This window comes from Vibrio rhodolitus, assembly GCF_003350325.1.
GTDB classification, from domain to species: Bacteria; Pseudomonadota; Gammaproteobacteria; order Enterobacterales; family Vibrionaceae; genus Vibrio; species Vibrio rhodolitus.
The window spans coordinates 57,010-114,680 of the sequence record NZ_QLYZ01000006.1; the positions used below are offsets into that span (position 1 = coordinate 57,010).

The 57,671-nt window shown below is 42.9% G+C and carries 46 protein-coding genes and 4 tRNA genes (2 of these 50 only partly in view); 28 read left to right on the top strand and 22 right to left on the bottom strand.

What is annotated here, in order from left to right; genetic code table 11:
- Positions 1-34: the 3' end of a histone deacetylase family protein gene (locus DPF93_RS08160; protein WP_114765827.1), read on the top strand. It extends 890 nt beyond the left edge of the window; only the last 34 of its 924 coding nucleotides appear in the window; the start codon falls outside the window, past its left edge; the stop codon is at positions 32-34.
- On the opposite strand, the gene DPF93_RS08165 is transcribed toward DPF93_RS08160, so the two are convergent.
- Together DPF93_RS08165 and DPF93_RS08170 are read right to left on the bottom strand one after the other, a co-directional pair.
- The gene (locus tag DPF93_RS08165) at positions 27-1,538 is read right to left on the bottom strand and encodes a sensor domain-containing diguanylate cyclase (RefSeq protein WP_244204702.1); all 1,512 of its coding nucleotides are present in this window, start codon (positions 1,536-1,538) and stop codon (positions 27-29) included. The two genes, DPF93_RS08160 and DPF93_RS08165, sit on opposite strands and share 8 nt — an antisense overlap.
- 376 nt (positions 1,539-1,914) lie before the next feature.
- On the bottom strand, positions 1,915-2,571 hold the full coding sequence (locus DPF93_RS08170; RefSeq protein WP_114765721.1) for a GntR family transcriptional regulator: 657 nt from the start codon (positions 2,569-2,571) through the stop codon (positions 1,915-1,917).
- A 154-nt stretch (positions 2,572-2,725) separates the two neighbouring features.
- Here DPF93_RS08170 and DPF93_RS08175 point away from each other — a divergent pair, with 154 nt between their 5' ends.
- The 9 genes from DPF93_RS08175 to DPF93_RS08215 all read left to right on the top strand — a co-directional run bounded on the left by DPF93_RS08175 (position 2,726) and on the right by DPF93_RS08215 (position 17,262).
- Positions 2,726-3,055 carry a UxaA family hydrolase gene (locus tag DPF93_RS08175; RefSeq protein WP_114765722.1) on the top strand — a complete coding sequence of 110 codons (330 nt, stop codon included), beginning with the start codon at positions 2,726-2,728 and terminating at the stop codon, positions 3,053-3,055.
- Positions 3,055-4,230, top strand: a complete 1,176-nt coding sequence (locus tag DPF93_RS08180; protein WP_114765723.1) for a UxaA family hydrolase — start codon at positions 3,055-3,057, stop codon at positions 4,228-4,230. The genes DPF93_RS08175 and DPF93_RS08180 overlap by 1 nt, the downstream gene beginning before the upstream one ends.
- Positions 4,231-4,332: 102 nt before the next feature.
- Positions 4,333-5,289 carry a DMT family transporter gene (locus DPF93_RS08185; protein WP_114765724.1) on the top strand — a complete coding sequence of 319 codons (957 nt, stop codon included), beginning with the start codon at positions 4,333-4,335 and terminating at the stop codon, positions 5,287-5,289.
- A gap of 192 nt (positions 5,290-5,481) precedes the next feature.
- Entirely contained in the window at positions 5,482-6,624 is a 1,143-nt protein-coding gene (locus tag DPF93_RS08190) for a mandelate racemase/muconate lactonizing enzyme family protein (protein WP_114765725.1), read from the top strand.
- A 317-nt stretch (positions 6,625-6,941) separates the two neighbouring features.
- Complete coding sequence (locus DPF93_RS08195; RefSeq protein WP_114765726.1) at positions 6,942-7,628, top strand: response regulator transcription factor; 687 nt, start codon at positions 6,942-6,944, stop codon at positions 7,626-7,628.
- Between the two features lie 949 nt (positions 7,629-8,577).
- On the top strand, positions 8,578-12,513 hold the full coding sequence (locus DPF93_RS08200) for an Ig-like domain-containing protein (RefSeq protein ID WP_114765727.1): 3,936 nt from the start codon (positions 8,578-8,580) through the stop codon (positions 12,511-12,513).
- Between the two features lie 222 nt (positions 12,514-12,735).
- Positions 12,736-14,325, top strand: coding sequence for an SGNH/GDSL hydrolase family protein (locus DPF93_RS08205; RefSeq protein WP_114765728.1), 1,590 nt, complete (start codon positions 12,736-12,738; stop codon positions 14,323-14,325).
- A 512-nt stretch (positions 14,326-14,837) separates the two neighbouring features.
- Entirely contained in the window at positions 14,838-15,512 is a 675-nt protein-coding gene (locus tag DPF93_RS08210; RefSeq protein WP_114765729.1) for a response regulator transcription factor, read from the top strand.
- Between the two features lie 481 nt (positions 15,513-15,993).
- Positions 15,994-17,262 (top strand): sensor histidine kinase, encoded by a 1,269-nt coding sequence (locus DPF93_RS08215; protein ID WP_114765730.1) that lies wholly within the window; start codon positions 15,994-15,996, stop codon positions 17,260-17,262.
- A 110-nt stretch (positions 17,263-17,372) separates the two neighbouring features.
- Here DPF93_RS08215 and DPF93_RS21545 read toward each other — a convergent pair whose 3' ends face one another.
- The 3 genes from DPF93_RS21545 to DPF93_RS08230 form a co-directional block, all read right to left on the bottom strand.
- Entirely contained in the window at positions 17,373-17,525 is a 153-nt protein-coding gene (locus DPF93_RS21545) for a DUF6538 domain-containing protein (protein ID WP_341866792.1), read from the bottom strand.
- Positions 17,526-17,613: 88 nt separating this feature from the next.
- A tRNA-Ser gene (locus DPF93_RS08225) sits at positions 17,614-17,704 on the bottom strand.
- Positions 17,705-17,862: 158 nt separating this feature from the next.
- Positions 17,863-18,645 carry a hypothetical protein gene (locus tag DPF93_RS08230; RefSeq protein ID WP_114765731.1) on the bottom strand — a complete coding sequence of 261 codons (783 nt, stop codon included), beginning with the start codon at positions 18,643-18,645 and terminating at the stop codon, positions 17,863-17,865.
- Positions 18,646-18,936: 291 nt separating this feature from the next.
- Between DPF93_RS08230 and DPF93_RS08235 the strand changes: the two genes are divergently transcribed.
- Entirely contained in the window at positions 18,937-20,178 is a 1,242-nt protein-coding gene (locus tag DPF93_RS08235; protein ID WP_114765732.1) for a ferredoxin reductase family protein, read from the top strand.
- A gap of 311 nt (positions 20,179-20,489) precedes the next feature.
- On the opposite strand, the gene DPF93_RS08240 is transcribed toward DPF93_RS08235, so the two are convergent.
- The 4 genes from DPF93_RS08240 to DPF93_RS08255 form a co-directional block, all read right to left on the bottom strand.
- A tRNA-Ser gene (locus DPF93_RS08240) sits at positions 20,490-20,580 on the bottom strand.
- Positions 20,581-20,750: 170 nt separating this feature from the next.
- Positions 20,751-20,827 (bottom strand) — tRNA-Pro (locus DPF93_RS08245).
- A gap of 52 nt (positions 20,828-20,879) precedes the next feature.
- Entirely contained in the window at positions 20,880-22,688 is a 1,809-nt protein-coding gene (locus DPF93_RS08250; protein WP_114765733.1) for a DUF3413 domain-containing protein, read from the bottom strand.
- Positions 22,689-22,711: 23 nt separating this feature from the next.
- The gene (locus tag DPF93_RS08255) at positions 22,712-22,936 is read right to left on the bottom strand and encodes a YejL family protein (RefSeq protein WP_075708441.1); all 225 of its coding nucleotides are present in this window, start codon (positions 22,934-22,936) and stop codon (positions 22,712-22,714) included.
- Positions 22,937-23,021: 85 nt separating this feature from the next.
- Here DPF93_RS08255 and yejK point away from each other — a divergent pair, with 85 nt between their 5' ends.
- From yejK to DPF93_RS08270, 3 genes are all read left to right on the top strand, one after another.
- Positions 23,022-24,023, top strand: coding sequence for a nucleoid-associated protein YejK (gene yejK, locus DPF93_RS08260; RefSeq protein ID WP_114765734.1), 1,002 nt, complete (start codon positions 23,022-23,024; stop codon positions 24,021-24,023).
- 111 nt (positions 24,024-24,134) lie between these two features.
- On the top strand, positions 24,135-25,394 hold the full coding sequence (locus DPF93_RS08265) for an Hpt domain-containing protein (protein WP_164675340.1): 1,260 nt from the start codon (positions 24,135-24,137) through the stop codon (positions 25,392-25,394).
- A gap of 238 nt (positions 25,395-25,632) precedes the next feature.
- Entirely contained in the window at positions 25,633-26,793 is a 1,161-nt protein-coding gene (locus DPF93_RS08270; protein ID WP_114765736.1) for a chemotaxis protein, read from the top strand.
- A gap of 139 nt (positions 26,794-26,932) precedes the next feature.
- Here DPF93_RS08270 and nhaC read toward each other — a convergent pair whose 3' ends face one another.
- Positions 26,933-28,495: a Na+/H+ antiporter NhaC gene (gene nhaC / locus DPF93_RS08275; protein ID WP_341866793.1), complete on the bottom strand. Its 1,563-nt coding sequence runs from the start codon at positions 28,493-28,495 to the stop codon at positions 26,933-26,935.
- 391 nt (positions 28,496-28,886) lie between these two features.
- Here nhaC and asd point away from each other — a divergent pair, with 391 nt between their 5' ends.
- Positions 28,887-30,002 carry an aspartate-semialdehyde dehydrogenase gene (asd, locus tag DPF93_RS08280; RefSeq protein ID WP_114765738.1) on the top strand — a complete coding sequence of 372 codons (1,116 nt, stop codon included), beginning with the start codon at positions 28,887-28,889 and terminating at the stop codon, positions 30,000-30,002.
- Between the two features lie 227 nt (positions 30,003-30,229).
- A complete protein-coding gene (locus DPF93_RS08285) occupies positions 30,230-30,883 on the top strand; it encodes a GntR family transcriptional regulator (protein ID WP_114765739.1) in 654 nt (217 codons plus the stop codon).
- Between the two features lie 119 nt (positions 30,884-31,002).
- Here the strand turns inward: DPF93_RS08285 and DPF93_RS08290 are convergent, their stop codons facing one another.
- Both DPF93_RS08290 and DPF93_RS08295 read right to left on the bottom strand, forming a co-directional pair.
- Positions 31,003-31,848, bottom strand: coding sequence for an ion transporter (locus DPF93_RS08290; protein ID WP_114765740.1), 846 nt, complete (start codon positions 31,846-31,848; stop codon positions 31,003-31,005).
- Positions 31,849-31,941: 93 nt separating this feature from the next.
- The gene (locus DPF93_RS08295; protein WP_114765741.1) at positions 31,942-32,583 is read right to left on the bottom strand and encodes a YchE family NAAT transporter; all 642 of its coding nucleotides are present in this window, start codon (positions 32,581-32,583) and stop codon (positions 31,942-31,944) included.
- Positions 32,584-33,236: 653 nt separating this feature from the next.
- On the opposite strand from DPF93_RS08295, the gene adhE reads away from it, so the two are divergent.
- Positions 33,237-35,930: a bifunctional acetaldehyde-CoA/alcohol dehydrogenase gene (gene adhE / locus DPF93_RS08300; RefSeq protein WP_114765742.1), complete on the top strand. Its 2,694-nt coding sequence runs from the start codon at positions 33,237-33,239 to the stop codon at positions 35,928-35,930.
- A 597-nt stretch (positions 35,931-36,527) separates the two neighbouring features.
- Here the strand turns inward: adhE and minE are convergent.
- The 3 genes from minE to minC are packed head-to-tail and all read right to left on the bottom strand — an operon-like array spanning position 36,528 to position 38,292.
- The gene (gene minE / locus DPF93_RS08305; protein WP_075649271.1) at positions 36,528-36,791 is read right to left on the bottom strand and encodes a cell division topological specificity factor MinE; all 264 of its coding nucleotides are present in this window, start codon (positions 36,789-36,791) and stop codon (positions 36,528-36,530) included.
- Between the two features lie 6 nt (positions 36,792-36,797).
- Complete coding sequence (minD, locus tag DPF93_RS08310; protein WP_114765743.1) at positions 36,798-37,610, bottom strand: septum site-determining protein MinD; 813 nt, start codon at positions 37,608-37,610, stop codon at positions 36,798-36,800.
- A gap of 19 nt (positions 37,611-37,629) precedes the next feature.
- A complete protein-coding gene (gene minC, locus DPF93_RS08315) occupies positions 37,630-38,292 on the bottom strand; it encodes a septum site-determining protein MinC (protein WP_114765744.1) in 663 nt (220 codons plus the stop codon).
- Between the two features lie 181 nt (positions 38,293-38,473).
- On the opposite strand from minC, the gene DPF93_RS08320 reads away from it, so the two are divergent.
- From DPF93_RS08320 to DPF93_RS08335, 4 genes are all read left to right on the top strand, one after another.
- The gene (locus tag DPF93_RS08320; protein ID WP_114765745.1) at positions 38,474-38,755 is read left to right on the top strand and encodes a YcgL domain-containing protein; all 282 of its coding nucleotides are present in this window, start codon (positions 38,474-38,476) and stop codon (positions 38,753-38,755) included.
- 25 nt (positions 38,756-38,780) lie between these two features.
- Positions 38,781-39,749 carry a lytic murein transglycosylase gene (locus DPF93_RS08325; protein ID WP_114765746.1) on the top strand — a complete coding sequence of 323 codons (969 nt, stop codon included), beginning with the start codon at positions 38,781-38,783 and terminating at the stop codon, positions 39,747-39,749.
- Positions 39,750-39,813: 64 nt separating this feature from the next.
- Positions 39,814-40,761 (top strand): LysR family transcriptional regulator, encoded by a 948-nt coding sequence (locus DPF93_RS08330; RefSeq protein ID WP_114765747.1) that lies wholly within the window; start codon positions 39,814-39,816, stop codon positions 40,759-40,761.
- 211 nt (positions 40,762-40,972) lie between these two features.
- A complete protein-coding gene (locus DPF93_RS08335) occupies positions 40,973-42,172 on the top strand; it encodes a NupC/NupG family nucleoside CNT transporter (RefSeq protein WP_114765748.1) in 1,200 nt (399 codons plus the stop codon).
- Between the two features lie 200 nt (positions 42,173-42,372).
- On the opposite strand, the gene folD is transcribed toward DPF93_RS08335, so the two are convergent.
- Positions 42,373-43,233: a bifunctional methylenetetrahydrofolate dehydrogenase/methenyltetrahydrofolate cyclohydrolase FolD gene (folD, locus tag DPF93_RS08340; protein WP_114765749.1), complete on the bottom strand. Its 861-nt coding sequence runs from the start codon at positions 43,231-43,233 to the stop codon at positions 42,373-42,375.
- A 202-nt stretch (positions 43,234-43,435) separates the two neighbouring features.
- Between folD and DPF93_RS08345 the strand changes: the two genes are divergently transcribed.
- Positions 43,436-43,512, top strand: a tRNA-Arg gene (locus DPF93_RS08345).
- A gap of 240 nt (positions 43,513-43,752) precedes the next feature.
- Here DPF93_RS08345 and DPF93_RS08350 read toward each other — a convergent pair.
- The 3 genes from DPF93_RS08350 to DPF93_RS08365 form a co-directional block, all read right to left on the bottom strand.
- Positions 43,753-44,709, bottom strand: coding sequence for a hypothetical protein (locus tag DPF93_RS08350; protein WP_114765750.1), 957 nt, complete (start codon positions 44,707-44,709; stop codon positions 43,753-43,755).
- Positions 44,710-44,837: 128 nt separating this feature from the next.
- Positions 44,838-46,280: an SNIPE associated domain-containing protein gene (locus DPF93_RS08355; RefSeq protein ID WP_114765751.1), complete on the bottom strand. Its 1,443-nt coding sequence runs from the start codon at positions 46,278-46,280 to the stop codon at positions 44,838-44,840.
- 768 nt (positions 46,281-47,048) lie between these two features.
- Entirely contained in the window at positions 47,049-48,311 is a 1,263-nt protein-coding gene (locus DPF93_RS08365) for a cyclic di-GMP phosphodiesterase (RefSeq protein ID WP_114765753.1), read from the bottom strand.
- Positions 48,312-48,597: 286 nt separating this feature from the next.
- On the opposite strand from DPF93_RS08365, the gene DPF93_RS08370 reads away from it, so the two are divergent.
- Positions 48,598-48,978, top strand: coding sequence for a hypothetical protein (locus DPF93_RS08370; protein ID WP_114765754.1), 381 nt, complete (start codon positions 48,598-48,600; stop codon positions 48,976-48,978).
- Positions 48,979-49,451: 473 nt separating this feature from the next.
- Here DPF93_RS08370 and DPF93_RS08375 read toward each other — a convergent pair whose 3' ends face one another.
- Positions 49,452-49,928: a peroxiredoxin gene (locus DPF93_RS08375; protein ID WP_114765755.1), complete on the bottom strand. Its 477-nt coding sequence runs from the start codon at positions 49,926-49,928 to the stop codon at positions 49,452-49,454.
- 76 nt (positions 49,929-50,004) lie between these two features.
- Entirely contained in the window at positions 50,005-50,922 is a 918-nt protein-coding gene (locus DPF93_RS08380; protein ID WP_114765756.1) for a LysR family transcriptional regulator, read from the bottom strand.
- A gap of 200 nt (positions 50,923-51,122) precedes the next feature.
- Between DPF93_RS08380 and glaH the strand changes: the two genes are divergently transcribed.
- A complete protein-coding gene (glaH, locus tag DPF93_RS08385) occupies positions 51,123-52,082 on the top strand; it encodes a glutarate dioxygenase GlaH (protein ID WP_114765757.1) in 960 nt (319 codons plus the stop codon).
- A gap of 236 nt (positions 52,083-52,318) precedes the next feature.
- Complete coding sequence (gene lhgO / locus DPF93_RS08390; protein ID WP_114765758.1) at positions 52,319-53,578, top strand: L-2-hydroxyglutarate oxidase; 1,260 nt, start codon at positions 52,319-52,321, stop codon at positions 53,576-53,578.
- Positions 53,579-53,647: 69 nt separating this feature from the next.
- Here the strand turns inward: lhgO and DPF93_RS08395 are convergent, their stop codons facing one another.
- Complete coding sequence (locus DPF93_RS08395) at positions 53,648-54,580, bottom strand: LysR family transcriptional regulator (RefSeq protein WP_114765759.1); 933 nt, start codon at positions 54,578-54,580, stop codon at positions 53,648-53,650.
- A 153-nt stretch (positions 54,581-54,733) separates the two neighbouring features.
- Between DPF93_RS08395 and DPF93_RS08400 the strand changes: the two genes are divergently transcribed.
- The 3 genes from DPF93_RS08400 to DPF93_RS08410 all read left to right on the top strand — a co-directional run.
- Positions 54,734-56,173 carry an NAD-dependent succinate-semialdehyde dehydrogenase gene (locus DPF93_RS08400; protein WP_114765760.1) on the top strand — a complete coding sequence of 480 codons (1,440 nt, stop codon included), beginning with the start codon at positions 54,734-54,736 and terminating at the stop codon, positions 56,171-56,173.
- 319 nt (positions 56,174-56,492) lie between these two features.
- The gene (locus tag DPF93_RS08405; protein ID WP_114765761.1) at positions 56,493-57,527 is read left to right on the top strand and encodes a TRAP transporter substrate-binding protein; all 1,035 of its coding nucleotides are present in this window, start codon (positions 56,493-56,495) and stop codon (positions 57,525-57,527) included.
- Positions 57,528-57,659: 132 nt separating this feature from the next.
- Positions 57,660-57,671 carry the beginning of a TRAP transporter small permease subunit gene (locus DPF93_RS08410; RefSeq protein WP_114765762.1) on the top strand. Its footprint extends 567 nt past the window's final position, so only the first 12 of its 579 coding nucleotides appear in the window; the start codon lies at positions 57,660-57,662; its stop codon lies beyond the right edge, outside the window.

Sequence of the window (57,671 nt, forward strand, 5' to 3'; positions counted from 1 at the left end):
ACTTAATGCGGCTTTCGACAGTCAATTCAGCTAGCGCGAGATGGCTTAGACTGCTCGCAGTCCATAATGACGACACAGTTTTTCCCTGCATTTTTGGCTTGATACATAGCGGTATCAGCATGGTGGATGAGTTCGTCGCTTTCACAACAAGCACCACTGCAGAAATGCCCGCCAATACTTGCTCCGACATTAATGAACGTATTAGGCGCGATTTCTAATGGTTGCTGTATCTGCTCAATCAAGCGTTCTGCACTCTCTTGAACGTCAGATAGGTGAGCTGCGCTATGTAAAAGCACGGCAAACTCATCCCCTCCGATGCGCCCAACGACGGCACCTTCACCGAATACTTGCTTGATAGCATTAGCGACATGTTTTAACGCTTTATCGCCTGCTTGGTGGCTATAGTTGTCGTTGATCGCTTTGAAATCGTCTAAATCAATAAAGATTAAGCAGAGTGATTTTTTCGCTTTGATTGCTTTATCCACCACGCTCTGCGACTTCGCTTGAAACGCTCCACGGTTATAAATATCCGTTAGGCTATCGTAATGGGCAAGATAGTGGATACGTCGATCATCGCGATGCACCCTTAGCTGATAAGTTGCGATACACAGTGCCAATACCACGCTCAACAAAGCCGCCAATTGTATTATTGTACCGTGAAAGTCGGTTGGATGTTGTACATCGATGCGTTTTTCAAAGTCAGCGTAAGACACTAATTTCCATGCCGTCGTATCGTTGTTTGATACGTGGAAATCTTGGAAACAATACGGATTTACTCGATCAATCGCCCCAACAGACTCTACCGTCATGATCCCAGAGTCCGATTCTAACTGACCTGATGTAGTGGTTTTGATCTGCTCAGCAAGCTCTGGGAACATTTTATAGATGGTTTGATCCTGCTTATCTGTAAACATAAAAGCGAACTCAAGATCCGGTCTTTCATCATTAAACAGGAAATAGCCATTGCTGTTGATCAACATGTAGTTAGTGCCGCTGTCGAGGTTGAACAGACGCAGACCATCCATCAGATACTTAGCCAGATAGTTGATGATAACGATACCGCGCTTTTTGCCTTGCTCATCAAACACAGGAGTTGCCATACGTATCATCGGTTTATGTGGTAACTCAATCATGCCATGTTCCATATTCAAATCGATTGGGGAGACATAAACCTGATTGCATCCTAGCGCCATTGCTTTTTGAAAGTAGTAGCGGTGAGCTTTGTTTTGCAGCTCATCTTTTGTAATAAGGTGTGCTTTACCATCGTAGAAATTAACGCGTACAATTTCATTGCCATCGAGATCGAGATAGCGAATCTGATCATAGATCTCTTTACGTTGACTCATCGCTAAAAGGGCATTGCTGGTATGTTGTAGCAACTGGCTTTTGGTTTGCTCATCCAGATCAGCACCGGCTTTATAGATCTTTTGTTGCCCGAGCAGATCCGCTAGTAGCGCGGTCTCTTTCACTACCGAACCAATCACCCATTCGATATAGTTTTTCTTACCTTCGAGCAGAGCGCTTTGTTCTACTTTCATATTGCTTTTAGCCGAGGCGAGTTCTTGCTTGGAGTGATAAGTGAACATGGCAAGAAACAGCAGTATAAACGCGCTAAATAGGACGAAAAATCGAGTGAGGAAAAACTTTAAATCAGACGAGTTCATAACTTAAGGGTGGACAGTGAAATTTAAAACGCGCGTATTATAGTGATACACGTCACATATTGGTAGCAATAAAACTCATTGTTTTGACGATAAAAATTTATCGTGTGTTGGATAAAGTTTACACGTTTTGTTTACGCGAACTGCGCTCTTTGCTTAAAAGGCGGGTAGGGGAGAGTATTTGGCGGGCAGGAGTTAAGATGCTCGGTGAGTGACCAAGCATCTTATTTGTCACGATCTAATTAGTGAGTCTTTATGCACTGGCTAGATTGGTGAGGCGACCTAATTCGGTAAAAGTTGTGATGTTTTGTTTTGACTCAAAGCGCGCACGTTCACCATCGCCGCAGATAATTGCTTCGACAATACCTTTGTGGCTCACCGCACTCTGTGACAAGTCATAATCGGTGTGCGTAAGCTTGATATAGCTCTTAAGCAGATTAGCGATTTGATCGTAAATCTTAAGAAATTTAGGGCTAGTACTGATCTCAACCACTTTTCGATGCAGTTCGAAGTCCTTTTGGCACACTGTCACTAACTCCAATGATCCGTTTTCGCATAGCTGGCAAAATTCATCATAGACCTGACGCAGAGCTAATTTGTCTTCGGCGGTTGCTTTTTCAGCCGCCATTACCGCAGCTTGCGACTCAATTGCCACACGAAGATGGTATAACTCCCACAAATCCTCATCTGAAAGATCGAATACTTGCCAACCAACATAGGGTTTTTGCACCACTAAACCTTCATGGGCGAGGGTGTTGAGTGCCATTCGTACTGTACTGCGCGAAAGTTCTAGTTGTTTTGATAAAGAACTTTCAACGATCTTTTCTCCTAGCGAAAGCTCACCACTGACGATCATATGTTTAATAAATTCAGTAGCTTGGTCTTCTAGGCTTTGTTTATTTATTTTCATTTCCCAGACTCATTAGTCACACGCATTTCAGAATATTCAAAAATATTACACCAAGTTGTGACTTTAGTCATATTTTGTCGTTTGTTTAACTGTATAATGCCGATTGTCGGACAATGGACAATTAACTGTTTAACGATAAGACAGAGTAAATACAATGAAAGCAATAAAACTTTCTTCTACAGACAACGTAGCAACGCTACTTGGCGATGTAGAAAAACACGAATTAGTTGAGATCATTTCAGCAGACAACGAAGTAATCGCAGAGATCAAAGCGCTACAAAAGATCACTTTTGGCAACAAGATTGCGCTTGGCGATATCGCGAACGATGAACACATTTTGAAATGTGGTCACTCTATCGGTAAGTCGATTGTTGAAATCCCACTCGGTCAACTTGTTCATGTCCAAAACGTTCGCAGCGAACGCCTAGACATTCCAGAAGCAATCATCGAAGAAATCATCAAGCAAATGGGGATCGAGCAATAATGACTAGCACATTTAAAGGTTACCCACGTCCAAACGGTACATTTGGTATCCGTAACAGCGTAATGATTGTTGCTATTGATGAATGTTGTGAAGGTATCGCACGTAACATCAGTAAAGAAATTGATGACTCAGTTGTTGTCACTAACCACTACACCTGTATGTATGGTGGTAACGAAGAGATGATCGACACCATCATCCACACAGCAACTAACCCGAACATCGCAGGCGTACTGGTTATCGCAATGGGTTGTGGTTCAATCGACCCACAAATGATTGCAGAGCCAGTGCGTAAAGAAGGTCTACCGGTTCACACGCTAACAGTAATCAAGAACAAAGGTACTATCGAGACAATTAAAGATGGTATTGAGCTGGCAAAAGAGCTAAAAGCATACGCAGATAGCGTAGAGCGTGTTGACGCACCAGTTTCTGCACTGCGTATCGGTATCAAATGTGGTGGTTCAGACACATCAAGTGGCCTAGCTTCTAATCCATCTGTTGGTGCAGCTTCTGACAAGCTAATCGACATGGGCGCAACTACAATGGCGGGCGAGCTGCTTGAGCTACTAGGTTGTGAAGAGATCCTAAAAGAGCGTTCAGTAACACCTGAAGTGGGTGAGAAAATTGAACGTCTGATCGCTGAAGACCTAAAACGTTGGCACGTAATCGAAGGCACAGAAACCATGTCTATCGGTAACAGTGTTGGCGGTCTAACGACTATCGATGAAAAATCACAAGGTGCAATGCACAAGACGGGTACGCGTCCAATTCAAGATTGTTTGCGTATCAACCACATTCACCGTGAGAAACCAACCACTCCTGGTTTCTACTTAACTGAAACAACCATGCTATGTGGTGGTGCTGCAATGCACTTCGCTTCTCTTGGCTGTCAGTTAATTCTTTGGACTGCAGGTGCTGCAGGTTTCAATAACTCAATCGTTCCAGTAATCCGAGTGTCTGGTAACAGCTCTCTAATTACGGCTGATATGGATATCAACGCTTGTGGAATCATGGACGCAACAGACACTATCGATAACGTATCGAACAAGATCGTTAAGCGCGTGTTTGATGTTGCCAATGGTGAGCCTACCAACCTAGAAGGTGTTGGTTTCGCTTACGCTTCTCTGTACCAAAAAGATCAACGTCTAGAGCACGTTATCGGTATTTGCCCACAATAAAAATTACGTTGTTTACCCAAGTAACTCTTGAGTGATACAGCGAGAAATTGCTTGGGTTATCCAAAAGGCGTTAATGCAACGCCTTTATATGAGAATAAAGAAATGAGTAAACCTGCTCCAAATAAATCACTTGGTCTAACCATTGCTCTTGTTTGTGCTGCCCTATGGGGTGCTTCATTCCCACTTGGCGGTGTACTAGCTGGTAAGCTAGATCCTGTTGTTCTAGCCGTTGCGCGTTACGCGATTGCAACACTAGGTTTTGTTGTTCTATTTATGTTCTCTAAGAAGCATACGCTGAAGAAAATCCAAAGCAAAAAAGACGGTTTTCTATTGGCTGCAGCAGGTGTTTCTGCGCAAGCGGTATTCTTCTACTTCACTATCCTAGCTTATGAATTCACCTCATCTGGTGAGATCGGTGTTATCAACGGTATGGCTCCGTTCCTAACTATGCTTGCGGTATTTGTTATTGATAAAATCAAGCCATCTGCACCTAAAGTATTTGCAGTTGTGCTATCTCTAGTGGGTGCTGGCGTGATTGCTTACGACCCATCGAACAAAATTCAAGGTCTTAACCTAGGTCACCTATTCGCACTATTCGGCGTACTTGGCTTCGTAACTTACAACTACATTCTTGGTAAGTTCGGTTCAGATCTAAACTCTCGTTACGATACATTCTCTAGCTGTTTCTACCAATTTGGTGCAGCAACAATCGCTCTACTTATTGTCGGTCTGGTAACAGGTGCTGATTTTGGCTCTGCAGCAGTGCTAGTTGAAAATGGTAAACACATTGCGACGATTCTATCGCTAGGTCTGCTATGTTCAGGTATCGCATACGCTCTATGGGAAGTCGCGACACTGAAAACTCAAGACGCAGTTATCACAACAATGGCATTAAACGTTCTACCGCTATTCGCGATGATCGTAGCTTACTTCCTACTAGGTGAGCTAATGACTCTGCAAAAACTGGCAGGTGTTGTGACTGTAGTTATCGCACTATGTATCTACACTGTGGGCGACCGTTTCACTAAGAAACCAGTTGTTCAAGAAGCTGCTGCTTAATTAAAAGTAGTTCGCCTCGAATAAGCTGCCAGCACAAGGTCTGGCAGCTGCTTTCCCCCAAAAATCAAATCGCTCCACAATTTGATTAACCCTGAAAGAATTAATTTATCTGAGTTGCCTCATTATCGCTGCGCCTACAGCGAGAGGTGGCTTGGGTATTCACTGAATTATTGCCAATAGTAGAGAATTACCATGCTATTTAACGAATTAAAAATTACTGAAGTAGAAGTTATCCACCTGCGCGTTCCAGCTCTTGATGAGGCGTGTGAATGGGGTGAAGATGGCGTACTAATCCGTGTTCACACTAACGCAGGTATCACTGGTGTGGGTGAATCTGACAGCTCACCAATGATGATTGAAGCTTGTATCAAAGCGACACAAAGCCACGGTTCTTCTCAAGGTCTTGAGCGTCTTCTGATCGGTGAAAACCCACTAGAAATCGAACGTCTATACACTAAGATGTACAACGGCACGCACTACGCAGGTCGTCGCTCAACTATGATCCACGCTATCTCAGCAATCGATATGGCGCTTTGGGATATCGCTGGTCAGTTCTACAAAGTGCCAGTATGGCAACTTCTAGGCGGTAAATTCCGTGAGAAGATCCGCGCATACGGTACATTTATCCCGTCAGCAGTGAAAGAAGAGAACGTTGCTCGTACAACTGAGCTACTGGCTCAAGGTTTCACTTCGCTAAAATTTGGTGGTGGTCCGCTAGGTAAAAACGCAGAAACTGACTACGAAATCATCAAGACAGTGTGTGAAACGGCACGTGCGATCAACAAAGACGTTGAAATCGCTATTGACCTAGCAAGCGCATGGCGCACAGCGGGTCACACCATTGAGATGGCTAAGAAGCTAGAAGAATTCAACCTACTATGGATTGAAGAGCCAATTACTGATGACGTGCTGGCTGGCTACCGTAAGGTTTCTCAATCTACTTCGCAAAAACTTGCTGGTGGTGAGACGCTAACTACGCGTTACGAGTTCGCTAACTTCATCGAAAAATCGGGTGCTGACTTTGTTCAACCAGACGTAACACGTTGTGGTGGTATCACTGAAATGGTGAAGATCTACGATATGGCACACATGGCTGGTATGAAGCTAGTTCCACACGGTTTCTCAACCGGTATCCTGATTGCAGCAACGGTACACTTCCTAGCATCTCGTGAACATGGCGACCTAATTGAGTACTCGCAAAGCACAAGCCCACTGTTTACTTCTCTAGTGAAAAACCAAATCGCATTTGAAGATGGTTATGTAGCAGTACCAAACACTCCAGGATTGGGTGTTGAGCTTGACGAAGAGATCATCGCTAAGTACCGAGTAAACTAATTGACGCGTAAGGATAAGAGTTTGGGTCTTATCCTGGTTTATCGTCATAGTCAGCTTTGACGAAAAATTGGAACAGAAATAACGACAAAGAGGCAGCCATTGGTTGCCTCTTTTTTATGCGTCAAGCAAGTTGTAGGGTAAATACATGGTTAATGTTAGTATGATTGACGATTTGGTCATAATGATAAAATTGATGTGATGTGATGTGATGTGATGTGATGTGATGTGATGTGATGTGATGTGATGTGATGTAAGTGTTCTTATTTACAAAGTTAGATAAGTCATCTCACGGTCACTATTTATTGAGTGGATGAGATATGTTAGAAAGCAAATTAAGTATACTGTTAGTCGAAGATAACCAAGATTTAGTTAATACATTAATTGAATTATTTGGTATGGAAAATATCATTTGTGATTTTGCTTCAGATGGAATGAGTGCTTTGAAGTTGGTAGAGAATAATCACTATGATCTTTTGGTGTTAGATGTAAACTTGCCAAAAATATCAGGATTGGAAATATCAAAAAAACTGAGATCTTCAGGGTTTAACCTTCCGATTATAATGCTAACGGCATGTAACACTTTAAAAGATAAATTGACAGGGTTTGAAGTGGGGGCAGACGATTACCTTACAAAACCATTTGAATTTGAAGAGCTATTAGCTAGGGTTAAAGTGCTTTCTAAAAGAAAAAGTGGTCAGGTTTCAATATTTAAACTAGATGATCTTTTTATTAATTATGACGAAAAAGTTGTAACTCGTTCAGGAAAAAAAATAGACCTAACGCCTATTTGTTATGTGATTTTAGAAATCATTTCAAGAGCATCACCATTTGTTGTAGATAAGAAAGTTATTATCAATAAAATTTGGGGTGATGATCAACCAGAAACTAACAGTTTGAAGGTTCACATGTTTAACTTAAGGAAGGCTATAGATGCTGAATACAGTACTAAACTTATACATACAGTTAAAAGTCAGGGATTCTGTCTAAAAGCACTTGATGAATAGTAGGTGCTCTCCGGTGGACTTGCTTTATACTCTATGTTCAGTGCTTTTATCTTGCTGTAAGTTTCGCAAACTTAGGTATTGTAATTTCGTGAATTTATTTTACTGTCCAGATGTTTCCCCACTCGGAATATCGCCGCCTCAGAGATCAAACATTTAAGACATCGGTACTTCTTTTTCCAGCGCGTGTTTGAACGATATAGCCCTGCCAGTTGTCTCTTAGATTGAGGGGGATGATTTATTGTAACTATAAGGCTTCGGACTCCCTCAGTTGAATGTGCGCTAAATCTTGCTTTATGTGCATGGTGTTTTTCGCAACCTCATATAATAAACACTATCGCCAACGATAGTTACGATTTGTTGAGGGTCTACTTGCGCAATCTTCGGATTATTTCACCGCAGCTGACATTCGATAAACTTAATTCTGTAGCTATGAGTTAATGTGTGTTCGTTTTGAGCGCGAAATGTAATGTTCGTCGTACTCGACGCTTCCACTACTACCACTCTTTTTACCTTCTATGTAACAGTCTAAAGGCTAGATTTGTGGTTTTTTGAGTTTTTCCTTTTGATATCAGTAACTTGTTTTAATTTTCGTTTTGTGAGTTTAGGATGGGATAAACAACTTACTGAGCCAAATCGGAGAATGAGATAGAGTTTTTTTATTTTTAAACTTGACGTAAATATACTATCAAGGTTAATATCTGGTTAAGGTTAAAATATGGTTAAGTTGACGCGAAGATGTCAAAAAATCATATCTAATTCTTCCTATCTCTTTTTTATCCCATTATTTTTTTTAGAAAAATATCTTTATCTTAATGTCTAAGTTTTTGTTTTATAAATACAAAAAATTAATTAAATAAATAATAATCGTAACCATTAAATAATATTGTTGCTGTTGTTTTTTTTTATTGCCATCTTTCGCATTCCTAATAATGCTTCTACGTTCCTAGCTATGAAAAAAATAACCAGTTATATATTGTTAATGATACAAGTTTGTTCACTAATTATATCGCCCTCTGTTTATGCGTTCCCTAAGCTTTCATATTCTGAAAATAAGCAAGGAATGCATTTATCACCACCACTAAAAGATGGGGGAGTTTCCATTTTTGAATATCCTATCTATTTTCATGCTTATTCTGGAGATAAACCCGATTTAAAATGGTTGGATGATGTTATTATCCAAGCAAAACAACTTTCACCATCTCTAGAGGTGAAAGTGCTAAATTCAACAGCTCCATGGCAAACTAACGCATACCGCGTAATTATTGGTCCTGTGAACCCTGAGTTTGTTATCGAGTACGGTCAAGCCCTAAAAAATCAAGGCATTGATAATTTTCCTATTTATTTTGACCAAAGCAGTCTCTATCTTCTTAGTCGTCCAGATAACCAGAGCGATTCACGTTCGTTGTTTGCCCATGATAATGCTGATAGTTCTAACGATTTTAAGTATTCTGACGAGTTGTCTACTGCAGCTCAGGCTATTACTGATATTGATAATGGAGCAGACATTGAAGATAAAGTTTTAGATTATGCTAGCAAAGAAACAAGTCGCTTTACGTCTAACTATGCTCAAGACTGGCTATCACAATATGGTACCGCACAAGTGCATGTTGAGTTTGATTCTAGTTTTAATTTAAAGTCTGGTGAAATAGATTTGCTTATTCCCTTTTTCAGTGCAGAAACTGAGGGATATGGCTCTACTTGGTTTCTACAACCAGGTGCTGTGCTAAATAGTGATGATCATTACAACGGACGAGATTTTGCCCATCTAGGTATTGGTTATCGCAACAAAACAGACAATTCATTGTATGGTTTTAATGCATTCTATGATTATGATTTAACTCGCTATCATCAGCGAGTAAGTTTAGGCTCAGAATATGCGCGAGATTTTGTCAAGTTTTCTGGTAATTACTATTTTCCTCTTTCTGATTGGAAAGAGAGCCCGGATTCGTTTGAAGCTTTTGGTTCTTCAACACTAGAAGAGCGTCCTGCTGAAGGATTTGATGTCAACGCAAAAGCATATCTGCCAAGCTATCCACACTTATCTCTATCCGCCCAATATCAACAATTTTTTGGTGACTATATCGAAGTTAGCAATGGTGATGAGCCAATTGATAACCTCTATAAGCTATCTACGACATTAAACTATCAACCTGTTCCAATATTGACTTTCAGTGCAGGTTATGAACATGAAAAAGGAGGTGATTCGGGAATTAACTTAGGCGCAAATCTAACTTTCCGACTTGGCGCTCCTTTGAGTAAACAGCTTGATCCAAATCAGGTAGCAGCGTCAACAAACCTTGATGCACATATTTATGATTTGGTAGAGCGTGACCATAACATTCGTCTAGAATATCGCGAAAAAAAGGAAGAACTTAGTGTTGAGTTCAAACAGCCTGTGTACGTGACAACAGAAGGGACAAGTAATCATTTAGATGATTGGTTAGTGTTTACTGGCGACAAATCACTTATCAAAGAAATACATATTTCAGGAACAGCTAAAAATGACATCGTAGCGCAAACCACCTATGTCGCTCCTGAGATTAAGCCCATGATGGCAAGAAAAGCTGATAACCCGAATATTTATGATCTAAGTGTGAGCTTTACTCTAACATCAGGGGAAATTATAACAACGCCACTAGCTGCGAAAATTATAGTAGAAGGAGATCAAAATGGAGTTATTACTTACTTAGCAACGCCAATTAGTCCGGTTGAATTTAACGGTGAACAAGTATCCGCTGTAGGGCAAGAGGATGCCGTTGGTTATGTGATAACGGCAACTATTGTAAACGATTTTAATCGCCCAATCACCAACCAAGACGTTGTATTTAGCACTGAAGCTTCAGGGGCATTATTTACGAACGGAACTCAAACTCAAACGGTAAAGTCTGATGCCGATGGTAAAGCATCTATTGAATTGAGGAGCTCAGTAGCAGGTAATGTTGCATTCACTATACAGTCAGGAAATATGCCCTATGATGCCGCAGTCTTGTATATCGCAGACAACTCTTCAGCCGACATTACTGTTAATTCAACGATGGTTGCGACAAACGATAATGCTGTGGCAGACAACGTTGCGACAAACATGGTTACGGTGACGTTGATGGATGCAAACAGCAATCCTGTGCCAAGTGAAACAATTGCGTTTAAAGGTTCAGGCGTTAACTTTACAACGCCAACGTCAGTAATGACGGACGAGAATGGCGTTGCGACAGTAAGTATGACTTCGACTAAAGCTCAAACTCATACAATTACCGCTGAGCATAATGGCAAATCCAAAACGGTAGATGTAACGTTTATTTCAAACAACTCTTCAGCCGATATTACTGTTAATTCAACGATGGTTGCGACAAACGATAATGCTGTGGCAGACAATGTTGCGACAAACATGGTTACGGTGACGTTGATGGATGCAAACAGCAACCCAGTGCCAAGTGAGATAGTTACGTTTGCAGGTTCAGGCGTTAATTTTACAACGCCAACGTCAGTAACGACGGACGAGAATGGCGTGGCGACAGTAAGTATGACTTCGACTAAAGCCCAAGCTCACACAATTACCGCTGAGCATAATGGCAAATCCAAAACGGTAGATGTAACGTTTATTTCAAACAACTCTTCAGCCGATATTACTGTTAATTCAACGATGGTTGCGACAAACGATAATGCTGTGGCAGACAATGATGCGACAAACATGGTTACGGTTACGCTGATGGATGCAAACAGTAATCCTGTGCTAAATGAGACAATTACATTTACAGGTTTAGACGTTAATTTTACAACGCCAACGTCAGTAACGACGGATGTGTATGGTGTTGCGAAAGTGAGTATGACCGCCACTAAAGCGCAAGCTCACACAATTACGGCTGCGCATAATGGTAAATCTAAAACGGTAGATGTGACGTTTATAGCCGACAGTGCGACAGCTGACATTACTGTTAACTCAACGATGGTAGCAACAACCGATAATGCCATAGCTGACAACGTTGCGACTAACATGGTTACCGTAAAGTTGATGGACGCAAACAGCAACCCAGTGCCAAATGAGACAGTTACGTTTGCAGGTTCAGGCGTTAATTTTACAACGCCAACGTCAGTAACGACGGATGTGAATGGTGTTGCAACAGTGAGCATGACCTCGACTAAAGCACAAGCGCACACAATTACTGCTGAGCATAACGGTAAATCCAAAATGGCAGATGTAACATTTGTTGCAGGTGAGGTTGCAACAATAGATTTAGTTGCAATAAATGATGCAAAGTTTACTCAAAATGTACCCTATGAATCATCAAATGAATTCTCGTTTGTGAAAATTAAAGCAACTGTAAAGGATCAATACTCGAACCTTATTAAAGGAGAAGCTCTCAGCATATTTAAGCCGAGTGATGTTGTGCTTCATGATGGTTCAGTTACGAATGCAGCCGGTGAAGTTACGTTTAATGCTAATAGCACTGATTTAGGAGAGCATGAAATTAAACTGATTAGTGATAACGGTATCAAATCGAATGCGGTATCTATTATTGTTGGTGATCTGTCAGATATAAAGCTTTCTGTACTTGTTATAAGTAATAATAGAAAGCCGGCATATTTAAGACCGTTGGCTTTAGACTCTCAAGGCCGACAAGTTCCCGGTGTAAATGTCCTAGTTTCAACGTTAGGAAGTAATGGAAATGGTGGTACACATAGCTATACAACAAAGCAAAAGGAATATTTGACCACTGCGACATCAAGTTCTCTAGCAATAGCTGGTGTGCAAGATTATTATTTATCGCAAGCTTCATTTGCTGAGTATCCTGAAAAAGGAAAAACTGAACAATTTTATGTTTGCATGAATACAAATGTTTCCGTAGTCGATTGTGCTAGCAACGGGTATTTAGTGACAACACCGTAAGTTAACTAGTTATATTTAATTTACATCTAATAAAAACACTATGATGTAAATAATGCATGTGTTTTTGTTTATATGGTTGTTTAATATAAAGGTTATTCTTCAAATAAAGCTGTTTATTCATGTAGACAGCTATCTCATCAATGGTCACAGTTATATGTTGATTAACTCTAAGCTGTGACCAAATTTAATTTTTTATAGAAAGTATATAAGACAATTTATTAAATGAAAAAAGTAATATTAATATTTCTGATTGGTTCAATTTTTGGTTGTAATAGTGAATTATCAACCTCACCCTCAAGTGAAGACCATAGCGATATACCCACTTCAATAAGCATAGTGAATGCACATGATATTAATGTTGACCAAATTTCTTTTCCTAGAATAGGAAGCAGCAATTACCTTCGCGCAATTGCTAATTACGATGACGGTAGTGTCGAAGATATAACATCTATAGCGGAGTGGAATTCGAGTTCAGATTCTATTGTGATGAATAAAGGCTTGGTTACTGTTAAATCACAAGCAGCGGCAGGTGCTGATGTAAGTGTTTACTTCAGAGGAATAACATCTGAAGCAGTGATAATAGATGTTGAAAGCAATGAAATATTTCCTCACATTTGTAGTTATGACTTTAATGACTCTGAGGATATGAATGAAAATTTAAACTGCTTGAAGACTATTAAATTATCTGATGGATCAATTTATATCTCTGGTCCATCTGTATCTTTAGCAAACTCATTGGGGTTTACAAACGAGAGCCAATCAGAGATTAACCCTGGTCTAAAAACATACAGTGGTAATTTTGGTGGGCAGGTTTCATTTACCCGACAAGGTGGAGATTTGTATCAAAGGAATAGTCAAGCAGATAACTGGTGTAATTACTTGAATGAGAACAAAGTACTCGGTGTTGATAATTGGAGACTTGGTACAGTAAAGGGGTATCTATCGGTAATTAAAGAATCCGACTTAACATCATTGGGTTGGAACCCAAAAGTGAGAGGCGTCCATACATCGGAAGTTAATCACGAGAATAATGAAGTAATGGCTGTATTTTTAGAAAAACCACTGAATAATGATCAGGTTATTGATGTAAATAGAAATACGCAGCTGTATTCAATATGCGAATATAGAGTAAATGAAATTGTTGTAATTGGAGATTCAATTTCAGCAGGATTTCCTAATGATAGTCGATTAACGATTAATAAAACAGTTGTAGCTAATAACCTAGATAATAACCCGAAATATGGGCAGTTAGCTTATGGTCTTCTTCATCAAACTGGTAGTTTTGTTTATAATCATGGGATATCTGGACAAACTTCGTCGCAAGTAAAAGAGCGTTGGGGTCGTGATGTGTTAGGTATTGATGGCGTTTACGGAGATGCTCTTGGGTCAACAAGAACACTCCCTAAGAAACCAGTTTTAGTATTTGTCCACGTTGGAACTAATGATATAAAAAACAATGTTCCTAATGAAATTATTCAAGAAAATTATGAGTTTTTCGCGGAGTCTGCTCGAAGTAATAGTATTAAATTAGTGATGGCAAATATTGGAGCAAGGTCTAGTTTTAACGCGGAGCAAGGTAGGAATGCCACTGCAATAAATACATGGATAAGCGAAGTATTTAAGAAAGAATATCCAGAAGTTGAAGTTGTAGACTATATGAATTGGTCTACTGATGGTACCAATGACCCTCTTGAACCAGATACGACAATAATTAAAGATACAGTGCACCCTACTGCTGATGGTCAGGCAGAGTATTCTACTCTTATTTATGAGCATATAAAACGGAGTGGTGCTCCCGCTATTCTAAAGTAATATCTGACTTCTGTATTTTTATGATGAGTTAACGCAGTGTTACTAGAACTAAAAAATTAGAACTGTTGTTAAACAGTTCTAGTGCTTTCTCATTCTATATCTACTAGGTAGTTTCAGTCGTCTTCTTAGAAGGCGGCTTTTTTATATTCCATAAAATGTTTTACGCCTAATTAGTTACCCAGGATTGAAATTAAAGGAATCTCATACACCAACTATTTTTCTTTTAATACCTAAGTAAGGCTGTTAACTGCGCCAGAAGAAAAGTCGAATACTAAAAAATCATATTCTTCGTAAGAATGGGAAATAATAGGGTTGCTCCTTTGAATTAAAAGTATGTATGGTCACGACAAATTATTTTTGCGTGCAATGTGCTATTCTTAACCTTTTATTAACCATGAAAACATTATCATATGGGATTATTTTATAATTTATCGTTATTGATGTTAAATGTGGAAGTTCAGTGTCATGACAAAAATGTACGTAATTTTATTATTAATTAAGGCTTCGTTGTTATGAATTTGGTAAACAAATCCATCCTAATCATAGAGGACAATATTGAACTAGCACAAACAATAGTCGATTACTTTGACGTTGAAGGTATTATGAGCGACCATGCGGCGAATGGAGTTTTGGGTCTCGAATTGCTTCAGAAGAATGACTATGACGCCGTTATTCTTGACGTAAACCTTCCGCTAATGTCTGGTTTTAAAATATGTCAGATCCTAAGGGAGGAAGGGAATGATATTCCAATTTTGATGTTGAGTGGACGAGTCGACTTGTCAGATAAACTATGTGGATTTAAAGTAGGCACTGATGATTATCTAACTAAACCATTCTCAATAGAAGAGTTAGCAGCAAGAGTAACAAGTTTGCTTAGTCGTCGTATCGGTATGGTTAAAAAAAGGAAAATACGTAATTTAGAGTTCGATTTATCAAACCGTTCAGTGGTTATCGATGGGATGCAAGTGAAAGTATCACCTGTGGAATACAAGATACTAAAAACACTGGTTTTTTCCAGTCCCGCTCCGGTTAGTAGGGAAAAAATTATTGAGTCTGTCTGGGGGGACATGTTTCCCGACAGCAATAGTTTGAAAGTCCATATGCACAATCTAAGAAAAACAATGAAACAAAGTGGTGGACATAATCTATTACAGACCGTGTCTAAATATGGGTATGTACTAAAGTGAAAATAATCATTTTCTACATTAACTTTTTAGCATAAGAGCTAAAACGAAATGAGTAATACCATAGATTTTTTGAACTGTTTTGTAGTTTTGAATGATTTCTTCAATAATAGTGAATAGCGATTAATTAAAGCTTGGTCGTTTAGCAATTGATCTATACCCTTTATCAAGAAGATCACGGTTTTGGCATCTGAAAGGCGACCATAATTCTGTATGTGCTTGAGAGCATAATGGTGTAAGTTACGCTAATTTTATCGATTCGAGTAACTATTTGTGTATGAAAGTCGATTTTCTAAGGAAACTACGTCGTCCGAGTAGAAAAAGTCGAATCTGACTTATACCATGTTTAGGTTTACCTATAAAAGCGAAGGGTTAGATAAAGTAAGACCAGCTAATTTTGCTCTGTAAACGAGAGCTACTCCTAGCATGTATTATATATCTTTCATATGAAATTAATTTAACGTAGATTGATTGAGAATAAGTAATGAAAATCGAGAGTAGTATAAAAGTTTATTCCACTTGCATAGCATCAATTATATGCATCACCTTTGTGGTGTTTTTTTATAATTATTCGAACTATAGTTTATTACAAGGTGGGCGACTAGTTGTTAAAGCCGTAATGTTTGAAATTGCAGAGTTGTCTAATCCCAAACCGGGTCATCCAGTCGTTGATCTACCTTATGTAGTTGCATCTGATTGGACCGATTTGCCAATAATATTTCAGTTAAAGTTTTCAGAAGAAGATTTAATATCAAATGAATTATCCATCAAGAGCGATTCCAAGTATATGTCAGGTATGGAACCTCAAAAGACTGTTTTCTTTTTGATTAAGAAAAATGCAGATAATGAAGTGAAGTATATTTCTTTAATAATAAAAAATAGTGAGTATGACAAGCTTTCAGATACATTAGAAGTAAACTATTTCCCCGAATTTAAGTTAACGATCATTTCAATAATTTCATTTTCATTTCTAACATTATTATTATTATTTTTTTTGTTTAGATTGATAAGCAAGCCAGTTACTTCCCTTAGAGTCTGGGCGAGTTCAATTGATAGTTCTGATGATTTAACTACTCTTCCTGACTTTAAATTTAAGGAGTTGAATGACTTGGCTATTATAATGTCTAAGTCAATTATATCCGAGCGGAATGCTTTAGAAAGCGAGCATGATTTTGTTAAATATTCTAGTCATGAGCTTAGAACTCCCATATCGATTATCAGATCAAATTCTGACTTGGTCAAGAAAATGATAGAAAGGAATTATTCAAAAGATAATATTTTACGATGCGTTGATAGAATAGATGTTAATAGTAAACATATGACTTTAATATGTGATTCGTTACTGCATTTGAATAAGAACGAATTAATCAGAGAGAATGAAATTGTAACATTGATTAGTTGTTTGATTGAAACGGTAGTTAACGAGCAGAGATTTATTTTAGTTGGGAAAACGGTCACTGTTGAGATATACACTGACAAATTTGAATGTTTAATAGATAGAGAATTATTTAAGATCGTTATTTCTAATTTGATAAGAAATGCTTTTCAACATACACAGGAAGGAAAAGTCATAATCAAGCAGAAAAAAAATACTCTATTAGTGATAAATAAAAATGGCGGAGTGAATTTTGGTGACTCTAGCTCAGGTTATGGTTTAGGGTTAGTTATTGTAGATAAAATTTGCTTGAAAAAAAATTGGCTTATGGAGGAAAAAAGCTTACCAAATGGTAGAGTGGTTAGAGTTGTTTTTTAGCAGCAAATGTATGGCGGATATTATCTATGTTCTGATCAAGCCCTGATTTAAAGTGTGCAAACTTGGGAGGCTGTGAAGGATCAATGCTTCCAATAGCTGTTCGAAGGAAGTTAGCTACTTATATAGTTGCGTGCAATTGCTTCTGGGCGTTCTTTGGTGCTTAAGCTGACTTTGATGTCGAATGGATAACCAAATTGTCTTAATGGCTTGGGGACGCAAATGCGGGTTTGATAGACGCCGTTGGGCGCTTTTTGTAGGTACATTGTCTCATCTCATTGGATTAGAAGTGACTTGCAGTACTACAGATACGAAAAAGCCCTTGAAAATCAAGGGCTTTTTCGTGTAAATAAGTGGCGGAGAGATAGGGATTTGAACCCTAGATACGCTATTAACGTATGCCGGTTTTCAAGACCGGTGCTTTCAACCACTCAGCCATCTCTCCGTGTGGTGCGCATAATATAAGGGTCTGATCCGCTTGTAAACCCCTAAATTTACTGTTTGATTTATTTGTGAGCGATTTAGAGAGAATTTATCACTCGAAGCTCACTTTAGGTCAGAAAACTCATAAAAAGCACTCTAGTAGAGTGCTTTTGTTCAAACTTAGTATGCAACCGGAGTGCTTAGGTGCAGAGTCTTATTCAGTGTTGTCGTATTCGGCTCTAGCTCGAAGTTCCAGTTACCCACGATTGGTTTGTGGTAGCCACCTTCAACAACAAACTCAACAGTCTTATTAGTTTTCTTCCAGATGCGTACCATACCTTCAATGTTGCTGGTGCGGATGATGCTATGTGCGATTGGGTCTGCACAACCTGGTAGGAATTCACCTTCACTTAGAGTGATTTTGTAAAGGGTACGATTTGAATCCACTAGAAAATCTTCAGCATGTACACCATCGACATTTAGTGTTGCAACTGTGTTTGCCAATGCATGTGGGGTATCTGGTGGTGTAACGTCGATATCAACTGGGATGCGAATAGTTAAGTCGTGATCGGTTGAAAGCACACTTTTATCTAAAGTGAAGTCGATGAAGTTGACTGCGCGGTGATCAAACTCACCTGAGATGCGGTAGCTAATCGTATTTGCGCTAGCGCGGTAAGGGCGAACCACGTTATGCGTCGAAATGGTTGTTGCCGCTTTCAAAGTATTAACGTTAGTTGTGTTTAGTGTTGCGCCTTCAAGTTCAACGTGCAGTTGGAAGCCAAATAGAATGTGCTGGTATGGAAGCACATCGTAGTTCACTTTAATTTTTGGTACTTCAATGCCGTAGCGCTCTGCGTCTTCAACTGAAAGTGTGTACTCGTGAGCCATAGCAGGCTGAACTGCTAAACCTAGCGATAGCGCAGAAGCCAAGAATAAGGCAGTAAGTGATTTATTGGTTTTCATTATTACACCGTTATTTTGTATTGAGAAAGGAAATGGAATACTCGGTGCTGGAAATTGCGCGAAAACCGCGGTGCTGGCAATCATTTAGATTAAAATGATTTTAGGATTGAGATATTGATGCAAAGTGTTGATTTTACGGTGATTATAGTTTGCCCATATCTTATGAAAAGGGAGAGCTGCGTTTCTTTGATTGCTCGGTGATCTCTCGATAGAAAATGGCGGTAAGTTGTTCATTCTGAGTTCAATTATCGACAGACATAATGTCTTCATAAGAAATAATTGGAAATGAGAATGTTTAAATTATCACCGGTATTCAAGGCTGTCTTGATTGGTGTTGTAGTTAGTATCGGTCTTTGGTTTCTGCTCCCACAAGAACTTGAGTTAGCGCGAAAAATCCCAGCATATTTTGCCACTGTATCAATGATGAGTATGTCAGCCGCGATAGTCATTAGCTGTCGACCTAAATGGTTGGACAAGGCTCTCGGTGGTATTGATAAAGCTTACGTGTGGCATAAATGGTTAGGTATTGCGGGTTTACTTGGCGCTAGTTTTCACTGGTTGTTGGTGCCGGGTCCTGCGGGTAATAGTGCATTCCCAGCATTCACCGAATTTGGTGAGGAGATGGGGCAGTGGGCAGTATATGGTTTGTTGTTGATTGGTGGGGTAAGCATGGTTCGACGCTTACCATATCGGATTTGGTTTTATACTCACAAGTTGATGGCGCCGATATTCTTAGTATCGGTTTACCATACGTTTTTCTCTGACGTACCTTTTGAGTTGACGACTATTACTGGTTTGTCATTAGCCTTAGTGTCGCTGGTTGGTATTGCCGGTATTATTTACAAATCGTTCTTGGTTAAGAAATCTTATAAGCAGTATCAAGTGGTTGAGGTTCGCGCTATTGGGGATGCTGTTGCAGTTCAAATGGTGCCGATAAATGATGCCATTGACTATGAAGTAGGACAGTTTGCCTACCTCGACTTTGGTTTTGAGAAGATTGAACATTTTCACCCATTTACCATTGTTTCTAACCCTGAGAATAAAAACCTTAGCTTTATCATTCGAAACCTCGGACAACATACAGCTAAGCTGCAAACGGAGTTAAAAGTGGGTCAGATGGTCACTGTGGATGGCGGTTATGGACAGCTCAGTAATCACAAGAAAGATAGCAAACCACAAGTATGGATTGCGGGTGGCATTGGTATTACGCCTTTCGTTGCTTGGCTAAGTGCAAAGACATCAAGTGAGCAAGAAATCCATCTTTTCTACATGGGTCGGGGTGAGTTTTATGAAAGCATGTCTGAATGGGTGAAAAAAGAGTGTGGCAAGGTAGGAGTACAGTTCTATTCGAAATCCGATCTAGACAGGCGACTCGATGCTAGCGTGATTAAAAGCAAGCTGAATAACTCTATTTCTGAATATCAGATGTTTGGCTGTGGACCAGTTGAGATGCTAGAGGACATTAAGCAGGGTTTAGTTAAACAGGGAATGCAAGAAGAGCAGTGGCACAATGAAAATTTTGTAATGCGCTAAGTGAGGAAAAACTGAGGCGGTTGACTTAGTATTTCGACTCAATAATGCATTAGCCCTGAAACGACGAAAGCCCGCAAAGAAATTTGCGGGCTTTCTAAATGTGGCTGAGTGCCGGGGTCGCGTTCGACTAGGGATTTAGATCCCTTCGCAAATTTTCAGTGTTTTAAAACGAGAAAACCCCAGTCTTGCGACCAGGGTTTTGAATGTGGCGGAGTGCTGGGGTCGCACACGACTAGGGATTTAGAGCCCTTCTCAAATTTTTAGTGTTTTAAAACGAGAAAACCCCAGTCTTTCGACTAGGGTTTTGAATGTGGCGGAGAGATAGGGATTTGAACCCTAGATACGCTATTAACGTATGCCGGTTTTCAAGACCGGTGCTTTCAACCACTCAGCCATCTCTCCGTGTGGTGCGCATAATATAAGGGATGAGAGAGCTTGTAAACCCCTGTTTTTACTGTTTGATTTAAATATGAGCGTTTTAGGCAAATTTCAATTCAAACACCCATTTATTTAACTATTTCGTCATTATTCAATGACAAAAAAGAGAGCCGGAGCTCTCTTTTTTAGGTGTATGGTCGGACTGAGAGGATTTGAACCTCCGACCCCCGACACCCCATGACGGTGCGCTACCAAGCTGCGCTACAGTCCGATGCGATTAATCTAGCGAGATTAATCGGTGGGGTCAAATATAACGTTATGATTTATTGGCTTTTTGTGTAGAAACGCTGCAATTCTGTTAATCCCTGCATAATGACAGGAAGAGCAGGGTTCTCATCGCGCAAGCGCTTGTAATCACTATTATAAAGTTTGTAGTTACCATACTTGTCGATCACAGTCGTATTCTTATTGGTGATCAACGCTAGCTCATGGTAATCACCGGCTAAAATCCACTTACGGGCACGCTCATCAAACAAGTTGCGACCGCTACTGTAATCCGCTGGGTTGGACGAAACGCCCATGAGATCTTGCAGTAAGGTCACAGACAGATCGAGATGGCTCGTACGGTGATTGTACTGTCCGGCAACTTTGCCAGGCCAATGGATAATCATTGGCACTTCTAATTGGTAGCGGCTGTAGTTGGTGCTTGAGCCCCAGCTATTAGTGCGAGTCTCATTAAACTCAGTGCCATGGTTAGAGGTGATCACGATGACAGTTGAGTCAGATAAGCCCAATTCATTGATTTGCTGGTACAGAGTCGCAAGCTCATGGTCAGCAGAATTAACAGACTGTCGGTAGTTCTCTTTAAGATCCGCTACCGCATTACCTGATTTGCTGTCGTAGTCACTAAAGTCATCTAACGTTGTTAGCTCGATAAAGCTAAACCAAGGTTGATTTCCTTGCTCTGTTGCCCACTGACTCCAAGCTTGGATCGCTTTGCGATCGCCTGAATCCGTTGCATCTTCAGTAACGGTGGTTACTTCTAAGCCGTTAAAGACAATATCGCTATAGAGCGGATCGCTAAAGTTATCACCACTAAATAGACCAATTTGGTAGTCATTGTCTTTTAGTGTTTCCAGCACGATTGGCAATGACTGTTGCGCCTTGATGCTGCTTGCATAACTTGTTGGCAAGCCATATAGCAAACCGAACACACCGTTGCTGTCATTACTTGAGCTGAAGTGGTTATTAAAGCTCAAGTTTTCCGTCGAGTATTGGAATGTGTTCGGCATGTCAGTCGCGTTGAGCGCATCAGCACGCAAATTGTTCACACTCACCACCAAGACATTGAGTGGATTTGAGCGGCGGTTAAACTCAAGTTTTTCTAATGGGTAACGCACAAGCTCAGCTTCACCGAGGTTTTCTTGCTGGCGTTTTAAGTATTCTTCACGATCAAGCAGACCATGCTTCTCCATAAATGACTTCGCGGTCATTGGATATGACAGTGGGAAATTAGACTGCTGTGACGTGATTGGGTTGTAGAAATAAGCGTCTGCCCAAACATAAATTAGGTGGCTTGAGATAAAGCAGAGGAAAAAGACCCCGGCAATTGGGCGACCGATATGTTTGTGCGACAGTTTGCGCTGTTTGCGCCAAACCCACTCAGACAGAGCAAGTTCGATTAAAAAGATCAGCGGTAAAACGACAAACAGATGCTGTAAGTCAGCACTTACGCCACTGATGTTTTCACTGTTATCAGTGAAAAGGACTTCCCACACCACTGGGTTTAGGTGCAAGTTGATAGATTGATACGCTTGAGTATCAATCAACAATAAAGTTAACCCTAGTGTGGTTAAACATACCGTCAGTAAGCGGAATAACTTACGTGACGGTACGACAAACGTTAACGGGAAAAGAACTAATAGGTAGACGGCAAAAACAAGAAAACCGAAATGACCTACCCAAGAGACCGCGAGATATAGTTGCCCGAGTAGTGTTTCAGGCCACGGTGATTGAGTGATATATCGGGTACCGATAAGCATGGCTGCGATAATGTTGAAAAAGGCAAACCAGTGTCCCCAACCAACTAAACGCGAAACTCGCTCAGCGTATGTATTTCCGTTATCTACCATGTACGTTCTATTATCCGGTTAAATTAGTGTGCTTTGTCGTCGATTGAAGACAGCAGTGCTTGAGCAAATTTTTCTGCAATAGCTTTGCGTTGAGTAACACCCACACGCTCGTTAATTACGTTGGTTGCAATGTTACCAGCGATCATTAATGACAGATCTGGACCTGCACCATGCTTCTCAAGCACGGCAGCAACTTCCGTCAAAATGTTTTCGTATTTTTCGTCGCTGTATTTAGATGTAATCGGCATAAAGACTCTAATGAATAATAGTAAAGCGGCTTATGATAACCTACAATGCCGAGCAACTGAATCCTAGAACGACGATAAATTTAACATGAGCCTACACCTTTCAAACGTAATTTTACATCAATTGCAAAAAAACGATTCTGATGAGTTGGTGGTCAACTTTCGTGGTGAATCACTCGCGAACGACAGTTCGACAGAAAACCTTGTCGCAGAACTACATAGAGTGTTCAATTCGAAAGCTGGTAAAGGCTTTGGATCATTTAAGTCTGACAGTGAATTTCAACTCTGGTTGCAAGAGCTGCGCAAAAAAGAGCGAGATTTTTATGATTTCTCGCAAGTTAGCGCCAATCGCTTAAAAGAAGAGTTAGCAAAATACCCATTTGCAGACGAGGGGATCTTGGTGTTTGCCGAGTACCAATCGTTAGCTACGGATTACCTATTCGTGGGTATTATCCCGTCAAACCAAAGCTTGAAGGTGACAGAAGGTCTTGATATCAGTGCGACCGAATACCTTGATTTGAGTAAGATGGACATCGCGGCTCGCATCGATTTGTCGAGCTACGAAACTGATAAAGACTCGAACCGTTACCTTACTTACATCAAGGGGCGTGTTGGTCGTAAAGTAGCGGATTTCTTCCTTGATTTTCTGCAAGCAGAAATCGGTCTAGATACTAAGCAGCAAAACCAAGTGTTGATGCAAGCGGTGGAAGATTTCTGTGCCGATTCGAAGTTAGAGAAAGACGAAGCGATCAGCTACAAAAAGCAAGTGTATGATTACTGTAATGATCAACTAAAATCAGGCGATGAAGTGTACATTAAAGAGCTATCAGGTGAATTGCCACCGGCGCAAGATGGCACAAGCTTTTTAGACTACACGCAAGATCATGGCTACGAGCTAGAAGAAAGCTTCCCTGCTGATCGTTCAACCGTGCGTAAATTGACTAAATATGTTGGTGCGGGCGGTGGTTTAAACATCAACTTTGATAGTCTGCTTCTCGGCGAGCGTGTGTTTTATGATCCGGAAACCGATACGCTAACGATTAAAGGCACTCCGCCAAATCTGCGCGATCAGTTAACTCGTAATCGCTAATCCCAATTTTGTATGACTAGCCTCGCCGCAACGCGAGGCTTTTTTGTCTCTTCTCGACAAAACTGTTACTCATCTCTACCGTTCTGGTTTTTTCCGTATATGCTTGTATTGGTGGACAATAAAAGTGAAAAACAGCATATGGATAAGCGTCAGTTAAAGCTAGGTTGGTCTCTTGTACTTCTGTGGTTTGTCGCGATTGCAGTGGTGATATTTAATTATCAAGCCACAGACAAACGCGTGCAAAACATTGAATTAATGGGGGACTACATCCACGAGTTTCGCAATTCACTTTATTTCGACAAGCCTTATCGTAGCCAAATGACCAGCCAACAAGTGCAACTGCTGAGCAACATCACCGAGTTGTGTGAAGAATTAAAACCCAAGCTGGCAATGGCTTGGTTTCAGCCTGATGTGCAACAACTGTTATTTACCACCAAGCGTTTTGTCGAATTAAGCCATGCTTATATTGATACCGAATTGGCACTGAAAGACTTAATTACCGACATCCAGCAAAAGCGAGAACTGACGCAATCTCAAGCTGAAGTCGAAGCGCTTTACTACCAGCTCAGCGCCAATGTGTTTGAAGCGCTGTTTTCCTCGCAAACCTCCAGTTCGCTTGCTTATCGCGATTTAGATGCACTTTATAGCCAGTCTCAGTCTCTTTCCCCCCAGCAGCGTGTTTACTTGCAAGCGGCACTTGCTGATACATCAACAGTAATGAGCCGTTTTGCTCAGGGGGGGTATCTGGTTGAGCGCTTGATCACTCATTCGGTGCATAGCGAAGTGCGTCAAGTGGAAATTCAGTTCCATCACGCGCTGGAACGCGCGATGGTGATTGGCATCGTACTGAGTGGTGTTCTTATCACTGCGATTATGGCGATGTTTCATTCTATGGTCGTAAACCGGGTGGAGGGCAGTGATGAGTCTTCAGTGGATCACCTTAATCAAGAGATTGAGTATGAGAGTGATGAGCCAATTGAGGAGGTAGTGAGTCAACCTACGAGCAGTGAAGCTGAGCAAGAAAAGCAGCAAGCGCAAATTGATTTTAGTGTCATGCTCGATACATTAGACGGGGATACGGAATCGGTGTGTATGTTGCTTGAAGTCTTTATAGAAGATCATAAAGATGATGTTGAGCAAATTAGCCAGCAACTTAGCCAAGCTCCCGATGAGGCAATGCGCAAAGCCCATAGCCTGAAAGGGGTGGGTGGTAACCTTGGCGCTTATCAATTACGCGATATTGCCGCACAAATCGAAGAAGCGATTGGGCAAAATATCACTTTAGTTGAGCCCTTATTACCCGTACTCGAAAGCCGCTTAAAACAGGCTATGCAAGAAGCACAAGCCTTTATCGAACAGCATAACAGTTAGACAACTGAACCGCAGTTAGAGCAGGGGCTACAACGCTTGTGACGGATTGACTGCTACCTGAGTGTAAGCGCTGGTTCTCTCATCGGTTGATAAAATAATCAGCCGTTTGAAGATTCTCTGACCTAAAACATAACTATATGATGTATAAGTATATAAGCTCTAATACTCGGTGCTTCTGTTGTATTAGATGTGCACTCGTTTGTTCGCGTACTTGGTTATGATGTAGTTAGGTTCGATTATGCAGTTTATCTATCGCTTAAGGCTCTTTGCTGTTGTTATTGCTTTCTCTTTATCCGGTTGTTCATTGCTCGCGGTGAAAATCGATAGTCAAACCACACCACTTACTCAGCAAGAACTCAATATGCGTATTCTCACTCGAGAGTATGCTCAGCAGTTTTTTGCTCAAGTTGAGCAAGCTGCTGATGTGTTGCATGACCAATATGATGCTCGAGATCAGGTCCATCAATCTTACGTCTTGCTGTGGAAGATTAACGCTGAAGAGGGCTTACAGTCAGCTGCCTACCAGGTTTCGCCAATGGCCGGTTTGATTGATACTTGGGTGTTTACCGAGCAGATGGATCAGTTCTACTCGCAAGGAAATGGGCAAGGTTTGTTTACCCATGATGCGGCAAAGCTAGTCTCTGCTCATCTTGCGAGTGAGATAGATGATCTTGCGAAGTCACTGCTAAAAGGCAACTCCTATTCCACCTCGCGTCACTTCGTGAGCGAATTTGCTAAGCAGCACCCGTTTAGCGATTTAAGCTTTATTCGCACGCCAGCTTATCGCGCTTGGCTCGCTGCCAATCAGATCAGCGAAGAAGATGCGGTGACAACGTTAGGCACTATGCCTGAAGCAATTGGTGATGTCTCTGACCGTTTAAGCTTAGTTTCAGAGCAAACGCCAAAGATCATGACTTGGAAAGCGCAGCTATTGGCACTCAATAGTACCGCTAGCATCGAACAGGTAAACCAAGCCTTAGATAGCTTGAAGATCACTTCCGATGCGCTCAATGACTTCATCATCAATAACCCACAATACATGAGCGATTTGGCGGAAAAAATGGCGATAGAGCTGCAACCGCTGGTGGAAGATATTGATAGTAAAACCGAGCAGCGTTTGAACCAATTAAGCGAAGAGCGTAAAGCGTTAGAAGCCATGGTGGCCAGAGAGCGCCAAGAAGTAGCCGCCATCATCTCTCATGAACGTGAGCAGTTAACTCAAGATTTAGACCATGTCTCGCAGCAAGTGGTTAATCTTGCGATGGATAAACTGATTGAGCTAATCAAAAGTACCATCTTGTACTTCGTGCTGTTTATTGTCGTGATTTTCTTTGCCCCGCTTGGGCTTGGCTATATGTTGGGTAAACGTTCGGCAGTAAGAAACAAGCCAACGGCATAGTTCCAAGAGGTTTAAAGCCTAGCCTTGTTAGGTTTTGTTTAAGTTACAAAAAGATAGATATAAAAAGAGCGCCTCATTGTTTGTATATAGTAACAGGGGGCGCTCTTCTGTTTTCAGAAAACTTTTTGCTACAGTTTGTTTATGCCGTTTGCTGTTTCAGCTCTGTTGCCTCATCACTGGCTGTTTGTGCTTGAGGCTCACATGGGTCAACAAACCAGCCCATGTATGAACAGATAATGGTGACAAGAATACACACGAAACTTAACCACATAAACGGCGCGTACGACAGGGTAGCGACACCTAGAATGCTTGCCATGTAGATACCGTTGTCACTCCAAGGCACCATGCCTGATGTCAGCGTACCGCCAAACTCAGCATTACGTGATAGGTTCTTGCGCTTAAAGCCCAAACGGTCATAGTTTTTCGCGCAGATTTTTGGCGTTAAGATCAGCGATACATACATCGCAGAACCAAAGACGTTACCCATAAATGCGGTGGCGATGGTTGATGTTGCTAAAGAGCCCGCACTTTTAACACGGCGCTCAAACAGTTTCGCAATTGTTTCTAAAACGCCAACTTTATCAAGTAGACCACCAAAACCTAGACCAAACACGATGACCGCAACCGAGCCAAGCATCGAAGACATGCCGCCACGGTTTAGAATCGAGTCAATAAAGTCGACACCTGATGAAATCGCAAATGGTGCCCATGCGGTATTAAATGCGGTGAGGAAATCGACATCTTGCACGGTTACCGCCCAGATAATACCGAGTAGTGAACCAAAGCTGATCACCGGGAACGACGGCATACGCATTGCCAGCAGTACAAGTACCACTACCACAGGCACAAATGAAAGTGGCGTGATGTAGAATTGGTTGTCCATCGCCGAGATAACATCTTGCACCTGAGACATATCCACGTTGCCAGCGTAGTGGAAGCCAAACAGAGTGAAAAGAATACCGGTAATGATGTAGCTGATTAGCGCGATCGGTAGCATGCCTTTGATATGCTCCATGACTTCAACGTTAGACATTGATGATGCCAGAATCACTGAGTCTGACAGCGGAGACATTTTATCGCCAAAGTAACAGCCAGAAAGCACGGCACCAGCAGTAATCGGTGCTGGAACGCCAAGACCCTGACCAATACCCATCATGGCAATACCTGCCGTACCAGCAGCACCCCAAGAAGTACCCGTTGCTAGCGCAGTTAGCGAGCAAATTACCATGGTAGCCAAAAGGAAAATAGAAGGGTGGATAGCTTTAAGACCATAGTAAATGATGGTTGGTACGATACCGCCAGAGATCCAGGTACCGACAAGAGCGCCAACGGCTAACAGAATTAAAACTGCACCTAGACCATTTGAAATACCATTTAAGGCTGCTTGCTCAAGATCTTTGTATTTATGACCAAGTCTTAGACCTAAGGTAATGATGATGAACCAACCGATATAAAGTGCTAGCTGAATTGGTAGATTTAACTGGGCAGTGAACGAAAATGCCATCAGTAGAAATAAACCAAGTGAAACAATAACTTGTGTCAGGCTTGGCAATCGAGGGGTAAGTTGCGTCATAGCGAGCCTCTTTGCTATTAAAATCGAACTCTTCACGCGGTTTAACTGGTTATTCTGTAAATAATCACTGGTTGAACTGTTTCTACTCATAAATGTGCGATTTTTATAATAAATCTTTCTGTAGAGTATGAAATTAGGTGAAGAACTTGAGTGTTAACTCCTTTTTATTCGGCGAAACCATACATTAGCTGGGTGAATATTTCGAGATTTTGTCGCTCTTTTGTAGGAAAAAACTCCAAGTCAGTAAATGGGCGGTTAATTCGGTTAATGTCGTGTGATCGGCGAGTGTTTGTGGTGTGCTGGGGTGTGATAATGATGTGCTACAAATGTTTTATTGTCTCTGGTGGATGTTTGTTCGTTTAACAACGCTTGTTTAGCAAAAATGTCGCCTAAAAATGCCTTGTAACAACATAAATTTAAAAATAACCGATTAAAGTTCAATTTTTAGCTTGAGATTTTTGTACGAAAAATGAAATATGACAGGAATACCTTTTTTAAATGAGTACACGGAGAGTTGACGATGAGAGTAGGTTTAGTTGGGTGGCGTGGCATGGTTGGTTCTGTGCTGATGCAACGAATGGTAGAAGAAGGCGATTTCGACCTTATTGAACCCGTATTTTACAGCACATCACAAGTGGGTATTCCTGCACCTTTTTTAGGTAAAGATGCTGGCGATCTGCAAGATGCGTTTGATATTGAAAGTTTAAAACAGCTTGATGCGGTGATTACGTGTCAAGGTGGTAGCTACACCGAAAAAGTTTACCCGGCACTTCGCCAAGCCGGTTGGAAAGGTTACTGGATTGATGCGGCATCAACGCTGCGTATGGCAGAAGACTCAATCATTACCCTTGACCCGGTAAACCATCTGCAAATTCAACAAGGCATCCATGGCGGCACCAATACCTTTGTTGGTGGTAACTGTACCGTAAGCTTGATGCTTATGGGCTTAGGTGGTCTGTTTGAAAAAGGTCTAGTGGAATGGACCAGTGCGATGACTTACCAAGCTGCATCAGGTGCTGGCGCGCAAAACATGCGTGAGCTTATCTCACAAATGGGTGTGATTAACGATGCGGTGAGCTCAGAGCTCGCTAATCCAGCAAGCTCAATTCTTGAGATTGATAAAAAAGTCGCTGACACAATGCGCAGCGGTTCGTTCCCAACTGACAAATTCGGCGTGCCACTGGCAGGCTCATTGATCCCATGGATTGATGTGAAACGCGACAATGGTCAGAGTAAAGAAGAGTGGAAAGCTGGCGTTGAAGCAAACAAGATCCTTGGTTTCCAAAATGCGCCTGTGCCAATTGATGGGACTTGTGTACGTATCGGTGCGATGCGTTGTCACTCTCAAGCGCTAACCATTAAGCTTAAGCAAAATGTGCCAATGGACGAGATTGAAGAGATCATCGCTACGCACAATGATTGGGTTAAAGTGATCCCGAACGACCGTGATATTACAGCGCAAGAGCTGACGCCAGCGAAAGTCACGGGCACGCTATCTATCCCTGTAGGTCGTCTACGTAAGATGGCAATGGGTGATGACTTCCTCAACGCGTTCACCGTGGGTGACCAACTGCTTTGGGGCGCGGCTGAGCCACTACGTCGCACTCTGCGTATCATCCTAGCTGAAAAGCAGTAATCATCAGCTAAGTTAAAAATTGAAGGCTACAGCACATGCTGTAGCCTTTTGCGTTTATTGTGGTTGAATTTAATGCAATGCTGAGCATATTTAGAGCAGACAGTTGTTAATGCGACGTTATTCGTTCGGTGCTCCGATAGAATTTGCTATGATAGCGTCAAACATGGAAGGGATGTCGCAGCCAAGCAATGGGCGACGTATGCAAAAAGTAAAGACTAGTCGTAACAATGAAAATCAATAAACAGAGCCTAGAAGAACAAGCCGCAGATTACCTGAGAGACAAAATCGTCAAAGGCGAGATGGATCAGGGCGAGAAGATCGTTGAAAGCACCTTGGCAAAAGACTTAGATTTGTCACGTAGCACAGTTCGTATGGCATTAAATACGCTTTCTCATGAAGGTTTAGTGGTACAGAAACCTTATGCCGGTTGGCACATCTTCTCTTTAGATGAAGAGGACCTTTGGGAGCTGTATAACTTACGCGTGGCGTTAGAGAGCCAAGCGGCTGCCATGGCGGCTGAAAAAGCCACAGAGGAAGATAAACAAAAGTTACGCGCCGTGTTTCAAGAGTATTGCGATCTTTGTGCTCAGCCAGATACCGACATTCAATCAATCAGTGAAGCGGATTTTAATCTTCACCGCTGCATTATTGAGGTCAGTGGCAGTAAACGCATGGAAAAAGCGTTTAGCCAAATTGCCAATCAGCTACAGAGCTATTTGTGTATGACCCATGAAGACTATGACCTAACGCAAAGTGCGTTGAGCCATGCTCCAATGATTGAAGCAATTTGCGCGGGTGATTCAGATAAAGCATGGGCAGAAGCGAAAGCTAATATCACGCCTGTGACTAAGCAGTGCCAATCTCTTAAAGAGAATCAATAAGCTGAAAACTCATTACTCGAATTGTTACAACGCCCACTTTAGAGTGGGCGTTTTTGTATCTACAGCAGCAGAAAATGAAATATTGGCTGTAACTGAGATCAAAACAACGTGCTAGTCATTTAGTTCTCTTTACCAGCAACAACGCGTTCATCGGGCTCTGCAAGCTCACTGCCACAGTGTTTGCAGTGAAGCGCATCCGACTCGTGTCCCGACTTTGAACAGTTCGGGCATTTCACCAAAGTACGGTGCGATTTCATTTCATTGTTGAGTTCGGCAGTGATGATGCCGGTTGGCACTGCAAGAATGGAATAACCCAATAGCATGGTGAGCGATGCAATGCCTTTACCTAGTGCGGTTTGTGGCACCAAGTCACCGTAGCCAACGGTGGTAATGGTTACGATTGCCCAATAAATGCTTTGCGGAATACTGGTAAAGCCATTCGCAGGGCCTTCAATCACGTAAATCAGTGAGCCTAAAATAGTCACCAAAATCGCCACCGTGTTGAAGAAGATAAAAATCTTACGTTTGGCCATCAATAGCGAGCGCAGCAAGATGTTTGAATCTTGCAGATAGCGCACCAGTTTCAGCACGCGGAAAATACGCATCACACGCAGTAAGCGCACCACGCCCATAAAGGCAACTGATGGGAAGAATATCGCGATATAGGTCGGCAGGATCGCCAGTAAATCAATAATGCCATAGAAGCTGGTGGCATAAGATCGAGGCTTAGGCGAGCAGTAGAGCCTTAATAGATACTCTACGGTAAATAGCGCAGTGAAGAAATACTCGCAGTAGCGTAGTTGAGCGCTCCACTCGACCATCACAGAAGGAAGAGATTCTAACACTAGAATCACAAGAGAGGTGAGGATGGCAATGATTAGCGCGATATCAAAGGCGCGCCCAGCTTTAGTGTGGGTGCCAAAGATAACAACATATAGCTGATGCTTTAAAGAGGTTTTAGGCATGATGTGTCAAAGTGATTTTCTATATACACATCATACCAGAAAGCAGAGATGAGGCTAACCGCAGGATGGCTCGCCTCGAATCAGTCGTAACGATTAGCCCATTAGTGCAGGGAACAAGCCGCGTAGACCGTTAGCAATAAACTCAATACCCAGCGCACCTAAGATAAGACCCATGATACGTGTGATGATGTTGATACCCGTTTGACCAAGGAAGCGCACGATAAACGGTGCTGAACGGTATAGCAGCCAAGAACAGAAACAGAATGCCACGATAGTCAGCGCAATACCGATAGTGTCGACCATGTTCGGGTAACGCGCGCCGTAAACAATGGTAGAACTGATTGCACCAGGGCCTGCCAAAAGAGGCATCGCAAGTGGCACTACACCAATTTGCTCGCGGCTGATGGACTCGGTTCTTTCTTGGTTGTTCTGCTTATCTTCACCTAACTTACCACTCATCATCGAAAAAGCGATGCTCAGGATCAGCAAACCACCCACGACACGGAACGAGTCGAGTGAAATGCTAAACATATCCAACAATACCTGACCACCGATCAACGAAATGATCAAAATACTCGCAATTGCAACGTGTGCAGTTAAAGCAGTTTTGCGCTTTTCTTCTAAGGTCATGTGACCGGTCAAAGAAACGAAAATTGGCATGATGCCAAGCGGGTTAACCGCAGCAACCAGTCCTAGAAAGAACTGTAAGAAAATAGCGAGCTCGATAGTCTGCATAGTGGCACTCAAAGATTCACAGAGTTGAAAAACAGTAGGGGTAAAATTGCGCGCATAATGTAGTGCAAAACGGCTAAGTAAACGAATGAAAAAAACTAACGTATAAGGGTTGCTACGAGTGAGAAAATCTTATCGTTGGGTGATGTTGTAACGACAGTGGGGTAGGAATGTTATGCATCGCGTTTAGAGGTTACAGCCATAACTTCACAAACGTTAACATTCGCACACTTTCAACAAAATTTATGTCGATTTGTAGAGAGATAATGTGGTTGGGATATACTCCTAGTAGCACAAATTTTGGGAGCTACATGAAAGTGTGTGGCAGAAAAATGAAACTTTTTTACAGATTATTGTCTTTTTCTATGTAATTTGGTTCGATTGCTACTTTTTTGTTCAGTTTTTGTTTTCTAAATAATTTTATATTTATCAGTTGTTTATGTTGTTTTGTTGAGTTTGAGCACTACTTTAGGGTTAATTAGATTGCGAGAACTGATCCAGGTCAATTTTTTTCACAACTTGAAATAATATACTCAGCCCTGAAAGCAATTTACTAAGCGTGTTGAAAGTCGAATCACCAAGCGTGAATTCAAGCAATAACGAGCAACAGACTTAATAAAAAGTTTTTAATATTTGTTAATTTTAGGAGATTCCCTATGCCTGTAACTAACTTAGCTGAACTAGATGCTCTAGTAGAACGCGTAAAAGCGGCTCAAGCTGAATTTGCTACTTACTCTCAAGAGCAAGTAGACAAAATTTTCCGCGCAGCATCTTTAGCAGCTAACCAAGCTCGTATCCCGCTAGCACAACAAGCGGTTGCTGAGTCTGGTATGGGTATTGTTGAAGATAAAGTAATCAAGAACCACTTCGCGTCTGAGTTCATCTACAACAAATACAAAGACGAAAAAACGTGTGGCGTTCTTGAAGAAGACGACAACCTAGGCACAATGACTATCGCTGAGCCTGTAGGTATCATCTGCGGTATCGTTCCAACTACTAACCCAACATCAACAGCGATCTTCAAATCTCTAATCTCTCTGAAGACTCGTAACGGTATCATCTTCTCACCACACCCACGTGCGAAAAACTCTACTAACGACGCAGCTAAACTAGTTCTAGATGCAGCAGTAGCAGCAGGCGCACCAAAAGACATCATCGGTTGGATCGACCAACCTTCAGTTGAGCTATCAAACGCTCTTATGAAGCACGATGGTATCGCTCTTATCCTTGCAACTGGTGGTCCAGGCATGGTTAAAGCAGCTTACTCTTCTGGTAAGCCAGCAATCGGTGTAGGTGCAGGTAACGTTCCTGTAGTTATCGATGAAACAGCAGACATCAAACGTGCTGTAGCATCTATCCTAATGTCTAAGACTTTCGATAACGGCGTAGTATGTGCTTCTGAGCAAGCTGCAATCGTTGTTGACTCTGTATACGACGAAGTTAAAGAGCGTTTTGCTTCTCACAAAGCATACGTACTAAACAAAGCTGAAGCGGACAAAGTTCGTAAAGTTCTGCTAATCGACGGCAACCTAAACGCGAAAATCGTAGGTCAGCCAGCAGCAGCAATCGCTGAAATGGCAGGCGTTAAAGTTCCAGCGGATACAAAAGTTCTAGTTGGTGAAGGTCTAGGTAAAGTTTCTTACGATGACGCATTTGCACACGAGAAACTATCTCCAACTCTAGGTCTATTCCGCGCTGACAACTTCGAAGACGCAGTAGCTCAAGCAGTAACAATGGTTGAGATCGGCGGTATCGGTCACACATCTGGTCTATACACTAACCAAGACGTTAACGCAGACCGTATCCGTTACTTCGGCGACAAGATGAAGACTGCACGTATCCTTGTAAACATCCCGACTACTCACGGTGGTATCGGTGACCTTTACAACTTCAACGTTGCACCATCTCTAACGCTAGGTTGTGGTTCATGGGGTGGTAACTCTATCTCTGAAAACGTTGGTCCTAAGCACCTAATCAACAAGAAAACTGTTGCGAAGCGAGCTGAAAACATGTTGTGGCACAAACTACCTAAGTCTATCTACTTCCGTCGTGGTAGCCTTCCAATCGCTCTTGGCGACCTTGAAGGTAAGAAACGCGCATTCCTAGTAACTGACCGTTTCCTATTCAACAACGGCTACTCAGATGAAGTTGTTAAACTACTGAAAGCTCAGGGTATGGAAGTTCAAACGTTCTTCGACGTTGAAGCTGACCCAACGCTATCTGTAGTTAAGAAAGGTGCAGAAGCAATGCAAAGCTTCCAACCTGACGTAATCCTAGCGCTAGGTGGTGGTTCACCAATGGATGCAGCTAAGATCATGTGGGTAATGTACGAGCACCCAGAGACTCACTTCGAAGAACTAGCAATGCGCTTTATGGACATCCGTAAACGTATCTACAAGTTCCCTAAAATGGGTCAAAAAGCTGAACTTGTATGTATCACTACAACTTCAGGTACTGGTTCAGAAGTTACTCCATTCGCAGTTGTTACAGACGACGAGACTGGTGCTAAGTACCCACTAGCTGACTACGAACTAACACCTCAAATGGCTATCGTAGACGCGAACCTAGTAATGAACATGCCTAAGTCTCTAACAGCATTCGGTGGTTACGACGCAGTAACTCACGCTCTAGAAGCTTACGTATCAGTTCTAGCGAACGAATACTCTGACGGTCAGGCTCTACAAGCACTTAAGATGCTAAAAGAGTACCTACCTTCAAGCTACGCGAACGGTGCAGCTGACCCAATCGCTCGTGAGAAAGTACACAACGCGGCAACAATCGCTGGTATGGCATTTGCGAACGCATTCCTAGGTGTTTGTCACTCAATGGCACACAAACTAGGTGCTGAGTTCCACCTACCACACGGTCTTGCTAACGCACTACTAATCTCTAACGTGGTACGTTACAACGCGAACGACAACCCAACTAAACAAACTGCGTTCTCTCAATACGACCGTCCACAAGCACGTCGTCGTTACGCTGAAGTTGCTGACCACCTAGGCCTAAGCCAAGCTGGTGACCGCACTGCTCAGAAGATTGAACGTCTACTAGCATGGTTGGAAGAGCTGAAAGGCGACCTAGACATTCCACTGTCTATCCAAGCGGCTGGCGTAAATGAAGCTGACTTCCTAGCGAAAATTGATGAACTAGCGGTAGAAGCGTTCGATGACCAATGTACTGGTGCGAACCCACGTTACCCTCTAATCACTGAGCTAAAAGAAGTTCTACTTGCTGCTTACTACGGTAAAGCTTTCGTTGAAGGTGAAACTTTCGAAGGTACTACTGTAATCAAGAAGAAAGCAGACCAAGAAGAAGCGAAAAAAGGTAAGAAAGAGAAAGCTGGTGCTTAATTAGCTTCTCCGTTATGAACTAAGGTTTTCGCTAGCACGTAACCTTAATTCGGGAAAAGGTGCGAAGCCCCCATCGAAAGATGGGGGCTTTTTTCTGCTTTGCAGAAAAAAGCAGAACGTGCAGCAGAGCTGCACTTCGGGAGGCGGGATTTGAGAACGCCCTGCAAGCAGGGCTTCGGGAGGATGGAACGCAAAGCGGATGCTTTGCTATGGAAGACGGAGCGCGCAGCAGGCTGGGCTTAGAGAGGTGAGATCCGGGAACGCTTCGAGAAATGAGAATCGAGATTGTAGAGCTGACCGCTGGCTTTTTCCCGTAGCTTTGCTTTGCCAAGTGTTCCCGACTCCCTAAGAGAGGCGAAACCGAACGTTCAGTAGCTTTAAGCGTTCCGTCTTCTTTCCCGAAGCGAAGCTCGGCTTTGCGTTCTCGCATCCCGAAGTGGAGCGTAGCGAAACGTTCCGTATTCCTTTACCTATCTCGCAGCTAGGCATTGCCAAGCGTTCCCGTCTCTCGAAGCAAAGCTTCGCTTTGCGTTCCATTTATTCGCATACAAAAAAGCCGATGCATCTGCATCGGCTCTTTAGTAAGCGAAAAAATGCCTACTTCTCTTCATCCGGCAACTTAACGTTTAGTTCTAACACTGAGATATCGTCATCTTTGTGTTCAAACGTTAAATCGACCATTGAAGGATCAATCGCAACATACTTACTGATCACTTTAAGAATGTCTTCTTTAAGCTGCGGCAAGTATGACGGTGCTGGATCGTCATGGCTGCGACGCTCGGCAACGATGATTTGCAAACGTTCCTTGGCTAAGTTTGCAGAAGTCTTCTTTTGTGGACGGAAAAATTCCAGTAATGACATGCCTTGTTAGCCCCCAAATAGTCGTTTGAAAATCCCTTTCTTCTGCTCAGTTAGGAAGCGGAAGTCAATTTGTTCACCGAGTAGACGATCAACAGTATCTGAATAAGCTTGGCCTGCATCTGACTGCTCGTCAAAGATCACCGGCACACCTTTGTTTGATGCGTTTAGTACCGCTTGGCTTTCAGGAATTACGCCCAGTAGAGAAATATGTAGGATCTCTTCCACGTCTTCCACGCTTAGCATCTCACCTTGGTTTACGCGCGCTGGGTTGTAGCGAGTTAATAGTAAGTGCTGCTTAACTGGCTCAAGACCTTGCTCTGCGCGAACAGATTTAGAGTCAAGAATACCTAGGATACGGTCTGAGTCACGAACAGAAGATACTTCAGGGTTAGTGGTGACAATCGCTTCATCGGCAAAGTACAGCGCCATCAGTGCGCCTTGCTCGATACCAGCAGGTGAATCACAGATGATGAAGTCGAAACCCATTTCGTCTAGCTCATCAAGAACGCGTTTCACGCCTTCTTTGGTTAGCGCATCTTTATCGCGAGTTTGCGAAGCTGGCAGAATAAATAGATTCTCAGTGCGCTTATCTTTGATCATCGCTTGGTTAAGTGTCGCTTCACCGTTGATCACGTTAACGAAGTCGTACACTACGCGACGCTCACAGCCCATAATCAAATCCAGGTTACGTAGACCGATATCAAAGTCGATCACGGCTGTTTTCTTGCCTTTAAGCGCAAGACCCGATGCAATCGCCGCACTCGATGTAGTTTTACCTACACCGCCTTTACCTGACGTCACAACAATAATGCGTGCCATTCTTTATTCCTTATAATCTTTAAATCGTCAATAACTCGAATTTAAGCGAGTCATTTTCCAAACTAAATAAAACCTTTTGTTGCCAAAATTCTTCGGCGAATTGCTCGGTAAGCCAATAGTGACCAGCAATCGACATCAATTCTGCGTTGAGTTTGTTACAAACAATCACAGCGCCAGTGTTACCATTTGCGCCCGCAATCGCACGCCCTCTGAGCGTGCCATGAATATGAATTGAGCCATCGGCGATCACTTCTGCCCCTTCGCTAACATGGTTAAGCACCACTAGGTCAGCATCTTTGGCATAGATTTGTTGCCCAGAGCGCACTGGAGTACGCACAACTTTAGTTGGTCCCATTTTCGCGGGTGCCTGAGCGGGTGACTTACTGGCTGACATAATGGCAAAGCCAGCGTCACGAGCCATATTTTGAGTTCGTTTGTCTTTGCTGCCGGCGACCCCTACTGGGATCATACCTACATCAGTAATCCCTTGTTTAAGTGCAGCGAAATCGATGTCACCTTCAACTAAAGAGACATTGATTACGACAGGCGCTGATGCAAAGAACGCGGGAGCATGTTCAACCTTGTCCTGCAGAAAATGAATGGTTTTTTCAACATCATTATCAGAAAGGTGTAAAACTGACAAAGTAAAACTACTACCTTTCAAATCCGGGGTATGTGACATCTTTTACTTTGGACCTCATTTGAAATTCGCTGTTGCAGAAATGACGTTGCCTGCGAGTAGGGGTCTCATGTTATATTCCCATAATACGCTCAGCAAGTTATCTTGCTGCCAATTGTGTGTTTTGCTAAAAAAAAAGACAAAACCAATACATTCCCAATGATTGATGGATAAAAGGCTACCCATGCTTTGTGCAATTTACAAAAGTGCTAAAAAAGAAGGCGCTTACCTCTATGTGCCAAAAAAAGACGATTTTTCACAAGTTCCTGACCAACTAATGCAAATGTTTGGTAAACCTACTATGGTGATGATGGTGAACTTTGAAGGTCGCACATTGGCACAAGTAGATATCGAAAAAGTGAAACAGTCGATTAATGAGCAAGGATTTTTCTTGCAATTGCCGCCGCCACCGAAGAATCTACTCGACGAATACAAAGAACAAAAAGCGCGTCTAAAATCAGAATAAAGATTTGTTGCTCAAGGAGGCAAGAGTGAAAAAAATACTGTCAGTTGTATTAGGTCTAACCTTGAGTTCAACCGCGATGGCTCAAGACAAAGATTTTGATCAGTACGTGGAAGGATTAAAAGCACAAGCGCTAGAACAAGGCATTTCGCCACAAATTGTCGACACTGCTTTTGCTGAGGTGACTTACAAACCTCGAGCGGTCAAAGCCGATCGCAACCAACCGGAAAAACGCCTGACGTTGGATGAATACATCCCGCGCGCAGTGCCTGATTGGAAAGTAAAGCAAGCCAAAGAGCTGTATAAAGAGCACCAAGCTGAGCTAACTCGTATTGGCGAGAAATACGGTGTACAGCCAAGATTTATCGTCGCGCTGTGGGGCGTAGAAAGTAACTTCGGTCGCTTTACGGGCAACTACAGTGTGGTCGATGCACTTTCAACCATGGCTTACGATGGTCGTCGTGAAGAGTTTTTCCGCAAAGAGCTAATGGCTGCTTTGACGATTCTCGACCAAGGTCATATCGAAGTGGAAGATATGAAAGGCTCTTGGGCTGGCGCTATGGGTCAATGTCAGTTTATGCCAAGCTCTTTTATCAACTTTGCTGCCGATGGTAACGATGATGGCAAAAAGGACATCTGGAACACCAAAGCCGATGTGTTTGCATCGACTGCCAACTACCTGAGCCAATCGGGGTGGGATGACACTTACACTTGGGGACGCCAAGTTAAGCTACCGGAAGGGTTTGATATGAACCTAGAAGGGCGAGTGGAAGGTAAAGAGAAGTCACTGGCTGAATGGAGTAAGCTTGGTATTACTCGTTATGAAGGACAAGCGTTACCTAACGTTGATGTCAAAGCGTGGTTAACCGCACCCGATAAAGCCGATGGTCGAGTTTACTTGGTTTACAACAACTACAACGTGTTGATGAAGTGGAACCGCTCTTACTACTTTGCATTGGCGGTGAGTCACTTAGCTGACCGTATCATGCTAGATTAAGTTGAATATCAACACGTATACTAAAGGGGCTCATTGAGCCCCTTCGATTTTTCTAGGAGAGACTGTGCTTTCAGAACGAGCCGCACAAATGGTGGTGTTTGCTGCACTACTTAAACATAAGAACTTTACCCAAGCGGCAAAAAGCTTAGGGGTGTCGGTTTCGCACGTCAGTAAACAGCTTGCTCTGCTAGAACAATCGTTAGGTGTTAAGCTGGTGCAGCGCACTACACGCAGCTTTACTGCCACCGAAGCGGGGGAACGCTTTTATCGTCACTGCCAACAAATCGTGCTGACGATCGACGAAGCGCAAACCGAGATTGAAAGTCAGCGTGATGAAGTGGAAGGCTTAGTGAAAATCGGTCTTTCCCAATCATTTGGCACACTGCACATCATTCCAGCCATCCAAGAGTTAAGAGCACAGCACCCAGATTTGCAGGTAGAGGTTCACCTGTTTGACTACAAAGTGGATATGCTCGAAGAAGGGCTCGACTTGTGGATCACCAATAATGAACGCCTACCAGAAGGCTATGTTGCGCAGCGAATTGCTGATTGCCAATTTGTGGTTGCCGCTTCGCCAGATTACTTAATGCATCACGCCGCACCGACTCATCCGCAAGAGTTAGCTGAGCATAACTGTCTGATTTACCGCAGTTGGGAGCGTGACTACACCAACTGGAGCTTTAGCAATAGCGAGCAGCAGTTGGCAGTTAAAGTGAGTGGTAACTACTCGGTTGACTTAGCTGAAGCGGTGCGTGATGCGGCAGTTGCAGGGTGGGGCATTGCTTACTTGGCGACTTACCTTATTCGTGATGAGTTCAAGCAAGGTCAGTTGATCCAATTGCTGCCTGAGTGGCGAGCCAGTCAAAGCATGCCATTTTATGCTGTGTATCCAAGCCGCCACTACATGCCGAAAAAGACATCGGCGGTGATTGATTTCATCAAACAGAAAATTGGTTCTCCTTGTCACTGGGATGTTCAATTAGCCCCCTACATCAGCCGACCAAACGTTTAGTTATTATTTCTGAAGTCAGAAACATATTTTCCATTTGGAAATAATTACGCTTGGCAATCGTTTATCCTGTTAAAAAACATATGGTTATATTGGTGGTTTAAAAACAACCACCCAAAACCACAACTTTGCAACAAACGTGACTTGCGTCTCATTTTTTCGCGGTTATTATCCGGCGCCAATCTTGTTCCCCCACTTTTGTCGGATTCATTTTATGAACTCAATCCTTGGTATTGTGGCGATTCTGTTTACAGCATGGCTACTATCTACAAATAGAAAAAATATTAACTACCGAACGGTATCTTTGGCGTTTGCACTGCAAATCACGTTCGCATTGCTAGTTCTGTATGTTCCGGCAGGTAAAGAAGCGCTAGGTAGCGTAACCGCAGCGGTTTCTAACCTTATCAACTATGGTCAAGAAGGTATCGCATTCCTATTCGGTGGCTTGGCAACAGGTGGCTTCACTTTTGCAATCAACGTATTAGGTATCATCGTATTCTTCTCAGCGCTGATCTCTGGCTTGTACCATATCGGTCTTATGCCAAAAGTGATCAACCTGATTGGCGGTGGTCTGCAAAAACTACTTGGTATCGGTCGTGCTGAATCTCTTTCTGCTACAGCAAACATTTTCGTTGGTATGATCGAAGCGCCACTTGTGGTTCGTCCATACCTAAAACACATGACGGATTCGCAGTTCTTTACTGTTATGACATGTGGTCTAGCATCGGTTGCTGGTGGTACTTTGGTTGGTTACGCATCATTGGGTGTAGAGCTTAATTACCTAATTGCCGCGGCATTTATGTCAGCGCCAGCAGGTCTGCTGATGGCAAAAATCATGATGCCAGAAAGCGAAGAAGTGAAACCAGAAGTGCTACTTGAAGATGAAGATACGCCAAAAGCGACCAATGTGGTTGAAGCATTAGCGGATGGCGCAATGGCTGGTCTACGTATTGCGGTTGCAGTTGGTGCAACACTGCTAGCGTTCGTGAGTGTGATTGCTCTTCTAAATGGTCTATTGGGCTGGGTTGGTAGCATCTTTGGTTACAACTTAAGTTTTGAACTAATTCTAGGTTACGTATTTGCACCAATCGCTTGGCTACTAGGCGTGCCATGGAGTGAAGCGACTGTTGCTGGCTCTTTAATTGGTAACAAGATTGTGGTTAACGAATTCGTGGCGTTTATTCAGCTTATCGAAGCAAAACCATTACTAAGTGAGCACTCACAAGCTATCGTAACGTTCGCTCTATGTGGCTTTGCTAATATCTCAAGCATGGCTATGCTAATTGGTGGTCTAGGTAGCGTAGTACCAGAAAAGCGTACATTTATCTCGAAATACGGTTTCCGTGCCATCGCTGCTGGCGTAATGGCAAACTTGATGAGCGCATCACTTGCGGGCGTAATTCTGAGTCTTTAAGGTGTACGGAACGCGAGGTGAAAACCTCGCTTACGGATGCCGGAGTGCTGAGCGCACGGAACGTTCGGCTTACGGCTAACTTCAGGAGTTGAGAGTGACGCGCTAAAGCAATCCGTGGACTACATCTTCAATTAAAAACAAAAAGGGCTGACGATCATCGTCAGCCCTTTGTTTATCTGTAGCTAGGTATCGTGTTCTACCTACTTATCAGTATGGAACTGCTCACAAGCTAGCATGGTATTTTCAATCAAGCTTGCCACCGTCATTGGACCAACCCCACCAGGAACTGGCGTAATAAAGCTCGCGTTTTCACGTGCTTTATCATATTCCACGTCGCCGACCAGTTTACCAGTATCAAGGCGGTTAATGCCCACATCAACGACCACAGCGCCTTTCTTAATCCATTCGCCAGGAATAAAATTTGGTTTACCCACAGCGACAACCACCACGTCAGCTTGGCGCACGTGACCTTCAAGATCTTTGGTAAAGCGGTGACACGTTGTAGTAGTACAACCTGCCAGCAGCAATTCAAGCGTCATTGGGCGACCAACAATGTTCGATGCGCCAACGATAACCGCGTGCTTACCACGTAGGTCGATGTTGTAGCGGTCGAGTAGGGTAATGATACCCTTAGGCGTGCAAGAGCGTAATTTTGGGATACGCTGCGCGAGACGACCGACGTTGTATGGGTGGAAGCCATCCACGTCTTTCTCTGGATGAATTCGTTCTAATACGTGCGTGGTATCAATGCCGGCTGGCAGCGGAAGCTGTACCAGAATGCCATCGATCTCAGCATCACCATTCAGTTCATCAATCAGGCTAAGCAGTTCTTCTTCAGTCGTAGTCGCAGGAAGATCGAACGACTTTGAGACAAAGCCTACTTCTTCACATGCTCTACGCTTACTACCTACATAAACCTGAGAGGCAGGGTCTTCACCAACAAGCACTACGGCTAAGCCCGGTGCACGTAAGCCTGCTTCCTTGCGTGCTTTTACTCGTGCTGCAACTTCAGATCGCACTGTTTGCGATATTAACGTCCCATCTATGTTTTGAGCTGTCATGACTTTCCTTCACAATTGAATGGCGAGAAATACGCGGTGCATTGTCGCAAAAAATTTGACGAACTTCTATAAGCAAACGTTTGCTTCGTGGTGTTTTTGCTCAATAAGCTAAATGATGCATTTTTTTTAAGCATTCAGATCAGAATGTTACGAAAACCCCTTGTGTTAAGCGTTCTAACTCGTATAATCCTGTCCCTGTAGCGCGCCCTTAGCTCAGCTGGATAGAGCACGTCCCTTCTAAGGATGTGGTCGTAGGTTCGAATCCTACAGGGCGTGCCATTAATTCAAGAAAGCCCCGATAACTCAATGAGTTGTCGGGGCTTTTGCTTTTCGGCGACGCTTCGGTGGTTCCACGTTTAAACTCTTATCCTTTCAGCTGGTGTCATACCTCAGCAGCCCATCAAGTGAACTGGTGTCACTGACTTTGATTTGGACATTAACGTGTTAGATCAGATGCTCTAACACGCTAGTATCAGATTAGAAAAGGTACCTTGAAAGTCTAAACACTTGTTAGTAGTGCTACTCGCGCATGATTTTATCTGTCATGTATGAACAGTAACCACACATATCAGACTCAGAAATTTCCTCAGGAGGAATATTGCCACCACACCGTATGCATGACGAAGCTGCTGTAAAGCCACATATTGAACAGATACCCTCTTCTATCAAGTAAGTACCTTGATAACATGATGGGCAATCTACCGTAGGAACATCGTTACCATCAGTATGAGCTAAATAAAAGTCAGCAGCAAAATACTCCGCTAGAGCCTTATCCGACAATTCTTCGTAATGTTCTGAATGTCCGCATGAACGACACTTAAAGTTGGCTTCCAAAGCTTCTACATCAGTATATTGAGCTTCAATTAATCCAGAACCACACTCTTGGCATTGATACTTTTTGAAAGCGTCTAAGATAGTACCTGAAACATACGTCAGCGTTTCTAGGGATAGTTCACAAGCTGCCTTTTCTTGCTCGTAAACTTCGTTTACCTCGACCATTACTTTCCAATATTCTTCACCCAATAGTTCTTTTGGATCTGTATTAAGTTGCTCGGCAATGAAGTTACGAATGATAATAAAAGAATCAGAAACTAACTGTTGAACGGATTCGTGATTCATAGTGCTATAGTAATGCTCAATATCATTTCTATACTTGTTAATTCGTTCTAGTCTTTGCCAATCAACTTTTATGCCCAGAGACTTAAACCTATCTTTAATATTTTGAACATCAACAGTCTTTTTACCTTGACCAATCCAATTTACAGCGCCAGTTGCGTCAATTGCTGGTAATACTTTTTGTTTGATTAAAGCTTCATCCGAATCTTCAGGGCTAAGTTCACAAAGACGATATTTAAATAAAAGCAATATTCCAGCAAATATGTTTCTAGTAGAAGATATTATTCTTCGCTTATCATCTGACTCAAAGTCTTCTAACCCAATGGCTATTGAATCTACTGCATTTTTTAAGATACTCATAAGCCTCCTTGTACCGCTAACGCTTTATAAATGGACTTTGTCCATGCTTATATTCCACCTATGTTGCTACCAATCGTTTCGGGGCAGAATTGAGCTAGCTACGGCAGCTAGCTCTGTGCATTTCCACTTTATGCTGCTTCACTTAATCTCAAGCTTTCATAGTAATCCTCAGCTAAAGCAGTCATTTTAAATTCGGCTTCTATTCCAGCTATCTTTTCTACGGCTTCTTGGATGGATGCAAGGTCGACATTAAAGAACTCTTTACGAAGGTTTACAGCGTTTACACGCTTAGAATTGAATTCGCGGTGTAGTGCTGTTTCAAGAGCTGGAGCATCATCCGTGTAAATCATGGCATGTACGTCAAATGGGAACGGTACACTTGCATCACCTAGTTCTTTAACCCTGTCCATAGGCTCTAGGCGGCGAGTAAGACCGATTTTGTAAACATCTTCACCAAACGATCCGATATTGCTAATCACGTAGATATGCCCTTTACGGGTTTGCTCTGCCATACTCTTAGCTCGCTGTTCTTTGGCTTCAGCTTCAGCAAGTTGTTGCTCGAGGATTGCGATGCGTTGTTCCATTTCAGAGCGGTCTTGATCAGTAGCCTTAGCAAGCTCTCGCTGTGCTTTATCAAGAAGATTACGGTACATTTTTTCTTCTTTCTCTGCATCTGCAATTGCTTTTTCAAACTCTTTTATTGCTCGTTGCTCTTCACGGATCTGCTCTTTAATAAGCTTCTGCTCAGCGACTTCTTCCTGTTTTTTAAGTGTATATTGGTATTGAAGCTTACACTCTTCGAACTTAAGTTCGATGTAATCTATATCGAATCCGCATTCTAATGTCGCTGCTGACTTTTCTAGTGTATTGGCAAGCTTTTCTATACGTTCTAGAGTGCGCCCAAACGAACTTGGAGACACTTTGCCGATAAGTAGGTCACATTCAATATTAAAAGCAGTAAGCATGAGCTTAATCTGACCATTTAGAATTTTATTATTGAATGACTTGTCGTTAGATATAACCGTCGACTCTGGGAAAGTAATCGCGGTTTTGTCTTTGATCATGTCTTTTTGTTGCTGTCTAACATCCTTGATCTCTTCAGCAAATCGAGTCGATGTCTCGTACAGGTACTGCGGCATTTCAAAATGACCATGAGCAGTGTATTCATCAAGTCTTGAATATAAATCGATATCGCCCATTAACTCCTCTAGATCAAGTTCGCCTTTATCAATGCTGGAGTTAAGCTCGTCCAATGTTGATTTGGCGGAATCCAAAAGTGCTTTTTGCTCCTGAATACTTTGTTTTAGTGCGTCATCTTGTCCTTTCAAAGCCTGGAGTTCGGCAGTTTCTTCATTGACTTTTTCGAGTTCTCGTTTTGCCGTTTCATTGGCAGCAATTATTGATTCTCGGCTTATACATGCAGAATCGTATTCTTCTTTTGTTTTTGTTAGAGCTTCATCTAGTGACTTGAATTGCTCTATTTTCTTATCGGCTGATCGTTTAGTTAGAATGTAAGTTAATACGACAGCTACTAATGAAAAGCCTGCCAACATCAGTAAATTATTATCCATTGATTACTTTAGGACCTCTTGTATGAATTGCTTCCTTAATGCTGCTCGCTCTTCGCATCTATCCTGATACTCCTCTGCGGCGCTAGCTACTGCGTCTTTAAAAGCCTGTTTTGCTGCTGACTTCTTTAGCCTTACTTGCCTCTGTAATTCACGCTGCGCTTCCCGTTCTCCTCTCTCGTGCTCTCTTACTGCCTGAGCATGCGCTCGCTCACGAGCTTTTTGCCTGCGTTGGGATTCACGAGCAGCTTGCTTGTTGGCTCGATCTATAGCCTTAACAACCTTTAAAGCGGTTCGTAAACCACTACCTCGTCTAGCCAAGGGGTTCCTCCTTTGAAGTGGTGTAATTCTGACTTTCGGATGCTAGCACAATCAAATATGTGCAACTGGTAGATATATCAAACAGATGGAATATTTTTAGGTGTTGCAAGGGGGAAGTGATTACTTTTAGTAGGGTAAATGCCGGTTGCCTCACTCTTATAAAGTACAGGCTCTAAACGATTCGGGGGCAAAACCAAGTTAGAACAACTTCGGTTTCAGAGAAGCCTTTCGAACAACTAAAGATAAACACCACTCTAGGTAAAAATTCAGGAAGAATTTTAAGGTTTTCGGCGTCGGGAACGCCTAAAACCGACCGGACAACGCCCGCGAGCAAAAGCGCTTTTCTGATTACTCTTTGGCAAGGCAAAGAGTAATTGGACCGCGTGCAGCAAGGGGAAAGAGATCGGCAGAGTATTAAGCGGGACATACCTGCATAAGCGCTAAAAGGATCTACTCCACATCAATAAAGTAAGTCGATTGCGACGATGGATTCAAATAATGGTACTGATCTAGAGTTAACTCTCGGTCATTCAATACTTTATTAATGCTTAACCCAAACTCACCAATATTGATAATCGCCGCTTGGTCTCGCGGTACATTTTGGTCATACACCAAAATAAATGGGCTGAGGCGATTCTCTTGGTTGGTAGATACCACCACACCAATCTGCTGATCAGAGAGTTCAACTAACGTCCCTGGCGGATAAACCCCAACCACTCGAATCAGTGCCATGATGTCTTGCACATCATGTTGGTCGCGGCACTTATTGTATAAGTACGTGAGCGCATCATGCGGGCAACTCTTGCTTTCTATTCCATTACATAGGTTATCGTAGGCATTGGCTAAAATAAGGATGCGCGATAGCTGATGAATCTCATCCTTGCGCAAGCCTTTCGGGTAACCTGAACCGTCATTCCTTTCGTGGTGCTGCCCAATCAGTTTGAGCGCTGCTTCAGGAAATTTAGGGATTTTGGCGCTAATTTGTAGGCTCTTGTCTAAATGGGAGTGAAGGCGTTTTATCTCACTGGCTTCGGTTGGTTCTGGCGTCGAGAGTAGGCTCAAGGGCAATTGAGTTTTACCAATATCATGGTATAAACCGGAAAAAGCGACCAACTGGCACTGCTTTGGGGTAAAGCCCTTAGCTTGGCAAATTAATACCGATAGCAGAGAAACATTTAGCGAATGGTAATGTAGCCGACTGTAACCCACCGAATCGTTCATTAGGTGAATCGCACTGCCACTCTCACTGCTAATGTTCTTGTAGATAAAGCTGACAATCGCCAACGCGTTACTAATCGTGGGGCTTTGGTTGGATTTATCCAACTCAAAGATCTCTTGCACGTCGTTGAGTGTATTGGCGAAGGCTTCTTTAGAGCGGTGGATACGCTCTTCAATTGCCGCTAATTGCTGGCGACCTTCTTGCTTTTTTGACCACATCTCATCGAGCGCTTGGCTAGCGATCGGCGCAAGCTCGCTTTCCGTTTCAGCAGCGATGACGTTTGCTGCCTCTTCTGTGTCAACTGGCGAATCAAATACGTCACTTTTTAGCGCATTGATTGTGACGCTGTTTAAACCAAGCTGCTTGATAATCGCGAGCTGTTCATTGGTTTTGATTTTAAAAGCGTTGAGTAAGAAAGGATGTTTTCCCCAACTCAGCGGGAGATGTACATAATGTCCAATCTGCAATTGCTTTATGTCTAGTCTTACTTTCATATTCTTTTCAAATCAAAAACTAACAACAGGTTTGCCGCTCGCTTTAAGCGAGTTTTAGCGGCTGGTATTCTTGCCGCCATTAATGCCTTGTATTCAAGCTTTTGGCAAGGTGAGAGTTTTGAATAAGTGATGTTTCTATCTCAATCTGGCGCAGTTTGTAAATTTGTTTGGCGAGACGAACCATGCTGGCGTCAATACAGGCGCAAAACCCCGATTGGATAGGGATAGTAATTTGCTAGAAAAGGCGCATAATCTCGCTATACAACATACAAAGAAGAAATGACTTATGACTGATTTTCAATACTATTTTCATCAACTGCCTTGCTACAACTGTACTAAAACGACCGTAAGCACTGATCTTGGTTGGTTAACTCCAGCGATGAAAGAAGATGTCTTAGCGCAAGTGGCAGCAATTATTGAGCAAGGTAACGTAGAGGCAGATCTGTCAGTTAATGTAACTTGTACAAAAGAAGAAGCTCGCGACTACCTATTGCTGAACTTCTACGGCTACTCAGAAGAAGAGCTAGCAAATGATGTCGAAGCGGAAGATGAGCAAGAAGTGGCGGATGAAATCGCTGAGTTACTGACAGAAGGTAACGATAAAGCCGTATTTGAGCATGAAATTGCGCTACAAAGCTGCAGTGATTGTGGTGTTGAGGAAGAGTAACTCCGCACTGAGTCTTTTTTGAGACTTATCAAGGCGAGTTTGAAATTGGACGTTAACCGGAGGGTTCTGGTTAACGTCTTTTTTTGATTGTTAGTTGGTATGGGCTGTATGTCCCGCTGATGACTTTGGTGCTTTTCTTGAGTTTTGTGTGAGCGGTCCAATTACTCTTTGTCTTGGCTAAGGTTCCGAGGATGGAGTAATCAGAAAGGCGCTTTATTTTCTTGGGTGTTGTCCGGTCGGTTTTAAGCGTTCCCGACGCTGAAAACCTTAAAATTCGTCCTGAATTTTTCCCTAGTGATTAGGTTTCTTTAGGGATCGCAAGTGGCTTTGGGCTTAAAGTTTGTCTTCCTAGTCGATTCGAGCATCTTTTCTTCAAATTTAGATGCTTATTTACTGGCCATCTGGATATATCACCCAAAAAAAGTGGTGCAATCACACCACCTTAAACAGTCTGTTTCACTGGGTTTAGATAGTTAGCCTAAAGCCGCTAGAATTGCTTCTGCTTTGCTGACTTCAAACTCTTTTGGTGCTTCGACATTAAGGGTGGTGACCACGCCGTTTTCGATGATCATCGCGTAGCGCTGTGAACGAATGCCGCCAAAGGTTGCGGTATCCATCTCTAAGCCCAGCGCCTTGGTAAAGCTGCCATCACCATCAGCGAGCATGGCAATTTCTTCGGCGTTTTGTGTTTCGCCCCACGCTTTCATAACAAACGCATCGTTAACGCTGACACACGCAATCATATCTACGCCTTTGGCTTTTAGCTGGTCGGCTAATACCACATAGCCAGGTAAATGCGCTTCTGAGCAGGTTGGGGTAAACGCGCCAGGTACGGCAAATAGCACTACTTTTTTATTGGCAAACAGCTCGCCAGTTGAGTGGTTTACCATGCCATCTTTGGTCAATTGGCTCAGGGTTGCCTCTGGCAGTGCTTGTCCTTGTTGAATCATGTTTGAATCCTTACTGTGCAAATGTCTAGTCAGTGTAGTGGCTGATAGCTTATGTAACCACCGAGAGAAAATAGGGTTAATGTTTATTAGTTAGCTGAGTAGCGTTTACGTTTTGGGTTTGCTGTTGGATCGTTTGCTGCAAAAAATCCACAAATGCTTTTGCTGCCGAAGAGAGGTAGTGACTCGACTTCCAACCAATTCCCAGTTTGAGTGGTATGGCTGGCTCAAAGGGTATCGCTCTTAGTTGCGGATCATTGGCAACCAAAACCGGCAAACAAGTACCAATGCCGATTTCTCTTTTCACCATCGATTTCAAAAGCTCAGGCAAGTTGGTTTCAAAATGAACATCAGGTTTGATTTTATGCCGATGGCAATAGCTGTTAACCGCTTCACGCAAAAAGTAGCCATTTTTAAATAGCACCAAAGGTTGCTGGCAAAACTCATCCAGTGTCACGCTTTGTCTGGTGGCAAAAGGGTGGTGGCTAGGTACGCAGGCAGAGATGTGGTCTTCGGCTAAAAAGATCCGCCGGATCTGTTCATGCTCGCGGTCACCGCGGATCAGCGCCAAATCAAGCTCACCGTTGATCAGCATTTGCTCAAGGGTCGCCGTGCCCGCTTCTTGAATTTTTATCTGGATGCCCGGGTAAGCTTTTTTGAATTTTTCAAGCGCATCAGGCAGAAAATAAGACGCCAACATCGCAGAAGCACCAAAGCTAATTGTCCCGCTGGTGAGTCCTTTTAACTCTTGCAGTTCTTTCTCTGCTTGCTCGACATCCTCCAAAATGATTTTGGCATGTCGCAGCAACACTTGCCCTTCGGCGGTTAAACTCATCTGTCGTTCAGTGCGGTTAATCAGTTTTAAGCCGGTATGTTGCTCGAGTTTTTTAATACTGGTACTCAATGCTGATTGAGCGATACCAAGCTGATCCGCCGCTTTGGTGAAATTGCCCGTCTTTGCTAACTGATGGAAATATTGCAGCCGTTTTAAGTCCATTTTGCTCACCAACCATGTTGTGATTTTGTCATGCAATCTATTTTGGTTATGGAAAGTATATATACCATATATTGTTAATATGACCATGCAAAAGTTATAGTTTTGTTAACTAAAGCGGAGGGCAAATTTGCCGTATCGCAATGACAACAAAATAACGTGAAACGCAGTTTGCCTGCTCAGCCAAATAAGGAAGTTCAACAATGAATATTGCTAAGGTTTTTAATAATAATGTAGAGGAACGTTGTGGTTTTACTGTGACAGCTCACTCAGAAAATGCACGTGTTCAAGTCGTCACTCTAAGTAAAGAAACCTTGGATACTTTCGCCGATCTTATCCAGAACTACAGCCTGCAATCACTTGAGTACAAGCCATTTCTGCGTTATGCCGTTGCTGACGCGCTAGACAAAGCGTGTGATTACCAACTTGGTCAGTTCTTAGTGGATGTGATGGAAGATCGCGAACGTGCAGCATTTCTTTTAGAGCCATCAGAAGAAGCGGCGGCACTGTATGAAGATAGCGATGCACAGCGTGATTTCTTTGTGATTCTTTCTACGGCGGTTTCACACCTTATTGGTATTCCAAACTTTGATGCGATGTATGGTAAATACTATGCGCGCTTTACGGTGAAAAATGCTGACAACAGCGATAGCTACCTACGTCAAGCGCACCGCCGTATGGAACTGCACAACGATGGCACGTATGTTGATGAGCGTACAGACTTCGTCCTAATGATGAAGATGGATGAGAAAAACATGCAAATGGGTGACTCGCTACTGCTACACGTGGATGATTGGCAAGATCTTGAGAAGTTCTACCACCACCCAATGGCGAAGCAAAACATTGTCTGGAGTGCGCCACCGAGCAAAAATGTTGGTTACAGCATTGAGCACCCAGTATTCTTTGAAGAGGACAAAAACGGTAAGCCACACATGCTGTTTATCGATCAGTTTGCTCAGCCACAAAACATGCAACAAGGTCTTTACCTCAATGCGATGAGCGAGTCATTAGAGAGTGATACGAACTGTTTTAACGTGCGTGTGCGTATTGGTAGCATGCTGGTAGTACAAAACCACTGTTGGTTGCACGGTCGCGATAAGTTCGTGGCACACGAAGGTCTTAAGCGTGAACTATTGCGTCAGCGTGGTCACTTTACTCGCTAATCAATATTGACCTGATTAACCGTTTATTATGATCAAATTGAAGTTGCAGTGGGCTGCAGCTTCGATTTGTTTGCGTTTGAGGCAATAAGTGTGTTTAGCCAATGTTGTTATCTAAGCACTTTTACCCGAGCGCTTTTATACCCAAGCTACTTTAATTGTGTTTAGTGTGACTCAGAGCTAAGCATCTTGAGGTTTCTTGGGTATAACTAAAATAATGAAAGTGAAGGAGCACCAAAGTGAACAAAATGTATGATTACGTCGTCGTCGGCGGCGGGATTGTCGGGGTGTCGACCGCGTGGCAATTGCAAAGCCGTTTTCCTGATAAATCGATTCTTTTAATTGAGAAAGAGTCGGGTTTTTCATGCCATCAAACCGGTCATAACAGTGGCGTAATTCATGCCGGTGTTTATTACGCGCCGGGCAGCCTGAAAGCTGAATTTTGCAAAGCTGGGGTAGAGGCGACCACCGCGTTTTGTGCTAAGCATGATATTCCGGTGGAGAATTGCGGTAAGCTGCTGGTGGCAACTTCTGAGCTTGAAGTCGAGCGCATGCAGGCGCTGTTTGAGCGCTGTCATCAAAATGGCTTGGATGTTGAGCTGTTGGATCAGCAGCAGCTTAAAGAGCGTGAGCCGAACATCATTGGCTTGGGCGCAATTTTTGTCTCGACGACCAGCATTGTTAACTATCGCCAAGTGACCGAAAAAATGGCACAAGAGTTTGCTGATGCAGGTGGGGTGATTTCTCTTGAAACTGAAGTGACAGGATTGAGTGAACAAGCGGACAAAGTGGTAGTCGCCGGTTTATGCCAAGGTGAAACTATCAGCTTTGATAGCCAGTTTATTGTGGTGTGTTCCGGGTTAATGGCCGATCGTATGACACGCATGATGGGCATTGAGACGGATTTCCAAATTATCCCTTATCGTGGTGAGTACTACCGCCTGCCAGCGAAATACAACGATATCGTTAATCATCTGATCTACCCAATTCCAGACCCTGATTTACCATTTTTAGGCGTGCACCTAACTCGTATGATTGATGGCTCAGTGACAGTCGGTCCTAATGCTGTGCAGGGTTGGAAGCGAGAAGGCTATGGCAAAATTAACTTTAGCCTGCGTGATGTGCTGGATATGTTTAGCTTTGCTGGTTTTTGGAAAGTTTCAGCCAAGCATTTAAAAACAGGTTTGATTGAAACCAAGAACTCGTGGTGGAAGCCGGGTTATCTAAAATTGGTTAATAAGTACTGTCCAAAAATCAAAGTGGAAGACTTGCAACCGTATCCTGCGGGGATACGTGCGCAGGCAGTGTTAAGTGACGGCACCTTAGTGCACGACTTCTTATTTGCTGAAAGTGCGCGCAGCTTACACGTCTGCAATGCCCCGTCACCTGCGGCAACCTCAGCCATTCCGATTGGCGGTTATATCTGCGATAAGATCATGCAAAAGCAGGGGATAGAAACGCCTGAAGCGGCAGCAGAGCAAGTGGCTGAAACCGCGTGATTTAACCGGTTAACTGACAAAAAACCTGAAGCTAAGCTTCAGGTTTTTTTATCGCCGTATTACTGCTAGTTATTCTTTTATCTTGCGATAATAGTCACGCATGGTTTTGATAAATAACGATCTCAATTTATTGATTGAGTTGGTTTTCTTGGTAATTGCCATGATCTCTAGATAGTAGTAGCGCTCACTCGGCGCAATCGCCACTAACTCACCTGAGTCAACATAAGGTTTGGCGTAGTTTTCAGGCAGATAACCAATGTAGCGCGAAGAAAGGATCAGCGCCAAGCGTGATTCATAGTTATACGCCGTGGCTTTAAGGTTCATTTTCGCCAAGTGGGAATTGAGCCGTTCTTGGGTTTTGATCCCCGCATAGGCAACCGGAAAACCGTTGATCACCTCGTCAGAAAGCTCTTGTTCGGAAAGCTCTGTGAGGGGGTTATCTTTGCTGGCATAGAGGTAGCAGATATCGGTATAGAAGTGCTCGTACTCCAAACCATCAAGCTCACGATGAAAAGGAATAAAGCCAATATCCGCCTCTTCTTGTAGCACTTTACGCTCAATTTCTGTCATCCGCGCGACTTCGGCAGTCAAATACACTTCTTTGGCGATATTGGCAAAGTTGCGGATCACCTCTGGCATATGCGCGCGGGTATCCAAGCTGATATTGTCGCTAAACAGCACGGTTAAGCTACCGGATGGTTGAATATCTAAGTGATTAATTGTGTTGCGAAAATCTTCAAGTTCCCCGAGTAATTTAACCGTCGCATCATACACCACAGCCCCTTCTTCGGTTAACGCAAATCCAGAGCGCCCGCGACGGCACAAAATCAGGTTTAAACGCGATTCCAGATTTGAGATATGAATACTGATCGTAGAGCGGCTCACGTTCAGTTCGGTTTCAGCAGCAGAGAAGCCACCGCAATCGGCGACGACTTTAAAAATTTTCAGTTGTTTTATTTCGTAGTCACCAATGTGACCGATGGGCACAGAATTTTTAGTCATTGTTTTAGATCCGTAAAACTTTATGTTTATCGAGGAATATTTATGTCCCTCAATCGGTTGTTATAATTTTGTTACGTTCTGGCGCTATTGTGCGCGATTTGTTTTTTTTTATCTTTGACATTGTTAATGTTTATAACAGTAGGAATGGAACTAATGGCAGATTTGGTCTTATCTCGTGGTTTTATCAATGGAGAGTGGGTTGATGCCATCGATGGCAAACAGGTTGATATTATTAACCCATCCACTGGTGAGCGAATTACTTCTGTGCCTGATATGGGTAAGGAAGAATCAGAAGCTGCTGTTGTTGCAGCCCATGCAGCTTTTCAAGAGTGGCGCACGACGACAGCCAAACATCGCGCCGTTTTGCTGAAAAAATGGTTCGATCTTATCGTAGAAAATGCTGATGCATTAGCCAAACTGCTGACAACTGAACAAGGTAAACCCTACAAAGAAGCCTATGGCGAGGTACTTTACGGCGCGTCGTTTATTGAGTGGTTTGCGGAAGAAGCGAAACGCATTTATGGCGATGTGATCCCTGCAGCCAACCCGAACAACCGTTATATGACCATCAAACAACCAATTGGTGTGGTGGCTGCGATTACTCCATGGAATTTCCCAGTCGCGATGATCACTCGTAAAGTCGGTCCAGCACTTGCGGCGGGTTGTACGGTAGTGATTAAGCCTGGCGAAGATACGCCTCTTTGTGCGCTAGCGATGGTGAAACTGGCTGAGCAAGCGGGCATTCCGAAAGGTGTGGTCAATGTGGTAACCACTTCACGCCCGGCGGTAGTTGGTGATGTTCTTTGTCGTCATCCATTGGTGCGCAAAGTCTCGTTCACAGGTTCTACTCCAGTAGGCAAATTAATCCTACGCCAAGCGGCAGATACGGTGAAAAAGGTTTCACTAGAGCTTGGCGGAAATGCACCGTTTATTGTTTTTGATGACGCTGATATTGATAAAGCAGTCTTAGGCGCGGTGATCTCAAAGTATCGCAATGCTGGTCAAACTTGCGTTTGTACAAACCGTCTTTATATCCATGATGCGATTTATGATGAGTTTATGGCGAAATACACCCAAGCGGTCAAAGCGCTTGCTGTCGGTGATGGCTTAGTCGAAGGAACCGAGATCGGTCCGCTCATTAATCAAAAAGCGTTTGAAAAGGTATCGGCTTTGGTACAAGCCGCAATCGAACAAGGTGCCACGTTGGCACTTGGTGGTGCGGGGCATGAATATGGCGCGCAGTTCTATCAACCCACCATTCTTACAGATGTCACGGAAGAGATGGATATTGCCCATCAAGAGCTGTTTGGTCCGATTTCGACGATTTTCCGTTTTAATGACGAGCAGGATGTGGTGCGCCGAGCCAACGATACGCCTTACGGTTTAGCGGCGTATTTCTACACCCGAGATCATGCGCGAGTTTGGCGTATGAGTGAGGCGCTGGAATACGGCATTTTAGGTATCAATGAAGGCATTATTTCAACCGAAGTGGCCCCGTTTGGTGGCGTGAAAGAATCGGGCAGTGGACGTGAAGGCTCGAAATATGGCATCGATGATTACCTAGAAATTAAATATTTGTGCCACGGCATTTGATTGGTAAAGAGATAACAATTTCCTTTCTTAGTTTGATATATTTTCCCTAAAGAGTCCCCTTCCAGACGTTGGGGCAATATATTTCAGCAGCACCCTCCAGTGCTGCTTTTTTTTGCCTGTAATTTCGCATAGCGCCAGTGATTTCGGGTGTTCAAAGCAATGGTTTGATGGCGATAAAACTTTAGGTAGAGAATTACGAATTTAAAGAATGTAAACAGAATGTAATTATAAGTTACACAGTGACAACGAAGGATTAATAGGTCACGAAAACTGTTACTGGCTGAGCCAGAGCAAACAGAATCACTCAAGGAGAAAGTTCATGTTTAAAACTTTAACTAAATTGAACAAGGGAAGCCTAACCAAAAAAGTTGCTGCTTGCGCGCTTGCATTATCGAGCACTTTTTTAACTGTATCTGAGGCATTTGCCGCTGAGCATAACTGGCGCTTTGTAAATTTGTACCCACGCGGTACAGCTTACGGTGAAGTGTACAAAGGTTTTGCGGAAAACATTGAAGCAATGTCGAACGGTCGCATTTCAGTGCAAGTGATGTACTCAGGTGAAGGTGTTGGGCAAACGGGTGTTCTTGGCTCGGTAAAATCAGGTCTTATTACAATGGGCGCACCTTTCCAACCAATGCATGCGGGTGAGTTCCCTGCAGGCGTTGTAGAAGTGGGTCTACCAGGCATGACAGATGATGTCGGTGAGCTCAGCGCGCTTTTCCACGAGAAAGGTTGGGGTGAGGTGCTGGAAGAAGCTTACGGCAAGCAAAACCTTGTTTGGCTTGAACCATACATCCAACTGCCAGTATACGTGCTAACCAAAGAGCCAATTAACTCAATTGAAGATTTTGAAGGCTTGAAAATCCGTGCGCCAGGCGCATACGGCAAGTTCCTACGTAACCTTGGCGCATCGCCAGCATCACTTTCTTACAGCGAGATCTACACCAGTCTCGCGACAGGCGTTATCGATGGCTCTATCGGTAGTAACATCATTGACCACCGTGACGGCAACCACGTTGAAGTAGCGAAATACATGTACCGTCTACCAATCGCTGGTGCGCAAACCCTACCTATAGTGGTTAACAAGAGTGCATGGAACAAACTACCTGATGATTTGAAAGCGATTGTTCGCGCGGCAAGTGCTGTTCACGCTCGTGAGCAAATGACGAAGTCTCGTCTTTGGGAATCTCAAGCTATCGCTGATATGGAAGCAAAAGGCATGAAGTGGAGCCCAGAGCCAAGTGCAGCTGATGCGCAGAAGTGGAACGAAGCGGCAGGCTCGCTATGGGTTGAGTATGCAGACTCTGACCAATACAGCCAGCGTCTAATCAAAATCGTGCAAGACACTCAATAACATCAATAAAACTATCGACACAATGTTTAAAACAAAGGTGATTTAACGCGAGATTGAGACTCAGATTGAATCACCAATAAAGGGGGGCGGGATCCCCCCCTTTCTCCTTTTATGCTGTTAGGGATGAAGTCTATGTTGAGTACG

Coding starts and splice junctions, on each gene's coding strand:
- DPF93_RS08165 (WP_244204702.1), bottom strand. CDS start 1,538: ATGAAAGTAGAACAAAGCGCTCTGCTCGAAGGTAAGAAAAACTATATC.
- DPF93_RS08170 (WP_114765721.1), bottom strand. CDS start 2,571: ATGAAAATAAATAAACAAAGCCTAGAAGACCAAGCTACTGAATTTATT.
- DPF93_RS08175 (WP_114765722.1), top strand. CDS start 2,726: ATGAAAGCAATAAAACTTTCTTCTACAGACAACGTAGCAACGCTACTT.
- DPF93_RS08180 (WP_114765723.1), top strand. CDS start 3,055: ATGACTAGCACATTTAAAGGTTACCCACGTCCAAACGGTACATTTGGT.
- DPF93_RS08185 (WP_114765724.1), top strand. CDS start 4,333: ATGAGTAAACCTGCTCCAAATAAATCACTTGGTCTAACCATTGCTCTT.
- DPF93_RS08190 (WP_114765725.1), top strand. CDS start 5,482: ATGCTATTTAACGAATTAAAAATTACTGAAGTAGAAGTTATCCACCTG.
- DPF93_RS08195 (WP_114765726.1), top strand. CDS start 6,942: ATGTTAGAAAGCAAATTAAGTATACTGTTAGTCGAAGATAACCAAGAT.
- DPF93_RS08200 (WP_114765727.1), top strand. CDS start 8,578: ATGAAAAAAATAACCAGTTATATATTGTTAATGATACAAGTTTGTTCA.
- DPF93_RS08205 (WP_114765728.1), top strand. CDS start 12,736: ATGAAAAAAGTAATATTAATATTTCTGATTGGTTCAATTTTTGGTTGT.
- DPF93_RS08210 (WP_114765729.1), top strand. CDS start 14,838: ATGAATTTGGTAAACAAATCCATCCTAATCATAGAGGACAATATTGAA.
- DPF93_RS08215 (WP_114765730.1), top strand. CDS start 15,994: ATGAAAATCGAGAGTAGTATAAAAGTTTATTCCACTTGCATAGCATCA.
- DPF93_RS21545 (WP_341866792.1), bottom strand. CDS start 17,525: ATGTACCTACAAAAAGCGCCCAACGGCGTCTATCAAACCCGCATTTGC.
- DPF93_RS08230 (WP_114765731.1), bottom strand. CDS start 18,645: ATGAAAACCAATAAATCACTTACTGCCTTATTCTTGGCTTCTGCGCTA.
- DPF93_RS08235 (WP_114765732.1), top strand. CDS start 18,937: ATGTTTAAATTATCACCGGTATTCAAGGCTGTCTTGATTGGTGTTGTA.
- DPF93_RS08250 (WP_114765733.1), bottom strand. CDS start 22,688: ATGGTAGATAACGGAAATACATACGCTGAGCGAGTTTCGCGTTTAGTT.
- DPF93_RS08255 (WP_075708441.1), bottom strand. CDS start 22,936: ATGCCGATTACATCTAAATACAGCGACGAAAAATACGAAAACATTTTG.
- yejK (WP_114765734.1), top strand. CDS start 23,022: ATGAGCCTACACCTTTCAAACGTAATTTTACATCAATTGCAAAAAAAC.
- DPF93_RS08270 (WP_114765736.1), top strand. CDS start 25,633: ATGCAGTTTATCTATCGCTTAAGGCTCTTTGCTGTTGTTATTGCTTTC.
- asd (WP_114765738.1), top strand. CDS start 28,887: ATGAGAGTAGGTTTAGTTGGGTGGCGTGGCATGGTTGGTTCTGTGCTG.
- DPF93_RS08285 (WP_114765739.1), top strand. CDS start 30,230: ATGAAAATCAATAAACAGAGCCTAGAAGAACAAGCCGCAGATTACCTG.
- DPF93_RS08290 (WP_114765740.1), bottom strand. CDS start 31,848: ATGCCTAAAACCTCTTTAAAGCATCAGCTATATGTTGTTATCTTTGGC.
- DPF93_RS08295 (WP_114765741.1), bottom strand. CDS start 32,583: ATGCAGACTATCGAGCTCGCTATTTTCTTACAGTTCTTTCTAGGACTG.
- adhE (WP_114765742.1), top strand. CDS start 33,237: ATGCCTGTAACTAACTTAGCTGAACTAGATGCTCTAGTAGAACGCGTA.
- minE (WP_075649271.1), bottom strand. CDS start 36,791: ATGTCATTACTGGAATTTTTCCGTCCACAAAAGAAGACTTCTGCAAAC.
- minD (WP_114765743.1), bottom strand. CDS start 37,610: ATGGCACGCATTATTGTTGTGACGTCAGGTAAAGGCGGTGTAGGTAAA.
- minC (WP_114765744.1), bottom strand. CDS start 38,292: ATGTCACATACCCCGGATTTGAAAGGTAGTAGTTTTACTTTGTCAGTT.
- DPF93_RS08320 (WP_114765745.1), top strand. CDS start 38,474: ATGCTTTGTGCAATTTACAAAAGTGCTAAAAAAGAAGGCGCTTACCTC.
- DPF93_RS08335 (WP_114765748.1), top strand. CDS start 40,973: ATGAACTCAATCCTTGGTATTGTGGCGATTCTGTTTACAGCATGGCTA.
- folD (WP_114765749.1), bottom strand. CDS start 43,233: ATGACAGCTCAAAACATAGATGGGACGTTAATATCGCAAACAGTGCGA.
- DPF93_RS08350 (WP_114765750.1), bottom strand. CDS start 44,709: ATGAGTATCTTAAAAAATGCAGTAGATTCAATAGCCATTGGGTTAGAA.
- DPF93_RS08355 (WP_114765751.1), bottom strand. CDS start 46,280: ATGGATAATAATTTACTGATGTTGGCAGGCTTTTCATTAGTAGCTGTC.
- DPF93_RS08365 (WP_114765753.1), bottom strand. CDS start 48,311: ATGAAAGTAAGACTAGACATAAAGCAATTGCAGATTGGACATTATGTA.
- DPF93_RS08370 (WP_114765754.1), top strand. CDS start 48,598: ATGACTGATTTTCAATACTATTTTCATCAACTGCCTTGCTACAACTGT.
- DPF93_RS08375 (WP_114765755.1), bottom strand. CDS start 49,928: ATGATTCAACAAGGACAAGCACTGCCAGAGGCAACCCTGAGCCAATTG.
- DPF93_RS08380 (WP_114765756.1), bottom strand. CDS start 50,922: ATGGACTTAAAACGGCTGCAATATTTCCATCAGTTAGCAAAGACGGGC.
- glaH (WP_114765757.1), top strand. CDS start 51,123: ATGAATATTGCTAAGGTTTTTAATAATAATGTAGAGGAACGTTGTGGT.
- DPF93_RS08395 (WP_114765759.1), bottom strand. CDS start 54,580: ATGACTAAAAATTCTGTGCCCATCGGTCACATTGGTGACTACGAAATA.
- DPF93_RS08400 (WP_114765760.1), top strand. CDS start 54,734: ATGGCAGATTTGGTCTTATCTCGTGGTTTTATCAATGGAGAGTGGGTT.
- DPF93_RS08405 (WP_114765761.1), top strand. CDS start 56,493: ATGTTTAAAACTTTAACTAAATTGAACAAGGGAAGCCTAACCAAAAAA.